This window comes from Pseudomonas brenneri (assembly GCF_007858285.1).
GTDB classification, from domain to species: Bacteria; Pseudomonadota; Gammaproteobacteria; order Pseudomonadales; family Pseudomonadaceae; genus Aquipseudomonas; species Aquipseudomonas brenneri.
In genome coordinates, this window is the sequence record NZ_VFIL01000009.1 from 114382 (window position 1) to 170992 (window position 56611).

Annotated in this window: 50 protein-coding genes and 1 pseudogene (1 of these 51 cut by a window edge); 23 read left to right on the forward strand and 28 right to left on the reverse strand. The window is 60.9% G+C overall.

The features are described from left to right. Positions 1–28 precede the first annotated feature (28 nt). The 9 genes from FJD34_RS20035 (at position 29) to FJD34_RS20075 (ending at position 7476) form a co-directional block, all read left to right on the forward strand. Positions 29–754, forward strand: coding sequence for a MotA/TolQ/ExbB proton channel family protein (locus FJD34_RS20035; protein ID WP_032856551.1), 726 nt, complete (start codon positions 29–31; stop codon positions 752–754). A 1-nt stretch (position 755) separates the two neighbouring features. Then, positions 756–1157 carry an ExbD/TolR family protein gene (locus tag FJD34_RS20040; RefSeq protein WP_032856552.1) on the forward strand — a complete coding sequence of 134 codons (402 nt, stop codon included), beginning with the start codon at positions 756–758 and terminating at the stop codon, positions 1155–1157. Between the two features lie 312 nt (positions 1158–1469). Beyond that, positions 1470–2051, forward strand: coding sequence for an alpha/beta hydrolase (locus tag FJD34_RS20045; RefSeq protein ID WP_065944464.1), 582 nt, complete (start codon positions 1470–1472; stop codon positions 2049–2051). A 51-nt stretch (positions 2052–2102) separates the two neighbouring features. After that, positions 2103–3029, forward strand: coding sequence for a sigma 54-interacting transcriptional regulator (locus FJD34_RS20050; protein WP_032856554.1), 927 nt, complete (start codon positions 2103–2105; stop codon positions 3027–3029). A 151-nt stretch (positions 3030–3180) separates the two neighbouring features. Next, positions 3181–3963 carry a MetQ/NlpA family ABC transporter substrate-binding protein gene (locus tag FJD34_RS20055; RefSeq protein ID WP_032856555.1) on the forward strand — a complete coding sequence of 261 codons (783 nt, stop codon included), beginning with the start codon at positions 3181–3183 and terminating at the stop codon, positions 3961–3963. A gap of 571 nt (positions 3964–4534) precedes the next feature. Next, positions 4535–5200 (forward strand): amino acid ABC transporter permease, encoded by a 666-nt coding sequence (locus tag FJD34_RS20060; protein WP_032856556.1) that lies wholly within the window; start codon positions 4535–4537, stop codon positions 5198–5200. Next, on the forward strand, positions 5181–5840 hold the full coding sequence (locus tag FJD34_RS20065) for an amino acid ABC transporter permease (protein WP_065944467.1): 660 nt from the start codon (positions 5181–5183) through the stop codon (positions 5838–5840). The genes FJD34_RS20060 and FJD34_RS20065 overlap by 20 nt, the downstream gene beginning before the upstream one ends. Further along, a complete protein-coding gene (locus tag FJD34_RS20070; RefSeq protein WP_065944468.1) occupies positions 5837–6613 on the forward strand; it encodes an amino acid ABC transporter ATP-binding protein in 777 nt (258 codons plus the stop codon). Before FJD34_RS20065 ends, FJD34_RS20070 begins: the two co-directional genes overlap by 4 nt. After that, the gene (locus tag FJD34_RS20075; RefSeq protein WP_032856559.1) at positions 6610–7476 is read left to right on the forward strand and encodes a transporter substrate-binding domain-containing protein; all 867 of its coding nucleotides are present in this window, start codon (positions 6610–6612) and stop codon (positions 7474–7476) included. Before FJD34_RS20070 ends, FJD34_RS20075 begins: the two co-directional genes overlap by 4 nt. A 109-nt stretch (positions 7477–7585) precedes the next feature. Here FJD34_RS20075 and FJD34_RS20080 read toward each other — a convergent pair whose 3' ends face one another. Beyond that, a complete protein-coding gene (locus tag FJD34_RS20080) occupies positions 7586–8746 on the reverse strand; it encodes an AAA family ATPase (protein WP_032856560.1) in 1161 nt (386 codons plus the stop codon). A 164-nt stretch (positions 8747–8910) separates the two neighbouring features. Between FJD34_RS20080 and FJD34_RS20085 the strand changes: the two genes are divergently transcribed. The 4 genes from FJD34_RS20085 (at position 8911) to FJD34_RS20100 (ending at position 16472) form a co-directional block, all read left to right on the forward strand. Continuing rightward, entirely contained in the window at positions 8911–10014 is a 1104-nt protein-coding gene (locus tag FJD34_RS20085; protein WP_090292678.1) for an efflux RND transporter periplasmic adaptor subunit, read from the forward strand. Beyond that, complete coding sequence (locus tag FJD34_RS20090; RefSeq protein WP_065944471.1) at positions 10011–11081, forward strand: efflux RND transporter periplasmic adaptor subunit; 1071 nt, start codon at positions 10011–10013, stop codon at positions 11079–11081. The genes FJD34_RS20085 and FJD34_RS20090 overlap by 4 nt, the downstream gene beginning before the upstream one ends. After that, positions 11078–14119 (forward strand): efflux RND transporter permease subunit, encoded by a 3042-nt coding sequence (locus FJD34_RS20095; RefSeq protein WP_090292680.1) that lies wholly within the window; start codon positions 11078–11080, stop codon positions 14117–14119. The genes FJD34_RS20090 and FJD34_RS20095 overlap by 4 nt, the downstream gene beginning before the upstream one ends. Before the next feature lie 127 nt (positions 14120–14246). Continuing rightward, entirely contained in the window at positions 14247–16472 is a 2226-nt protein-coding gene (locus tag FJD34_RS20100; protein WP_090293246.1) for a glycoside hydrolase, read from the forward strand. 113 nt (positions 16473–16585) lie between these two features. Here the strand turns inward: FJD34_RS20100 and FJD34_RS20105 are convergent, their stop codons facing one another. From FJD34_RS20105 to FJD34_RS20160, 12 genes are all read right to left on the reverse strand, one after another. Beyond that, a complete protein-coding gene (locus FJD34_RS20105) occupies positions 16586–17212 on the reverse strand; it encodes a class I SAM-dependent methyltransferase (RefSeq protein WP_090292682.1) in 627 nt (208 codons plus the stop codon). Between the two features lie 40 nt (positions 17213–17252). After that, positions 17253–17897 carry a methionine ABC transporter permease gene (locus tag FJD34_RS20110; RefSeq protein WP_032856565.1) on the reverse strand — a complete coding sequence of 215 codons (645 nt, stop codon included), beginning with the start codon at positions 17895–17897 and terminating at the stop codon, positions 17253–17255. Continuing rightward, on the reverse strand, positions 17887–19002 hold the full coding sequence (locus FJD34_RS20115; protein WP_090292684.1) for a methionine ABC transporter ATP-binding protein: 1116 nt from the start codon (positions 19000–19002) through the stop codon (positions 17887–17889). Before FJD34_RS20115 ends, FJD34_RS20110 begins: the two co-directional genes overlap by 11 nt. A 2-nt stretch (positions 19003–19004) precedes the next feature. Then, positions 19005–19814 (reverse strand): MetQ/NlpA family ABC transporter substrate-binding protein, encoded by an 810-nt coding sequence (locus tag FJD34_RS20120; RefSeq protein WP_090292685.1) that lies wholly within the window; start codon positions 19812–19814, stop codon positions 19005–19007. A 119-nt stretch (positions 19815–19933) separates the two neighbouring features. After that, positions 19934–21286 carry an LLM class flavin-dependent oxidoreductase gene (locus tag FJD34_RS20125; protein WP_090292687.1) on the reverse strand — a complete coding sequence of 451 codons (1353 nt, stop codon included), beginning with the start codon at positions 21284–21286 and terminating at the stop codon, positions 19934–19936. After that, entirely contained in the window at positions 21286–22479 is a 1194-nt protein-coding gene (locus tag FJD34_RS20130) for an SfnB family sulfur acquisition oxidoreductase (RefSeq protein WP_090292689.1), read from the reverse strand. The genes FJD34_RS20125 and FJD34_RS20130 overlap by 1 nt, the downstream gene beginning before the upstream one ends. 23 nt (positions 22480–22502) lie before the next feature. After that, complete coding sequence (locus tag FJD34_RS20135; RefSeq protein WP_065944478.1) at positions 22503–23744, reverse strand: SfnB family sulfur acquisition oxidoreductase; 1242 nt, start codon at positions 23742–23744, stop codon at positions 22503–22505. A 184-nt stretch (positions 23745–23928) separates the two neighbouring features. Next, the gene (locus FJD34_RS20140) at positions 23929–24705 is read right to left on the reverse strand and encodes a hypothetical protein (RefSeq protein ID WP_032856571.1); all 777 of its coding nucleotides are present in this window, start codon (positions 24703–24705) and stop codon (positions 23929–23931) included. A 367-nt stretch (positions 24706–25072) separates the two neighbouring features. After that, the gene (gene tcyN / locus FJD34_RS20145; protein ID WP_032856572.1) at positions 25073–25819 is read right to left on the reverse strand and encodes an L-cystine ABC transporter ATP-binding protein TcyN; all 747 of its coding nucleotides are present in this window, start codon (positions 25817–25819) and stop codon (positions 25073–25075) included. A 3-nt stretch (positions 25820–25822) separates the two neighbouring features. Next, on the reverse strand, positions 25823–26488 hold the full coding sequence (gene tcyL / locus FJD34_RS20150; RefSeq protein WP_029299561.1) for a cystine ABC transporter permease: 666 nt from the start codon (positions 26486–26488) through the stop codon (positions 25823–25825). Continuing rightward, positions 26488–27282 (reverse strand): cystine ABC transporter substrate-binding protein, encoded by a 795-nt coding sequence (tcyJ, locus tag FJD34_RS20155; RefSeq protein ID WP_090292691.1) that lies wholly within the window; start codon positions 27280–27282, stop codon positions 26488–26490. Before tcyJ ends, tcyL begins: the two co-directional genes overlap by 1 nt. 196 nt (positions 27283–27478) lie before the next feature. Beyond that, positions 27479–28471: a D-cysteine desulfhydrase gene (locus FJD34_RS20160; RefSeq protein ID WP_032856574.1), complete on the reverse strand. Its 993-nt coding sequence runs from the start codon at positions 28469–28471 to the stop codon at positions 27479–27481. Between the two features lie 167 nt (positions 28472–28638). On the opposite strand from FJD34_RS20160, the gene epsC reads away from it, so the two are divergent. Together epsC and betT are read left to right on the forward strand one after the other, a co-directional pair. Further along, positions 28639–29565, forward strand: a complete 927-nt coding sequence (epsC, locus tag FJD34_RS20165; RefSeq protein WP_032856575.1) for a serine O-acetyltransferase EpsC — start codon at positions 28639–28641, stop codon at positions 29563–29565. Between the two features lie 358 nt (positions 29566–29923). After that, positions 29924–31888, forward strand: coding sequence for a choline transporter BetT (betT, locus tag FJD34_RS20170; protein WP_167360839.1), 1965 nt, complete (start codon positions 29924–29926; stop codon positions 31886–31888). A 114-nt stretch (positions 31889–32002) separates the two neighbouring features. Here betT and tauD read toward each other — a convergent pair whose 3' ends face one another. The 7 genes from tauD to FJD34_RS20205 all read right to left on the reverse strand — a co-directional run bounded on the left by tauD (position 32003) and on the right by FJD34_RS20205 (position 40215). Then, a complete protein-coding gene (gene tauD / locus FJD34_RS20175; RefSeq protein ID WP_065944540.1) occupies positions 32003–32839 on the reverse strand; it encodes a taurine dioxygenase in 837 nt (278 codons plus the stop codon). Between the two features lie 56 nt (positions 32840–32895). Beyond that, entirely contained in the window at positions 32896–33723 is an 828-nt protein-coding gene (gene tauC, locus FJD34_RS20180; protein WP_032856577.1) for a taurine ABC transporter permease TauC, read from the reverse strand. Then, entirely contained in the window at positions 33720–34499 is a 780-nt protein-coding gene (gene tauB / locus FJD34_RS20185) for a taurine ABC transporter ATP-binding subunit (protein ID WP_090292693.1), read from the reverse strand. Before tauB ends, tauC begins: the two co-directional genes overlap by 4 nt. A 16-nt stretch (positions 34500–34515) precedes the next feature. Further along, complete coding sequence (gene tauA / locus FJD34_RS20190) at positions 34516–35493, reverse strand: taurine ABC transporter substrate-binding protein (protein WP_032856579.1); 978 nt, start codon at positions 35491–35493, stop codon at positions 34516–34518. 203 nt (positions 35494–35696) lie between these two features. Next, a complete protein-coding gene (gene gshA / locus FJD34_RS20195) occupies positions 35697–37280 on the reverse strand; it encodes a glutamate--cysteine ligase (protein ID WP_090292694.1) in 1584 nt (527 codons plus the stop codon). 215 nt (positions 37281–37495) lie between these two features. Further along, positions 37496–37879 (reverse strand): PaaI family thioesterase, encoded by a 384-nt coding sequence (locus tag FJD34_RS20200; RefSeq protein WP_050593283.1) that lies wholly within the window; start codon positions 37877–37879, stop codon positions 37496–37498. After that, positions 37879–40215, reverse strand: coding sequence for a Tex family protein (locus FJD34_RS20205; protein WP_065944483.1), 2337 nt, complete (start codon positions 40213–40215; stop codon positions 37879–37881). The genes FJD34_RS20200 and FJD34_RS20205 overlap by 1 nt, the downstream gene beginning before the upstream one ends. 335 nt (positions 40216–40550) lie before the next feature. Here FJD34_RS20205 and ompR point away from each other — a divergent pair, with 335 nt between their 5' ends. Further along, on the forward strand, positions 40551–41291 hold the full coding sequence (gene ompR, locus FJD34_RS20210; protein ID WP_032856582.1) for an osmolarity response regulator transcription factor OmpR: 741 nt from the start codon (positions 40551–40553) through the stop codon (positions 41289–41291). 116 nt (positions 41292–41407) lie between these two features. Continuing rightward, entirely contained in the window at positions 41408–42721 is a 1314-nt protein-coding gene (locus FJD34_RS20215; RefSeq protein WP_032856583.1) for an ATP-binding protein, read from the forward strand. Between the two features lie 136 nt (positions 42722–42857). On the opposite strand, the gene rimK is transcribed toward FJD34_RS20215, so the two are convergent. Both rimK and rimB read right to left on the reverse strand, forming a co-directional pair. Then, on the reverse strand, positions 42858–43763 hold the full coding sequence (rimK, locus tag FJD34_RS20220) for a 30S ribosomal protein S6--L-glutamate ligase (protein WP_010567113.1): 906 nt from the start codon (positions 43761–43763) through the stop codon (positions 42858–42860). Continuing rightward, positions 43760–44242, reverse strand: a complete 483-nt coding sequence (gene rimB, locus FJD34_RS20225) for a retropepsin-like aspartic endopeptidase RimB (protein ID WP_029299782.1) — start codon at positions 44240–44242, stop codon at positions 43760–43762. The genes rimK and rimB overlap by 4 nt, the downstream gene beginning before the upstream one ends. A gap of 282 nt (positions 44243–44524) precedes the next feature. On the opposite strand from rimB, the gene FJD34_RS20230 reads away from it, so the two are divergent. Beyond that, positions 44525–44932 (forward strand): RNA-binding S4 domain-containing protein, encoded by a 408-nt coding sequence (locus FJD34_RS20230; protein ID WP_090292696.1) that lies wholly within the window; start codon positions 44525–44527, stop codon positions 44930–44932. A 51-nt stretch (positions 44933–44983) separates the two neighbouring features. Here the strand turns inward: FJD34_RS20230 and FJD34_RS28460 are convergent. After that, positions 44984–45138 (reverse strand): annotated as a pseudogene (locus FJD34_RS28460) (phosphatase PAP2 family protein); the annotation flags it as partial. Between the two features lie 159 nt (positions 45139–45297). Between FJD34_RS28460 and hslO the strand changes: the two are divergent. Together hslO and FJD34_RS20245 are read left to right on the forward strand one after the other, a co-directional pair. Continuing rightward, entirely contained in the window at positions 45298–46200 is a 903-nt protein-coding gene (gene hslO / locus FJD34_RS20240; RefSeq protein WP_090292697.1) for an Hsp33 family molecular chaperone HslO, read from the forward strand. 179 nt (positions 46201–46379) lie between these two features. Further along, positions 46380–47921, forward strand: coding sequence for a phosphoenolpyruvate carboxykinase (locus tag FJD34_RS20245; protein WP_032856585.1), 1542 nt, complete (start codon positions 46380–46382; stop codon positions 47919–47921). Positions 47922–48235: 314 nt separating this feature from the next. On the opposite strand, the gene FJD34_RS28720 is transcribed toward FJD34_RS20245, so the two are convergent. Together FJD34_RS28720 and FJD34_RS20255 are read right to left on the reverse strand one after the other, a co-directional pair. Then, the gene (locus FJD34_RS28720) at positions 48236–48592 is read right to left on the reverse strand and encodes a DUF1493 family protein (RefSeq protein WP_032856623.1); all 357 of its coding nucleotides are present in this window, start codon (positions 48590–48592) and stop codon (positions 48236–48238) included. A 274-nt stretch (positions 48593–48866) separates the two neighbouring features. Further along, entirely contained in the window at positions 48867–49349 is a 483-nt protein-coding gene (locus FJD34_RS20255) for a hypothetical protein (protein WP_032856586.1), read from the reverse strand. A gap of 292 nt (positions 49350–49641) precedes the next feature. On the opposite strand from FJD34_RS20255, the gene FJD34_RS20260 reads away from it, so the two are divergent. The 3 genes from FJD34_RS20260 (at position 49642) to FJD34_RS20270 (ending at position 53483) form a co-directional block, all read left to right on the forward strand. Beyond that, on the forward strand, positions 49642–50817 hold the full coding sequence (locus FJD34_RS20260; protein WP_032856587.1) for a tetratricopeptide repeat protein: 1176 nt from the start codon (positions 49642–49644) through the stop codon (positions 50815–50817). 273 nt (positions 50818–51090) lie between these two features. Further along, positions 51091–53028: a RecQ family ATP-dependent DNA helicase gene (locus FJD34_RS20265; RefSeq protein ID WP_065944484.1), complete on the forward strand. Its 1938-nt coding sequence runs from the start codon at positions 51091–51093 to the stop codon at positions 53026–53028. A 23-nt stretch (positions 53029–53051) separates the two neighbouring features. After that, positions 53052–53483: an acyl-CoA thioesterase gene (locus FJD34_RS20270; protein WP_065944485.1), complete on the forward strand. Its 432-nt coding sequence runs from the start codon at positions 53052–53054 to the stop codon at positions 53481–53483. A 79-nt stretch (positions 53484–53562) separates the two neighbouring features. Here the strand turns inward: FJD34_RS20270 and FJD34_RS20275 are convergent, their stop codons facing one another. The 3 genes from FJD34_RS20275 to fdhD all read right to left on the reverse strand — a co-directional run. Then, entirely contained in the window at positions 53563–54048 is a 486-nt protein-coding gene (locus FJD34_RS20275; protein WP_032856590.1) for a glycine zipper domain-containing protein, read from the reverse strand. A gap of 201 nt (positions 54049–54249) precedes the next feature. Continuing rightward, positions 54250–56598, reverse strand: a complete 2349-nt coding sequence (locus FJD34_RS20280; RefSeq protein ID WP_032856591.1) for an FdhF/YdeP family oxidoreductase — start codon at positions 56596–56598, stop codon at positions 54250–54252. Beyond that, positions 56595–56611, reverse strand: partial view of a formate dehydrogenase accessory sulfurtransferase FdhD gene (fdhD, locus tag FJD34_RS20285; protein ID WP_032856592.1) — the 3' portion only. 823 nt of this gene lie beyond the right edge of the window; the window shows 17 of its 840 coding nt (coding positions 824–840); the start codon falls outside the window, past its right edge; its stop codon occupies positions 56595–56597. The genes FJD34_RS20280 and fdhD overlap by 4 nt, the downstream gene beginning before the upstream one ends.

Below are 56611 nucleotides of genomic sequence, written 5' to 3' on the forward strand. Positions count from 1 at the left end.
CTTTATCGCTTACACCGAGGACCACATCATGACGTTACTGGCATCTCCACTTGAATCCATCGAAAGCGCGGTGATCTGGCTGCTGGTGGTTTTTTCCGTCGCCACCTGGGGCCTGGCCCTGCTCAAGGGCGTGCAGTTCGGCCGCCTCAAGGCTCAGGATCGCAAGTTCCACAAACAGTTCTGGGCGGCGTCGAGTCTCGATTCGGCCGCCGAGCTGAGCGAAACCCACCCCGGCGCTGCCGCTCGTGTGGCCCAGGCCGGTTACGCCGCGATCCAGGTGGGCGATGCACCGCACGCCGCAGACTTGAGCCAGGCGATCAACCATCAGGACCGCCTGGAACGTGCCCTGCGCCAGCAGATCGTGCGTGAACGGCGCTCCCTGGAAACCGGCCTGGCGGTGGTCGCGAGCATCGGCAGTACTTCGCCGTTTATTGGTCTGTTCGGCACGGTGTGGGGGATCATGGAAGCGTTGAAAGGCATCAGCGCTGCCGGCTCCGCCAGCCTCGAAACCGTGGCCGGTCCGATTGGCGCGGCGTTGGTCGCGACTGGTGTGGGGATCGCCGTCGCCGTGCCGGCAGTGCTGGTCTACAACTACTTCCTGCGTCGCCTGAAGCTGACCGCTGCCGACCTGGATGACTTCGCCCATGACTTCTACAGCCTGGCGCAGAAAAATGCGTTCCGCGTGCTGGTCCACCCGGCGCTGCACAAAAACACCGCCCAGGGCAGCGCGCAAAAAGTGAAGGAGGCGTCCTGATATGGCCTTCTCCACCCAAGACAGCGACGAGGTACTGAGTGAGATCAACGTCACGCCCCTGGTGGATGTGATGCTGGTACTGCTGGTGGTGTTTATCGTCACCGCCCCACTGCTGACCAATGCGATCCCGATCAACCTGCCCAAGACCGAAGCCGTGGCCCCGGTGGAGCAGAAAGACCCGCTGGTGGTGAGCATCGACGGCGCCGGCAAAGTGTTTATCAACAAGGATGAAATCCAGCCGGACCTGCTGGAATTCAACCTGCAGGCCGCCAAGGCGAAGGACCCGCAGGTGCGGGTACAGCTGCAGGCTGACGATGGCGTGAACTATGGCGAAGTAGCTCGGGCCATGGCGTCGATTGAGCGAGCGGGGATTACCAAGCTGTCGGTGATTACTGCGCGTTAGTGTCAAAAGCCTCGACAATTTTTTGGCCGTCTCCTTGGCAGGGTGCGGCCTTTTTTTGCCTGGGATTTAAGTTACGGCACAAAAAATTATGGGAGTGAGCTCATGTGGGAGCGGGCTTGCTCGCGAAGACGTCGGCCCAGCAAACATTGATGTTGCCTGACCCACTGCTTTCGCGAGCAAGCCCGCTCCCACATTATTTGATCGATGTGGCTGTGTTTTTGGTTATTAATAAATAGCTTCTTATTCCTTAACGAATATATGCCCCATCCCTATACTGGTCAGCAACGTTAAACGCTGCAGGAGGGCACACCCATGCACAGCGAGTTGATCCGTTACCTGATCGTGCCGGGCTGGCAAGGATCGCCAGAAGATCATTGGCAAACCCATTGGCAGAACAGCCTGCCCAACAGCGCTCGCGTGGAGCAGGCCGACTGGCTGACCCCACGCCGCGAAGATTGGGTGGCGGCCTTGGCCGAAGCCATTGCGGCCGACAGCACTCCGGTGATCCTTATCGCCCATAGCCTGGGTTGCATCACCGTGGCGCACTGGGCGGCCAGCGCGCCGTTGCAGTTCCTGCGCCAGGTGCGTGGTGCCTTGCTGGTGGCCCCGGCGGATGTCGAGCGCCCCGCATGTGCGCCGGCATTGCGCAACTTTGCACCGATTCCCCGTGACCTGTTGCCGTTTCCCAGCCAGGTCGTCAGCTCCGACAACGACAGTGCAGTCAGCGCCCCTCGGGCCCTGGAACTGGCGCGTCACTGGGGGGCGGAAGCCGGGATTCTCGCAGGCGCCGGGCATATCAACGTGAAGTCCGGCCACCAGCGCTGGGAGCAGGGTTTCGCCTACCTCTATCGTCTGCAAAACCGTCTGGAGCATCACTCCCGGCGCCGCGCCTAATATCTTTTCAACGCCCCGTCCCTATGAGTGGAATTGGGGCGGGAGCCTGCCATGAGCCTGCATGAAACCTTTGGCCAGCCACTGCTGACCTTCCCCGACGCTGAAAAAAGCCCCCTGAGCATTCGCGCCAAGGCGCTGGTGTTTGTCGACCCCCGTTCAAGGCAACTGCGCGAAGACCTCGAAAGCCTGGCCCCGCGTGCCTTGCCGGTGTTGATTCGTGGCGAAACCGGTAGCGGCAAGGAATTGCTGGCGCGCCATATCCATCGCGGCAGTGACCGCAGCGGCCTGTTTGTTTCGGTCAACTGCGGCGCGATCAGCCCTACCTACGCCGATGCCGAATTGTTTGGCTATGCCGCCGGCAGCCACAACGGCGCCGCCAGCAGCCGGGCTGGCTGGTTCGGCTCGGCCAACGGCGGCACCTTGTACCTCGATGAGATCGGCGACTTGCCGTTGCCGATCCAGATCAAGCTGCTCGCCGCCCTGGAAAACCACGAAGTCACCCGCGTCGGCGCCCATCAACCGAGCCCGGTGGATGTGCGTCTGGTTGCCGCCACCAGCATCGACCTGGCCCAGGCCGTGGCGGTCGGAAAATTCCATGAGCGCCTGTTCCATTACCTCAGCGAAGGCCAACTGGAACTGCCGGCGCTGCGCGAGCGGGTGGGTGACATCCTGTCGTTGGCCGAGTACTTCCTGGGCATCTACAGCCAGCGCCTGGACTTGCCGGTGCCGTTGATCAGCGAGGCCGCGCAGCAGGTGCTGGAGCAGCACAGCTGGCCGGGCAATACCCGGGAACTGGAGAACGTGATCCACTTTGCGCTGCTGGTCAGCAGTGGCGATGAGATCTTGCCGGAGCATTTGAACCTGCCGGTGGCCTCGGTGGTACAGATTGAGCAGCAGGTGCGTCAGATCCTGAGCAGCGGCAGCGAAGTCGAGCGCATAGCGTTGACGCGTCTGTTTCAAGGCTTAGGCTCTGTATGAACAAAATGGAATATCAACGTGAATAAAAGGTATTGTTCGGGAATAAAAAATATCGGTATTGTCACTTTCACGCCGCGATAGCACATCGCTGGCACTCCCCTATAAGAAGTGGCCGTCACCGACGTCCCGGATTTTCGATTAAGGACACTGCATGAAAAAGGTTCTGTTGTTCACCGCACTGGCGGCTGCCCTGACTGCCGGTATCGCTCAAGCCAACGAAAAACTGGTGATCGCGGCCACGCCGGTGCCGCACGCCGAGATCCTTGAGCTGATCAAGCCGACCCTGGCCAAAGAAGGCGTGGACCTGGAAATCAAGGTCTTCACCGACTACGTGCAGCCGAACGTGCAAGTGGCCGAGAAGCGCCTGGACGCCAACTACTTCCAGACCCTGCCGTACCTGCAGAACTTCAACAAGGGTAAAGGCACCAACCTGGTCACCGTGGTTGGCGTGCACGTTGAACCGTTCGGCGGCTACTCGAAAAAGATCAAGAAAATCGAAGACCTGAAAGATGGTGCCACTGTTGCCATTCCCAACGAAGGCTCCAATAGCGGTCGTGCCCTGTTGCTGCTGCAGAAGGCCGGTGTGATCACCCTCAAAGACCCGACCAATGCCCTGTCCACGCCAAAAGACATCGCCAGCAACCCGAAGAACCTGAAGTTCAAGGAGCTGGAGTCGGCCCTGCTGCCGCGTGTCCTGGACCAGGTTGACCTGGACATGATCAACACCAACTACGCCCTGGAAGCCGGCCTGAACCCGGCCAAGGATGCGCTGATCATTGAATCGTCCGATTCGCCGTACGTGAACTTCCTGGTAGCCCGTCCAGACAACAAGGACAGTGCCGCCATCCAGAAACTGTCCAAGGCCCTGACCAGCCCTGAAGTCAAAGCCTTCATCGAGCAGAAGTACAAAGGCGCGGTGGTGCCGGCGTTCTGATTGAGCAAACCCCCTTCAAGGTTTGAACGCCGACGGCTGATATAGCGTTGGCGTTTTTTATTGGGCAATGATGGTCAAAATTGTGGGAGCTGGGCTTGCCCGCGATGCAGGCACCTCGGTGTGTCAGTGACACAGAGGTGATGCTATCGCGGGCAAGCCCGGCTCCCACACAAGCCCGCTCCCACATGGGTGGGTGTTATGCCTGTTAATCCCGGCTGTTGATCGCCCGGCGCAACGCCACCAACCACTTCACCAATTCCTGCGGATCAATCGGTTTCGCCTCGCTCATCTGTCATTCCCTCGCTGGTTAAATGGCCCTCAGTCTGGCCATGCGCTGTCCATCCCTGTCGTTCAGCGCTGAAAAATAGACCCTTCCTACACGCCCCAGAACCATAGCTGTCATCTGCCAACCCGGCGAACCCACAGGTTAGTTTTTTGGGTGATATCAATATGCTATTTCGGTATTTAAATTTTATTTTTTATACCTTTAAAGTCAGCGCTTCGCGACGTTACCCACGTCGAACCGGACTGCGTTTACGCCGCATTACCCCTGCGGCGCCCAGGACTAGAAATGACCTTCGATTACGCTTTTATCCTCAGCACCCTGCCGGCGTTTCTCAAGGCCGTGGGGGTGACCTTGCAAGTGGGTTTGATCGCCATTGCCACCTCGCTGCTGGTGGCGCTGATCAACTCGGCCTTGCTGGTGTTTCGCACCCCGTACCTGTCGCGCCTGGTGGCGCTGTACGTGGAGTTGGCGCGTAACACGCCGCTGCTGATCCAGCTGTTCTTCGTGTACTTCGCCCTGCCGGCCCTGGGCTTCAATATCTCCGGGTTCTGGGCGGCGATCATCACCATGACCTTCCTCGGCGGTGCCTACCTCACTGAAGTGCTGCGTGCCGGGGTGGAAGCGGTGCCGCTGGCGCAGATCGAGTCGGGCAAGTCCATCGGTCTGTCCGACTGGCAACTGCTGCGCCATGTGATCCTGCCCCAGGCCGGGATCCTCAGCCTGCCGGCGCTGTTTGCCAATTTCATTTTCCTGCTCAAGGAGACCACGGTGGTCTCGGCAGTGGCAGTGCCGGAGATTCTCTACACCACCAAAAGCTACATCGCCCTCTACTACAAGACTTACGAAATGCTCGCCGTGCTCACGCTGATTTGCGTGCTGTTGTTCTTGCCGCTGTCGCTGTTGCTCAGCCGCCTGGAAAGGAGGCTCCAGCATGGCCAGTTCGGGTCTTGAGTTGTTGTGGGTGTCGTTGCCGCAACTGGGCAAGGGGGCCGCGCAAACCCTGTCGATTTCCTTTTTGAGCATCGCCTTCAGCACGGTTGGCGGGGTGTTGTATGGGGTGCTGCGCACCTTGAATGTGCGCGCGATCAACCTGCTGCTGCGTATTTACCTGGAGTTGTTCCGCGCGATTCCGGTGCTGGTGTGGCTGTATCTGCTGTTCTTTGGCCTGCCGATTTTCACCGGCCTGAGCATCCCCAGTTTCTGGTGCGCGGTGCTGGTGCTGTCGCTGTGGGGCGCCAGTGAAGTGGGTGAAGTGGTGCGCGGCGCCTTGCATTCGCTGCCGCGCGGGCAGCGGGAGGCGGGCCTGTCGATTGGCTTGTCGGCGCCGCAGCTCTACGGCTACGTGCTGTTGCCCCAGGCGCTCAAGCGCATGACGCCGCCGACCATCAACGTCTACACGCGGATCATCAAGACCAGTTCCCTGGCAGTGCTGATCGGCGTGGTGGACGTGATCAAGGTCGGCCAGCAAATCATCGAGCGCACCTATGAGTCGGTGTTGATCTACGGCGCGCTGTTCCTGTTTTTCTTCTTTATCTGCTACCCGTTGTCAGCCGCCTCCAAGGTGCTGGAACGGCGCTGGGCCCAAGCATGAGCGCATTGATCGAGTTCCAGGGTTTCAACAAGTTCTTTGGCGAACAGCAGGTGCTCAACGGCATCGACCTGAGCGTGCAAAGCGGTGAAGTGGTGGTAATCCTCGGCCCCAGCGGCTGCGGTAAAAGCACCTTGCTGCGCTGCCTCAATGGCCTGGAAGTGGCCCACAGCGGCAGCCTGCGGTTTGCCGGCAAAGAGCTGCTGGATAAACACACCGACTGGCGCCAGGTGCGCCAGGATGTGGGCATGGTGTTCCAGAGTTATCACCTGTTCCCCCATATGAGCGTGCTCGACAACATCCTGCTGGGCCCGCTGAAAGTGCAAAAACGCGAACCCCGCGAAGCCCGTGAGCAGGCGGAAAAACTGCTGGAGCGGGTAGGGCTCGCCGACAAGCGCGATGCGTTCCCGCGTCAGTTGTCTGGTGGTCAGCAGCAACGCATCGCCATCGTCCGCTCGTTGTGCATGAACCCTCAGGTCATGCTGTTTGATGAAGTCACCGCCGCCCTTGACCCGGAAATGGTCAAGGAAGTGCTGGAGGTGATCCAGGACCTGGCGCGCGATGGCATGACCCTGCTGATCGTCACCCATGAAATGGCCTTCGCCCGTGCCGTCGCCGACCGCGTGGTGTTTATGGAGGCCGGCCGCATCCTCGAACACAACACCCCCGAGGCATTCTTTACGAACCCGCAGACCGCACGCGCGCAGCAGTTCCTGGAGAAGTTCTCCTTTGTTTCAACACTGCCCAAGAAAATCAAGGAACTGGAGCTGTCATGAAAACTGCCAAGTTGTTACTGCCGCTGCTCGGCCTCGCCTTACTGGCCGGCTGCAACAAAACTGAAGAACCGGCCAAACCCGCCGCTGCCGCGCCGGCGGCGGTGAGCTATATCGACAAGATCAAGGCCCGCGACAAGCTGATCGTCGGCGTGTTCACCGATAAACCGCCGTTTGGCTTTGTCGATGAAGCCGGGCGCTATGTGGGCTTTGATACCGATATCGGCCGCCAGTTTGCCAAGGACCTGCTGGGCGACGAAAACAAGGTCGAGTTCGTGGCCGTGGAGCCGGCCAGCCGCATCCCGTTCCTGCAGAGCGACAAGGTCGACCTGATCCTCGCCAACATGACCGTGACCCCGGAGCGCAAGGAAGCGGTGGAATTCACCAACCCCAACCTGAAAGTCGCGGTCCAGGCCCTGGTGCCTAACGACAGCACGGTGAAAAGCCTCGACGACCTGGCGACCCGCACCACCATCGTCACCACCGGCACCACCGCCGATATCTGGCTGACCAAGAACCACCCGGACTGGAAACTGCTCAAGTTCGAAAAAAACTCCGAGTCGCTGCAAGCGCTGTCGGCCGGGCGTGGCGATGCCTATGCCCAGGACAACCTAGTGCTGTTCAGCTGGGCCAAGCAGAACCCGGGCTACCGCGTGCTGGAAGAAAAACTGGGCGATGAAGCGCCGATTGCGCCGGCGGTGAAGAAGGGCAATATCGAACTGCGCGACTGGGTGAATGCCGAGTTGGCGAAGTTGGGTGAAGAGAAGTTCTTGCTCAAGCTGTATGACCAGTACGTGCGTAAAGAACTGAGCGATGACACCAAGCCTGAGAGTGTGATTGTTGAAGGCGGTAAGTGGCAGGGTTGAATCTGCGCTGAATGATCCACCGCTATCGCAGGCAAGCCCGCTCCCACAGGAGAATGCATTCCAAATGTGGGAGCGGGCTTGCCCGCGATGGCGGCAGTACAGGCGCCGCCTACTGAGGCCAATGCCAAGCCGGCTCATCCAGCACCCGCTGCCCCACAATCTGCGTCTGCCCTAGCACCTTCTCCAACACAATCGAATTGCACCCCTCATCCTGCTGCAACGCTGCGATCAAGCGGCTGGCATGGGACACCACCCACACCTGGCAGTGCTTGGATGCCTGGATAATCAGGCGCGCCAAGGCCGGCAGTAGATCCGGGTGCAGGCTGGTTTCCGGCTCGTTGAGCACCATCATCGTTGGCGGGCGCGGCGTCAGCAGCGCGGCGATCAGCAGCAGGTAGCGCAAGGTGCCGTCCGATAGCTCCGCCGCCGACAGTGGCCGCAGCAAGCCTTCCTGATAGAACTCAATGGCAAAACGTCCGCCGCGCAATGGCTCGATATGCAAACGCGCGCCGGGAAACGCATCGCTCACCGCCTGTTGCAAGGCTTCGGGATCGCCGATTTCGCGGATGGTCTGTAGCGCCGCCGCCAGGTCACGGCCGTCGTGATGCAGGACCGGTGTGTGCGTGCCCAACTGCGGCTGGCGCACGGGTGCATCGGCGTCGCTGCGAAAGTGATCATAAAAGCGCCAGCCGCGAATGCTTTCGCGCAGCATCAGCACCTCCGGCGAGCCGCGCAGGCTGCCGACTTGATCAAACAGGCTGTGGTAGTTGGGCGTGTGCTGGGCCAGTACATCCCAGGCGCGGCCGGCACGGGCACGGACCATCGGCCCGGAGCGCTGCACCAACAGACTGGCCGGGCGATAGACATGGCCGGCCCAGATGCATTCTTTCTTGATCTCGGGATCCAGGGAAAAATATGACGCGCTGGGTTCTGGCAAGCCCAGGGAGATCGCGTAGCTGAAATCCTCCCCGGCAAACCCCAGGCGCAGGCGCTTGGCGCCACTGCGTACGCTCAGTTGCACGGCGACTTCGCCATTGAGCATGCGTCGGCTGATATTTTCTGGGCCGGCCCAGAAGGTTGAATCCAGTCCACCTTCGCGGGCCAGGGCATTGATCACACCGCCCTGGGCGGTTTCCGCCAACAGGCGCAAGGCGCGGTACAGGTTGGATTTGCCGCTGCCATTGGGGCCGGTGATCAGGTTCAGCCGATCCAGCGGTACCACCAATTTATTGATCGAGCGGTAATTGGCCACCGCTAAGGTTTTCAGCATCAAGGGCGTTCCCGGCCTGTGTAGACCGCCATCTTACCCTGTAGGAGCCGGCTTGCCGGCGATCAACCGACGCCATGTAATTCACATAGGCGAAGGCGGAACCCTGAACTAAGCTCACAGTCGCATACACACTGGCACGTCGGTATCACGCAAAAGGAGTCTGCATGGGCGGTCCCACTTCAACCGTTATTTGTGGCGTTGCCCTGCTGGCATTGCTGAGCGGCTGTGGCCAGGAAAAACCTGAAGCCAAGGCCCATTCCAGGGTGTTTGTGCAAACCGTGCAGCCCACCGAATTTGCGGCGGCGGTGACCCTCACCGGGGATATCCAGGCGCGGGTGCAGACCGATTTGTCATTTCGCGTCGGTGGCAAGATTATCCAGCGCATGGTCGATGTCGGCGACCGCGTGACGGCCCGGCAAGTGCTGGCCAGGCTCGATCCCAAGGATTTGCAGACCAATGTCGATTCCGCCCAGGCCCAGGTGGTGGCGGAACAGGCGCGGGTCAAACAGACTGCGGCGGCTTTTGTGCGCCAGGAAAAACTCCTGCCCAAGGGCTACACCAGCCGCAGCGAATACGACGCTGCCCAGGCCGCGCTGCGTAGCAGTCAAAGTGCCCTGGCCGCCGCGCAGGCTCAACTGGCCAATGCCCGCGAACAACTGGGCTACACCGCATTGATCGCCGAGGCACCGGGGGTGATTACCGCGCGCCAGGCCGAAGTCGGCCAGGTGGTGCAGGCCACCGTGCCGATTTTCAGCCTGGCCCGTGACGGCGAGCGCGACGCGGTGTTCAACGTCTACGAATCACTGCTGGCAGAACCACCGCCGGATGCGCCGATCACCGTCAGCCTGTTGGATAACCCGAGCATCAAAGCCGTGGGCCGGGTGCGTGAAGTGACCCCGGCCGTTGCGGCCAACAGCGGCACGGTGCAGGTGAAGATCGCCCTGGATGCCTTGCCCAAGGGCATGCAACTGGGCTCGGTGGTCAGCGCCACCGCCAACGGGCAAGCCAAGGCCAGCATCGAACTGCCTTGGGCGGCACTGACCAAGGATCTCAGCGAGCCCGCCGTTTGGTTGGTGGATGGTGACGGCAAGGCGCAACTGCACAAGGTCACTGTCGCGCGCTACCTGACCGGCAAGGTGATCATCAGCGATGGCCTCAGGGGCGGCGAAAAAGTCGTGGTGGCCGGTGGGCAATTGCTGCACCCAGGCATGTTGGTGGAGATCGCCCAGGCGCCGGATCAGGCCCAGGCCAAGGGGGTGCAGCCATGAAGCGCCTGACGTTGGTCCTTGCCGGCAGCCTGTTGCTGATCGCCTGCTCCAAGGAAGAACCGGCGCCGGAGCCTGTGCGCCCGGTGCTTTGGGTCGAGGTGAAAGCCGAAGACCAGGCCCACCTCGGGCGCTTTGCCGGCAGTATCCAGGCGCGCTATGAAAGCAACCTGGGCTTCCGGGTGCCAGGGCGCATTGCGCGGCGCGCGGTCGATGTGGGCGCCGAAGTCGAAAAAGGCGCCTTGTTGGCAGTGCTCGACCCCACTGACCAGCAGAACCAGTTGCGCGCCGCCCAGGGCGACCTGGCGCGAATCCAGGCGCAATTTATCAATGCCCAGGCCAATGCGCGCCGCCAGCAGGAGTTGTTCAACCGTGGTGTTGGCGCCCAGGCACAACTGGACGTTGCCCAGACCGACCTGAAAACCACCCAGGCCTCCCTCGATCAGGCCAAGGCGTCGGTGGACCAGGCCAGGGATCAGCTCAACTACGCCGAGTTACGCACCGACCACGGCGGCATCGTCACGGCCTGGAATGCCGAAGCCGGCCAAGTGGTGAGTGCCGGCCAACAAGTGGTGACGCTGGCCCGCCCGGATATCAAGGAGGCGGTGATCGACCTGCCCGCCGGCCTCGCCGAACGCCTGCCGGTCGACGTAGTGTTTGTGGTGGCCAGCCAGTTGGATCCCGGCATCAACACCACCGCCACCGTGCGCGAGATCGAGCCCCAGGCGCAAAGCGCAACCCGTACCCGTCGTGCGCGCCTGACCCTGGCCCAGACGCCCGCGGCGTTCCGCTTGGGCACGGCGATCAGCGTGACCCTGAGCTCGGCCATCGCCCCGCGCATCGAACTGCCCGCCAGCGCGGTGCAGGATGTCGAGGGCAAGACCCGCATCTGGGTCATCGATACACAACAACAGAGCGTGCAGCCCCGTGAGGTGACCCTGGTCAGTCGCGATGCCAGCCATGTGGTGCTCAACGGCGGGGTGCAGCCTGGCGAGCGCGTGGTCAGCGCCGGCGTCAACAGCCTCAAGCCCGGACAAAAAGTCAAAACCGACGAGGACAGCCCGCGATGAAAGGGAGCTTCAACTTATCCGACTGGGCACTCAAGCATCAGTCCTTCGTCTGGTACCTGATGTTCGTCGCGCTGCTGATGGGCGTGTTTTCCTACATGAATCTGGGGCGTGAAGAAGATCCGTCCTTCACCATCAAGACCATGGTGATCCAGACCCGCTGGCCGGGCGCGACCCAGGAAGAAACCCTCAAGCAGGTCACCGACCGCATCGAGAAAAAGCTCGAAGAGCTGGACTCGCTGGACTATGTGAAAAGCTACACCCGGCCCGGTGAATCCACGGTCTTCGTGTTCCTCAAGGACACCACCAGCGCCAAGGCGATCCCCGAGATCTGGTACCAGGTGCGCAAGAAGATCGACGACATCCGTGGCGCCTTCCCCCAGGGCTTGCAGGGGCCGTCGTTCAACGACGAGTTCGGCGATGTGTTTGGCTCGGTCTACGCCTTTACCGCCGATGGCATGTCGATGCGCCAGTTGCGCGATTACGTCGAGCAGGTACGCGCCGAGATCCGTGCGGTGCCGGGGTTGGGCAAGGTCGAGATGATCGGCCAGCAGGACGAAGTGATTTACCTGAATTTCTCCACACGCAAACTGGCCGCCCTGGGGATTGACCAGCGCCAAGTGGTGCAGAGCCTGCAATCGCAGAACGCGGTGACCCCGGCGGGGGTGATCGAGGCCGGGCCGGAGCGGATTTCGGTGCGCACCTCCGGGCAATTCGCCTCGGAAAAGGATCTGGCCGACGTCAATCTGCGGCTCAATGATCGTTTCTATCGGTTGGCGGATATCGCTGATATCAGCCGGGGTTATGTCGACCCGGCGCGGCCGATGTTCCGTTTCAACGGCCAGCAAGCCATTGGCCTGGCCATCGCCATGCAGAAGGGCGGCAACATCCAGGAATTCGGCAAGGCGCTGCACCAGCGCATGGATGAGCTGACGGCCGATCTGCCGGTGGGCATTGGCGTACACAAGGTGTCGGACCAGGCAGAGGTGGTGGAAGAAGCGGTCGGCGGCTTCACCAGTGCGCTGTTCGAGGCAGTGATCATCGTGCTGGTCGTGAGTTTTATCAGCCTCGGCCTGCGCGCCGGGTTGGTGGTGGCGTGTTCGATCCCGCTGGTGCTGGCGCTGGTATTTGTATTTATGGAGTACAGCGGCATCACCATGCAGCGCGTGTCGCTGGGCGCGTTGATTATCGCCCTGGGCTTGCTAGTGGATGATGCGATGATCACCGTGGAAATGATGATCACGCGCCTGGAAAAAGGCGAAACCCTGGAACAGGCCGCGACCTTTGCCTACACCTCCACTGCGTTCCCGATGCTTACCGGCACCCTGGTGACCGTGGCCGGCTTTGTGCCGATTGGCCTCAACGCCAGCTCGGCCGGCGAATACACCTTTACCCTGTTTGCGGTGATTGCCGTGGCGATGCTGGTGTCGTGGGTGGTGGCCGTGTTGTTTGCGCCGGTGATTGGCGTGCATATCCTCAGCAGCCAGGTCAAACCGCACAATGAAGAGCCGGGGCGCATTGGCCGGGCATTCAATGGCGGCATGCTGTGGGCCATGCGCAATCGCTGGTGGGCGATCGGCCTGACGGTGCTGCTGTTCGTGGCGTCGGTGTTTTCCATGCAGTTTGTGCAGAACCAGTTTTTCCCGTCGTCGGATCGCCCGGAAATCCTCGTTGACCTCAACCTGCCGCAAAACGCCTCGATCAACGAAACCCGCAAGGCCGTGGACCGGCTTGAAGCGATCATCAAGGACGACCCGGATATCGCGCGCTGGAGCACTTACATCGGCCAGGGCGCGATCCGTTTCTACCTGCCCCTGGACCAGCAGTTGGAGAACCCGTATTACGCGCAACTGGTGATTGTCAGCAAGGGCCTGGAAGAGCGCGGTGCGTTGATCGAGCGCCTGCAAAAACGCCTGCGTGATGACTTCGTGGGCGTCGGCAGTTTTGTCCAACCCCTGGAAATGGGCCCGCCGGTCGGGCGCCCGATCCAGTACCGGGTATCGGGCAAGGACATCGACCAGGTGCGCAAACACGCCATCGAACTGGCGACGCTGCTGGATAAGAACACGCACCTGGGCGAGATCATCTACGACTGGAATGAGCCGGGCAAAGTGCTGCGGGTCGATATCGCCCAGGACAAGGCGCGCCAGCTCGGGCTGTCGTCCGAAGACGTGGCGCAACTGATGAACAGCGTGGTCAGCGGCTCGGCGGTGACCCAGGTGCACGATGATATCTACCTGATCAACGTGGTTGGCCGTGCCGAAGACGCTGAGCGCGGTACGCCGGAAACCTTGCAGAACCTGCAGATTGTCACGCCGAGTGGCACGTCGATCCCACTGCTGGCCTTTGCCACCGTGCGCTACGAGTTGGAGCAGCCGCTGGTATGGCGCCGCGATCGCAAGCCGACCATCACCATCAAGGCCGCCGTGCGCGACGAGATGCAGCCGACCGATTTGGTCAAGCAGCTTGAGCCTGAGATCGAGAAGTTCAGCGCCGGTTTGCCGGTGGGCTACAAGGTCGCTACCGGCGGCACCGTGGAGGAAAGCGGCAAGGCCCAGGGCCCGATTGCCAGCGTGGTGCCGTTGATGCTGTTTTTGATGGCGACCTTCCTGATGATCCAGTTGCACAGTGTGCAGAAGATGTTCCTGGTCGCCAGCGTCGCTCCGCTGGGGCTGATCGGCGTGGTCCTGGCGCTGATTCCCACGGGTACGCCCATGGGCTTTGTGGCGATCCTGGGGATCCTGGCGCTGATCGGCATCATCATCCGCAACTCGGTGATTTTGGTGACGCAGATCGATGCCTACGAGTCGGAGGGCTACACACCGTGGGATGCCGTGGTGCAGGCCACCGAGCATCGGCGCCGGCCGATCCTGCTGACGGCGGCGGCGGCCAGCCTGGGCATGATCCCCATCGCCCGGGAAGTGTTCTGGGGGCCGATGGCCTACGCGATGATCGGTGGCATCATCATCGCCACCTTGCTGACGTTGCTGTTTTTGCCGGCGCTGTATGTGGCCTGGTACAAAATCCGCGAGCCCTCGTAGGCGCCGGCAAGGCGGGTCCTACAGTGCGGTGGGGGCTGTGGGAAACGTCTCAAAGTCTTAATGGGTCGCTTTTCGGGTAACCAATTGTTTTACCCTCCAGGCTTTCACTTGTGTGAAGGTCTTTGCCATGCCTCGTTGTCTGCGCCATACCTTGATGGTTTGCATGCTGTTGCTCTCGCCCCTGGCGATTGCCGGTACCGTGTTGGAAAACGCCCTATGGCGCGTCGAACTCGACCCGGCGACCCTGGCCGTGCGCGTCACCCCTGCTGGCAGCGAGCCGGTGCAGGCCTCCAGTGGCGTGGCGGCCCATGGGGTCAGCCAGTTGCAACAGTCCAGCCGACAGGCCGATTGGCAATGGGATAACGGGGCCTATCGCCTGAGTGCCAACCTGGACCAGCGCGACCTGATCCTCACCGTTACCGCCCGCGAGGCCGCTGAGCTGGAAATCCTCCGACAACCGGCCAGCGCCATGGGCAAGGGCTTGATCTGGCCGCTCGCCGAAGGGCATTACATCCCCGCCGGCAATCGCCTGTGGCAAGACTTCCTGCTTGAATATGGCGATGTGAACAGCACTCAGGACCTCAGCCTGCCGTTATGGGGCGTCGACCATGGCACGTTTACCCTCAACTGGCTGCTGACCAACCCGTACAACAATCGCTTGCAGTGGCAGGCCGAGGGGCAGCGCCTGGGGTTGTCGGTGCGCCATGAGTTCACCGCACTGGACCCGGCCGCGCCCATGACCCTGCGCCTGAACCTGGGCGAGGCCGACTTGCTGGCCGGTGCCAAGCGCTATCGCCAGTGGCTGGTGGAGCAGGGGCTGTACGAGCCGCTGGCAGAAAAACTGCAACGCCTGCCTGCCGGTGAAAAACTGTTGGGCGCGAGCCATGTGTACCTGTGGGGCAATGACCTGCTTGGCCTTGGCGATGTACGCGACTGGGTGCAGTTACGCGCATTGTTGCGCGCACCGGATGGGTTGGGCGCGCAACTCAATGGCCTGCTGGATGCTGAGGCGGCGCAGGTGGTGCAAGCCGCCCAGCCGTTTCTGGATCGCTACCAGCAAGCCGTGCTGCTGCGAGGACTCAATGCGGCGCTTAACAAAAAGGCGCGCCAGGGCTGGCAAGCCAGGACCGAGCCCGACATGCACGCGCTTGCCGAAGGCTATGGCACTGTCCGCCGGCAACTGGCGCTGGCGTTCGCCGGCGCCTTGAGTGTCACCCCCGAAACCTGGGGTAGCACGTTGTCCGCTGCGACGATAAAAACCCTGCAGGACAGCGGCCTGCAACGCCTGCTGCTGACCCTGGGCGAAGGCTGGGAGGGCGGGCTCTGGCACCCGGAGGTAGTGCGCAAGGGGGTCGAGGCCGGGTACTTGATGGCGCCTTACGACTCCTACGAGACCGCACTGGCAGATACGGAAAACCCTGACTGGACCACCGCGCACCTGGGCAGCCGTGCCTACCGTGACTGCGCGATCATGCTGAAGAATGGCCAGCTCAAGACCGGCTTCCAGAAGTCCGGGCACTACACCGACCCACGTTGCGTGCGCCCGCTGTTGCAAGCACGGGTGGCGGCGGTGCAGGCCAAGGCCGGGTTCAATGCCTGGTTTCTCGATGCCTACGCCACCGGCATGCTGTTTGACAGCTATCGCTCAGTGCTGGGCATGACCCAGGCGCAGAACGCCGAGGGGAATGTCGACGCGGCGCGCTGGATCGCCAACCACCTCCAGTTGCCGGTGGGTTCCGAAGACGGCAACGCCACCACCGCCCGAGGCGTGCTGTTCGCCCATGGCATGCAGACGCCGGTCATGGGCTGGGGCGACCGCGAGATGACCCAGGATAAACAATCGCCTTACTACGTGGGGGCCTGGTACCCACCGGAACAGCCAGCGGTATTCTTCAAGCGCGTGCCACTCAAAGAGCCGCTGCGCACCGTGTACTTTGCCCCGGCGATGCGCCTGCCGCTGTATCAGGCGGTGTTCCATGGCTCGGTCATCACCACCCATCACTGGCTGTTCGATAGCCTGAAGCTGAGCAATGTGCAGGCGGAGAACGAACTGACCCAACTGCTTTACAACGTACCGCCGCTCTATCACTTGAGCGCTGCTACGTTGAAACAGCGCTTGCCAATGATCCAGCGTCAGGATGGGTTCTTCCGGCCGTTGCATGAGCGTCTGGCGACCCAGGCACTGACAGATTTTCGCTGGCTGAGCGGCGACCGGCTGCTGCAGCAGACGACCTTTACCGATGGCACGCGGTTGGTGGCCAATTTTGCGAGTGAGCAGAGGGAGGGGTATGCGGGGCGCAGTGTGACGGCGTTGGTGGTGGGGGCAGAGCCGGTGGTGTATCAGGTGGATTAGCGGCGCCTGTGAGTCCATCGCGGGCAAGCTCGCACACACATTTGAGAGTGTTCACAAATCAATATGTGGGAGCGGGCTTGCTCGCGAAAGCGCCAGATCAGACACCCCGGTCTCTAAGCCTTACGCCACACACTGGCCAACCAGGGCTGCTGCTCGCGCGGCAGTCCTGCCGGGCGATAGTAGTGCTCCAGCTCCACAAGCCCCGCCGCAGTCAGCAGCTCCTGCCAGGCCGCAAGGTCGTGATACGAGCCATAACGCGGCCCATTCCAGCCCTCCTGGTTTTCCCCCCTGGGATTGGAGCTGAACAACACCCCACCCGGCTTCAACGCTCCATGCAACTGCCTGAGAATACGCGGCAGTTCCTGCTTGGGAATATGAAACAGCACCGCATTGGCAAAGATCCCATCGAACCGCCCGGCCGGCAGGTCGAGCTTGAGGAAGTCCTGGTGCAGCACCTCGCAGCCGCTGTCCTGGCGCGCCATCTGCGCGAAACGCTCGGCGCCATCGAGCCCGACGGCGATATGCCCCAGCCGGGTAAACGTCTGCAAATCCCGCCCCGGCCCACAGCCGAAATCCAGCACGGTAAACGGTGCATCACCCTGGATATGTCGCAGCAACGCCTCGATGTTCTGGCTCACATCATGGTCGCGGGTGCCTTCGCGAAAGTCCTCGGCCACCTGGTTGTAGTGGCCCAGGGTGGTGGAGGTGATCTGGTCGAGGTCGTCGGGGGCGAGTTTCATGGCAGTCGGCACCAGGGCAAAGAGAGGTGCCGACTATACCTCAGCGCTTGTTGAGCACGCGCGCCAGGCGATCGCCGCCCAGTTGAATCACCGCCACCAGGATCACCAGCAGCACAATTACCGTGAGCATGATCTGGCTGTCGAAGCGCTGGTAGCCGTAGCGGTAGGCGATATCGCCCAGGCCCCCGGCGCCAATCGCCCCGGCCATGGCCGAGGAGTTGATCATGGTCACCAGGGTAATGGTGAACCCGCCGACAATCCCCGGCAGCGCTTCCGGCAACAGCACATGCCAGACGATATGCCAGCGCCGGCAGCCCATGGCCTGCGCGGCTTCGATCAGGCCATGGTCGACTTCGCGCAGGCTGACCTCGGCGATCCGTGCGAAGAACGGCGTGGCGGCGATGGTCAGCGGTACCACGGCGGCCCACACGCCGTAGGTGGTGCCGACGATCAGGCGGGTGAAGGGGATCAGCGCCACCATCAGAATCAGGAACGGGATGGAGCGGAACAGATTGACGAACGCCCCCAGCACCCGGTTCAACGCCGGGGCCTGGTAGATGCCGCCCTTGTCACTGGTCACCAGGAATACCGCCAGCGGGATGCCCACCAGCAACGCGATCAGCGACGACACGCCCACCATCAACAAGGTGTCGATGGCGCCCTGCAATAAACGATCAAACCACATAGCCCAGCACCTCGACCTGTTGTGCCCAGCGCGTGGCGCGGGTGCGTAATGTGTCGGCGTCCAGGGTTGAGCCCGTCACCGCCAGCAGCCATTGCCCCAGTGCATGCCCTTGAATGCGTTCGACCCCGCCTTGCAGCAAGCGCACGCGCCCGCCGAGGGCGCTGAACAGCGCTGCCAGGTCCGGCTCGTCGGCGCTGGCGCCGGTGAATTGCAGGCGCAGCACCACGGCCGCATCTGCTGACTGTGGCGTGGCCTGCAAGCGTTTTTGCAGCTCCTCGGGCAAGCCGTGTTGCAGGGGCGCGAGCAAGGTCTTGCTGACGTCATGCCGAGGGTTGCCAAACACTTCCCACACCGGGCCCTGCTCGACGATCCGCCCGTGCTCCAGCACCACCACGCGGTCACAGATTTCGCGGATCACCGCCATCTCATGGGTGATCAGCACGATGGTCAGGCCCAGGCGCTGGTTGATCTCGCGCAACAGGCCGAGGATCGACTGGGTGGTCTCCGGGTCCAGGGCCGAAGTGGCCTCGTCGCACAGCAGGATCTGCGGGTCGTGCACCAGCGAGCGGGCGATGCCCACGCGTTGCTTCTGGCCGCCGGACAACTGCGCCGGATAGGCCTTGTGCTTGTCCTGCAAGCCCACCAGTTCCAGCAGTTCACGCACTTTTTGCTCGCGCTGTGGCTTGGGTACGCCGGCGACTTTCAGCGGCAGTTCGACGTTCTGCCACACGGTCTTGGCCGACATCAGGTTGAAGTGCTGGAAGATCATGCCGATGCGCCTGCGCAGGGCCACCAGGTGGTCTTCGTCGAAGTCGCCGATATCCACTTGATCGATCAGCACCCGGCCGCTGCTGGGTTGCTCCAGGCGGTTGATGGTGCGGATCAGCGACGACTTGCCGGCGCCGCTGCGGCCGATGATGCCGAAGACTTCGCCGCGCTGGATCGCCAGGTCGATGCCTTGCAGCGCATGCACTGTGTCGTCATAGGTTTTGCCCAGGTTGATAAAACGCACATGGGCGTGGTTCAGGTCAGGATGCAGTTCTGTCTGTCGGGCGTCCCTGGGCGGTGTGCCCAGGTCGCGCAGTTGGGCGTTGGCGGCGCTCATGCTTAGCCTTCCCAGCCGACTTGGTAGAGCTTGCCCAGAGATTTATCCAGGGCCGCGCGAACCACCGGCGAGTGCTGGTAGATCTCGACGAACTTGATCACCCGTGGGTCGGTTGTGCCTTTGGGCTGGGTCACGAACTGGATCACGTATTCCGGGTGGTCGAGGCCGTCGAACAGCAGCGCCGACTCGGCATTGAAGGTCTTGGACAGGCGGATATACGCCGGGTAGCCCTGCACCAGATCGGCATCGTCATAGGCGCGCACCAGTTGCACCGCTTCGACTTGCAGGATCTTGATCTTTTTCGGGTTGGCGACGATGTCTTCTTCGGTAGCCTTGTAGCCAACGCCCGGCTTGAGGGTGATCAAGCCCGCCTTGGCCAGCAGTTGCAGGCCACGCCCGCTGTTGATCGGGTCGTTGGCGATGGCCACGCTGGCGCCCTGGGGCAGATCGTCGAAGCTTTTGTATTTTTTCGAGTAGAGGCCCACGTTGTTGATGATCCCGGGTTTGAACGGCACCAGGTCAAAACCGGCGGCGGCCTTGGCGTTTTCCAGGAACGGAATGTGCTGGAAGTAGTTCACGTCGATATCGCCGGCGGCGAGGCTGACGTTGGGCGCGATCCAGTCGGTGAATTCCACCAACTCGACTTTCAGGCCCTGCTTGCCGGCCTCTTCGACGGCGGCCTCCAGGGGAATGGCAAAGGCGGCGGTGGTGCCGACTTTGAGCGGCGCATCGGCGGCAAACACCGCCGAGCTGAACAGACCGAGGGCCAGGGCCAGTGCTTTGACTGGGTGGGAGAGCAGTGTTTTTTTCATCATTGATATTCCAAATGTAGGAGCGAGCTTGCTCGCGAAAGCCCTGAGTGCGCCTCGGGGTATCAGGCACCCCGCGTTATCGTTAACGATTTTCGCGAGCAAGCTCGCTCCTACAGGGGTTAGTGGCGGTAGGTGGAGCCGGTGTGTTGTTTGGGTAAATGGGCATCGCGGTGGAAGACTTTTTCGCGCAGGGTGCCCGCGTCATAAGCAGTCTTGTATGACCCACGCTTTTGCAACTCGGGAATCACCAGCTCGATAAAGTCCACATAGCTCTCCGGTGTAACAATGCGCGTCAGGTTGAAGCCATCCAGGCCGGTCTCGGCGATCCAGGACTCCAGCTCATCGGCCACCTGTTCAGGCGAACCCACCAGGGTGATATAGCGCCCGCCCAAGGCGTGTTGCTCCAGCAGTTTGCGACGGGTCCAGTCGTTGTTTTGCAAGGCCTTGGTGGCTGACTGGATGGCGTTGCTCTTCACGTATTGGATTGGTTCATCCAGTTCGTACTGCGAAAAGTCGATGGCGGTAGACGCACTGAAATGCGCCACGCCGGCTTCGGCACTGGCGTAGCTCAGGTACTCGGCATGCTTGGCCCAGGCCAGTTCCTCGGTGGCGCCGACAATCACGTTGAGGCCCATGAACACCTTGATGTCGTCTGGGTTGCGCCCGGCCTCGACCGCACTGGCGCGTACCTTGTCCACTTGCACCTTGGTCGCGGCCTTGTTCTGCCCGCTGATAAACACGCACTCGGCATGACGCCCGGCAAACAGCAGGCCGCGCTCCGAACTGCCGGCCTGGAACAGCACCGGCGTGCGCTGCGGCGAGGGCTCGCACAGGTGATAGCCCTCCACCTGGTAGAACTCGCCATGGTGCTCGACCTTGTGCACCTTGCCCGGCAGGGCATAGATCCGTTGTTGCGGGTCGTTGAGTACCGCGTCGTCTTCCCAGCTGCCTTCCCAGAGTTTGTACAGCACCTCCAGGTATTCGTCGGCCTGGTCGTAGCGCCGGTCATGCTCGACCTGCTCGGTGAGGCCCATGGCCTTGGCGGCGCTGTCCAGGTAGCCAGTGACAATGTTCCAGCCCACCCGGCCACGGCTCAGGTGATCCAGGGTGGACATGCGCCGGGCGAACAGATACGGCGGCTCGTAGGTCAGGTTGGCGGTCAGGCCGAAGCCGAGGTTCCTGGTCACGGCGGCCATGGCCGAGACCAGCAGCAGCGGGTCGTTGACCGGCAGTTGGATCGACTCCTTGAGCGGCACGTCGACCGAGCCTTGATAGACGTCGTACACCCCGACGATATCGGCGATGAACAATCCGTCGAACAGGCCGCGCTCCAGCAATTGCGCCAGTTCAGTCCAGTATTCGACGGTTTTGTATTGGGTCGAGGTATCCCGTGGATGGGTCCACAGCCCATGGTTGATATGCCCGATGCAGTTCATGTTGAAGGCATTGAGCAGGATCTTTTTCTTCGGCATCAAATGGTCCCCCGCAGTGGCGGGTTTTCATCGTTGAGGTAGTAATTGCCGACTGCGTGATACTTCCAGCGCACCGGGTCGTGCAACGTGTGCACCCGGGCATTGCGCCAGTGGCGATCCAGGCCATGTTCGGCGAGGGTCGCCTGGCTGCCGGCGAGTTCGAACAGGGTGCTGCCGGCGGCCAGGGAAATTTCGGTGCTCAGGGCGCGGGCTTCGGCCACGGCAATCGATGCCGCAGCGACGGTTTGCGCGTTGCTGTCGGCCTGGGCGCGGTCGAGGTATTCACCGGAGCGCTCCAGCAGGGCTTCGGTGGCGTGCAGGCGCACGCTCAGGTGGCCGAAGCTCTTGAGGGTCAGCGGGTCTTCGCTGGCCTTGTCGTTGCCCGAGTCGATCCACGGCCGGGTCTTGGTGCGCACAAAATGCAGGGCATCTTCAAAGGCCGCGCGGGCGATGCCGGTGTCGATGGCGGCGTGGAGGATCTGGGCCAGCGGGCCCACGGTGGTCGGGCGCTCGAAGGCGCTCTGGAATGGGATCACGTCTTCGGCCGCGACCCATACCTTGTCGAACACCACCGAGCCGCTGCCGGTGGTGCGCTGGCCAAAGCCGCTCCAGTCGTCGATCACCGTCAGGCCCTGGCTGTCGTGCGGGACAAAAGCCAGTTGCTGCACGCCGTGCTCGTCCACCACCGAGGTGGGAATGCGCTGGGCGTAGATCGCGCCGGTGGCGTAGAACTTGCGGCCACTGATACGAAATCCGTCGCCGTCACGGGTAAGCGCGGTCACCCGGTCATGGGCAGTCTTGGTGCCCAGTTCCGCAAGGGCATTGCCAAAGCGCTGACCGGCCAGGACCTCGGCGTACAGGCGTTGCTGCTGAGCCGGGCTGCCATTGACCCGCAGCACTTCCAGGGCATAGAAATGGTTCTGCGGGATCTGCCCCAATGAAGCATCGGCCTGGGCGATCAGCGCGATGACCTTGGCCAGGGTGACGTTGGATACGCCAGCGCCGCCGTAGGCCTTGGGCACGCTGATGCCCCACAGGCCGGAGCGGGAAAAGGCTTCCAGCTCGGCGAGCGGCAGGCGGCGTTCGCGGTCGCGCAGGGCGCTGTCGCGGCGAAAGTCTTCGGCCAGGTCGCTGGCGACAATCAGGGCTTGTTCATCGCTGGTGATGACCGCGACAGGATGGGAAAGCGTCATGTTTTTCTCCAGATGTCTGGTCGTCAGATCCAGGAATGCCGGGCCGGCAATGTTGCGTTGAGGTGCCAGGCGCCCACCGCGTGATACTTCCAGCGCACCGGGTCGTGGAGGGTGTGTACCCGTGCATTGCGCCAGTGCCGGTCGAGGTTGAATTCGGCAAGGGTGGCGCGGCTGCCGGCCAGTTCGAAGAGCTTCTCGCTGACCAGCAACGAGACTTCGGTGGTCAGCACCTTGGCTTGTGCCACGGCAATCGAGGCCCGTGCGGCGGAGTGCTCGGTGATGGGCGCGGCGCTGACCTGGTCCAGTACCTGGCCGGCCTTGCGCAGCAGCGCTTCGGCGGCGTGCAGCTCGATTTTCAGTTTGCCGATATCGGCAATCACGTAGAGGTCATCACTGGCGCGCTCGACCTTGGCGTCGATCCAGGGTCGCGCGCGCTCACGTACAAAACTGATGGTGTCGTCGAGGGCGCCACGGGCGATACCGGCGTCGATGGCCGCCTGGATCAATTGCGAGACCGCGCCCTGGATGCCGGGGCTTTGCCCCAGGCGCCAGGTCGGCACCACCAGATCGGCGTCCACCGGCACGTTGTTCAGCAGTACGGTGCCGCTGGCGGTGGTGCGCTGGCCAAAGCCCGACCAGTCATCGACGATGCGCAACCCCGGCGCGGCGCGGCGCACAAAAGCCATGACCTGGCGACCTTCGTCGTCCAGAGCCTTGACCGCGACCCAATGGGCAAACAGCGCGCCGGTGGAGTAGAACTTCTGGCCGTTGATGACAAAACCGTCACCCTCGGCACTGATCCGGGCCTTCAAGTCCAGAGTGTTTTTAGTGCCGCGCTCCGGGCCGCCATTGCCGATGCGCCAGCCATCGAGGACGCTTTGGAACAACTGCTTCTTCTGCTCTTGGCTGGCGGCGCCTTGCAACACATGCAAGATGCCGAAATGGTTCTGTGGGATCTGCCCCAGGGCCGGGTCGGCGGCGCTGATAATCGCGAACACTTCGGCCAGGGTCACGAACGACACTTGCGGGCCACCGTATTCGCGGGGGATGGAAATACTGCCCAGGCCGCTGCGGGTGAACTGTTCGATCTCGGCCCAGGGCAGTTTGCGCTGGCGGTCGCGCAGCCCGGCTTGCAGGCGGGCGGCCTGGGCAAGCTCATGGGCAGCGGCAAGGGCTTCACTGTCGTTGCGCAACACCTTGGTGGGCAACAGCAGCGGGGCGATATCCAGATCACTCTGGAGGGGCGATTGCGCCAAGTTAGACATCGGTGCGCCCCTGCGTGGCGACACGTAATGCCCTGGCGTTGTGCACCGGGGTAATTTTGACCATACCTACCTCACATCCGTGGAAAGCTTAAAAATCAGGAATGTCCGGTGGTCCGGTTCATATACCCTAAGCGTGTTTATTTTTTAAATAAACTAACTTTTAGGAATATGCATAGAAGGTCTGTCACCCCGGCTCGCAGGGCGAGCCAGGACGCCGTGGCTGGTACACCGACAGGCTGCCTGCCGAGCCATGCGCATGCGCCTGGGCGATGCTCACGGTACGTGCCGGTGCCCAGCGGGAGTTGTTGCCCACGCGGTCTATCACGCAGTAGGTGACCTCCTGGCGGGCATCGTCGCCGGCTTCCAGGATCAGCGCCGAAGGCACCCACACTTGTACAGGCTGGCCCACCTCGTTGGCCTGGATGCGAGGCAGGTCCAGGCGCGCATCACCCCAGCGCAGGGTGATTGCATCACCGGCGGCCATGTTCAGGTATGGCTCGATGGTCAACGGTACGCCCCGGCGAATCTGGCTGGGGTTGACGCCATGGCGGCGGATGGTTTCAGGCAGGTCGACGGGGGCCAGACTCTGGTTTTCTTCACCGCATAGCACCGAGGGCTGGCCGCCTGGGCAAGCGGTCTTGACCTGCACGCGGGTGATCAGGGAACGTGCCGGTCCGCGCCCCACCTGCATGACCCGGTAATGAACCCGCGCGGCGCCATTTTGCACAAAGCTCTCCGGCACTCGCAGACTGCTGGGTTGGCCGATATCGGCGGTACTCACGCGCTTGGAGGCGGCAAAGCAGTTGTTCCAGAACAGCTCGATCAAGTCGCCCTTGCCCATGTCCGGATAGGGGGCGATATCGACCTGCAAATGGGTAGCGGCCTGCGCATTGATACCTTGTTTGATGGCCTGGGGCAGTGTCGGCGCGGCGAGCATGGCCAGGGGGCGGATGTACGTCATAAATAATCTCCTTGATGCAGCCAGCAGCAATCGTTCCGAACCTCAGGGATGGGGTTCGAAAGGAACGATTTTTTGAAAAGCCAGGATAGGATCCAATCCTCTGGGCCTTAGATAAGAGGGTTGGCCGGAGGGCGTCAATGGCGGCAAAAGGCTAAACGGCGGGTTTGGGATTATTCAGAAGGGTCTTACTGAGAGGGGTTTTAAAGGCGGGATCGGGTGGGGTGCTTTTCTATGTGAGTAGCGCCAATCCCTGTAGGAGCGAGCTTGCTCGCGAAGAACGCCCAGACGACACGGTTAATCTGATTCTGCGCGTTATCGTTGACGTTTTTCGCGAGCAAGCTCGCTCCTACAGTAGGCCAGGGTTGTTTTAGTGGGTGAGGAATTTGCTGAGGAACTGCCGGGTCCGTTCCTCCCTGGGGTTGGCAAACAACGCCTTGGCTTCGCCTTGCTCGACGATCACACCCTTGTCGAAAAAGATCACCCGGTTGGCTACATCCCGCGCAAAGCTCATTTCGTGGGTGACGATGACCATGGTGCGATTCTCTTCAGCGAGGCTGCGGATGGTCGCCAGCACTTCACCGACCAACTCCGGGTCGAGGGCCGAGGTCGGCTCATCGAACAGGATCACTTCCGGCTCCATCGCCAACGCACGGGCAATGGCCACCCGCTGCTGCTGGCCACCGGACAGGCGCCGGGGGTAGGCATCTTCCTTGCCCGCAAGGCCGACCTTGGCCAGCAGTGCGCGACCCAGGCGGTCGGCCGCTTCGCGCGGCATCTTCTTGACCACCAGCGGGCCTTCGATGACGTTTTCCAGCGCGGTGCGATGGGGGAACAGGTTGAAGCTCTGGAATACAAAACCTACGTGCTGGCGCAGGCGCCGTACCAGGCTCTGTTGCTGGTTGAGCGGGCGGCTGCTGTCGATCTCGATGTCGCCCACCTTGATCCGGCCGCTTGTAGGTTCTTCGAGGAAATTCAGGCAGCGCAGGAAGGTAGTCTTGCCGGAACCGCTGGGGCCGATGATGGCGACGACTTCGCCTTCCTTGACCTCCAGGTCGATCCCGTTGAGCACCACCTGACCTTTGAATTGTTTGGTCAGTTTTTCAACCACGATCATGCTTCAAGACTCCAGGTCATGCCGGTTGACCCGGTCTTCCAGGCGATTCTGAAAATGCGCCAGGATGCTTGCCAGGACCCAGTAGATCAGGGCCGCAGACAGGTACATGGTGAAAATTTCAAAGGTGCGCGCAGACACCAGTTGGGCTTGGCGGAACAACTCGGGCACCTGGATGGTAGCGGCCAGCGCCGTGTCCTTGACCAGCGAAATAAAGCTGTTGCCCAAAGGCGGCAGGGCCGTGCGCATCGCCTGCGGCAGAATGGCCCGGCGCAGGGTCTGCGCGCGGGTCATGCCGATACTGGCGGCAGCTTCCCACTGGCCACGCTCGATGGAACCGATGGCGGCGCGCAGGATTTCACAGGCGTAGGCGGCCATGTTCAGCGAAAAGCCGATCATCGCCGCCGGGATCGGATCCAGCTCGATCCCCACTTGCGGCAAGCCGTAGTAGATCAAGAACAGCTGCACCAGCAACGGCGTGCCGCGAAAGAACGACACGTACACCCGGGCGGTCCAGCTCAAGAGCTTGAAGCGCGACAGGCGCATCAAGGCCAGGCCGAAGCCCAGCAGCAAGCCGAAGAACATCCCGCCGAGGCTGAGGATCACCGTGTAATACGCGCCCTTGAGCAGAAAGGGCGCGGAGTCGAGCGCGAGTTGGAAACCTGCTTCCATTATTGAGTGACGTCAGCGTTGAAGTATTTCTCGGACAGCTTCTTCAAGGTGCCGTTGGCGCGCAGTTTGTCGAGAGCCTGGTTGACCGCTTCGAGCAGTTCAGGCTCGCCTTTGCGCAGCGCAATCCCGGCTTCCTGGCGCGAGAAGGCATCACCGGCAGCGGCGGTGTCCTTGGCTTTCTTGGCATATTCCAGGGCCGCCAGGCGGTCGATCAGAATCGCGTCGATACGGCCGATGCGCAGGTCCTGGAACTTGGTCGGGTCGTCGTTATAGGTCTTGATGATGGCTTTGGGTTGATTGTCCTTGAGCCATTGTTCGTAGTTGGTGCCCAGGCCTACCCCGACTTTCTTGCCGGCCAGGTCGTTGGCGGTCTTGATGGTGTCGACGTTTTTCGCCAGGGTCAGGGCCTGGATCCCGGAGACGGTGTAGGGCTTGGAGAAATCGTACTTTTTCTGGCGCTCTTCGGAGATCGTCACCTGGTTGACCACGGCGTCGAGGCGCTTGGATTCCAGTGCGGCGAGGATGCCGTCCCATGGGGTGGCTTGCAGCTTGACCTTGACGCCCAGCTCCTTGGCTAGGGCTTCGGACAACTCGACCTCAAAGCCGCTGAGTTTGCCGCTTTCATCAACGAAGCTGAACGGTGGGTAGGTGCCTTCCAGGCCGATCTTGATCTCGCCGGCCTTCTTGATCTTGTCCAGTTGCTCGCCGGCAACCGCCTGGCCCAGCAACCCGGCGCCAAGGGCCAGGCCCAACGTGCCAACCAGCAATGTGCGACGCAATACAGAAATAGTCATGACAAGCCCCTGTGTTTTTTATGGTGTGCGAAGCAGGTGACGCAGTGGTCGTATCCTGCCCTAAAAACGCGGTGTGTGGGAGCGCGACTATAGGGCGGGTTTTAAAGTGTTAAAAATAATATAAATTCAGTTTTATATTCTATTAAGGAATATGAATTCGATGAAAATTCAATTGTGAGAGCGGACATGCCTCCCGTCAGAACAATGAGTCATAGGCAAACAACGCCGGCGCCCCGCCGGTGTGCAGGAAGATGATCGGGCCGTCCTCGAATGCCCCGCGCCCGATACCATCAAGCAACCCCGCCATCGCCTTGCCGGTGTACACCGGGTCGAGCAACAGGCCTTCCTGGCTCGCCAGCAGCTTGATTGCCGCCAGGGTGCCAGCGTTGGGTTCGCCGTAGCGTGGGGCAAAGTATTCGTCCCACAGAATCACCTTGAACGCGTCGGGTACATCCACCCCCAGCAATTGCGCCGTCCGCTCGGCCAGGCCCTGCACTTTGGGCCGTTGCGCTTCGTCGGTGCGCGATACCGTGACGCCAATCACCGGCAAGTCCGGCAGCGCTTCACTCAACGCCAGTGCCAGGCCGCTGTGGGTGCCAGCGCTACCAGAGGCCAGGACCACCGCCGCGAACTGCAGGCCGCTGTCTTTGATCTGCCCGGCCAGTTCCAGGCCGGCGCGCACATAACCCAGGGCGCCCAGAGCGTTGGAACCGCCGATAGGCACCAGGTATGGCTTTTTGCCGTTGTTGCGCAGGCGTTCGGCCAGGGCGTCGAGTTGCTCGTCGGCGTTGTCCAGGTTTTCGACCTGTTCGACTTTGGCGTCGAACAGCTCTACCAACAAGCGGTTGCCATTGCCCAGGTAGTTGGGGTCGTCGGTGCCCGTGGGGTTTTCCAGCAGGGCGACACACCCCAGGCCCAGCTTGGCCGCGAGGGCGGCGGTCTGGCGCACATGGTTGGACTGGATAGCACCGGCGGTGATCAGCGTGTCGGCGCCCTGGGCCAGGGCATCGGCGGCGAGGTATTCGAGCTTGCGCAGCTTGTTGCCGCCCATGGCCAGCGGCGTGGTGTCGTCACGCTTGATGTAGATATCACGGCCCAGCCAGGTCGACAGTCGTTCGAGTTTTTCCAGGGCGGTGGCGCCACCCAGCAGTTCCAGACGATTAAAACGGTCGAGCTGTTGTTTGATCATGGTTACGCACGAGTCATAGGAGATGGGAAGGACTATAGGCAGGGCTTTTTGCGCGGGCAACCTTCAGTTGCTTATGCTAAATGGTTATTAGCAATGCACCATTGGTTCTTAATGGCGACCCGGTGGCATATCGTAAAGTGATGGCCATTACGTCAGGAGTGAATACCGTGAGCGAGCGTTCCAGTCATTGGCAATTACAGACCATCGTCAGCCAGTTGCGAGGCGCCCGGGATCAGTGGCGTACCCGCAACGGGCGGGTCAGCGGCGAGCAGGGTGGTCGTGAATTACCTTCCCGTGAGGCGGTGGCGCAGATTCTTGAAGCGTTGTGTGGCGCACTGTTCCCCATGCGCCTGGGGCCGGTGGATTTGCGCGAAGAAAGTGAGGACTTCTATGTCGGCCATACCCTCGACGTGGCCTTGAATGCCTTGCTCACCCAGGCCCGCCTGGAGTTGCGTTATGCCGCACGCCAGGGTGGCGAAGCCGACAATCAGGTCGATGCGCTGGCCATCCGCTTGATCCAGGACTTTGCCCTGGCCTTGCCGGCACTGCGCAGCCTGTTGGATACCGATGTGCTGGCGGCCTATCACGGCGACCCGGCCGCACGCAGTGTGGATGAGGTATTGCTGTGCTATCCGGGGATCCTGGCGGTGATCCACCATCGCCTGGCCCACCATTTGTATCGTGCCGGGTTGCCGCTGTTGGCACGGATCAGCGCGGAAATCGCGCATTCGGCCACCGGCATCGACATTCACCCAGGCGCGCAGATCGGCCCGAGTTTCTTTATCGACCACGGTACGGGCGTGGTGATTGGCGAGACGGCGATCATTGGCGAGCGAGTACGCATTTACCAGGCGGTGACCCTGGGCGCCAAGCGTTTCCCGGCAGACGAAGATGGGCAGTTGCAGAAGGGCCACCCGCGCCACCCGATTGTCGAGGACGATGTGGTGATCTATGCCGGGGCGACGATCCTGGGGCGGATCACCATCGGCAAGGGCTCGACCATTGGCGGCAATGTGTGGCTGACCCGCAGCGTGCCGGCGGGGGCGAATATCACGCAGGCGAATTTGCAGCATGATGACGGTACGCAGAAGTAGTGTTGCGAACACATCATTCAGGACAATGAAGACCCAAATGTGGGAGCGAGCAAGCCCGCTCCCACATTTGCCTGTATTCCAAATTCAATCAGTAAATGCTGAACGTTTTGCCTTTCCCACCCGTCATACCCTTCCTTGAGCTAGTGTAGGAATTACCTACCACTCAGCCCTGCGATTAGTCCCAGACCACCTATCCATGTTTAACTTGAACGTTCGTTCAAGTTAAACCGGTGGTTCGCTGCCCGCTCACAACAGGAGGCTTACCTTTGCTGAGTCCGTTTTTTACAGCCACATCCGACCCCATCGAGGTGCACCGTTCATGAGTGCATCCTCTACCCCTTCAAGCGGCCTGGTGCGCATGAATGCGCCGGTTTTTTACTTCGCCGCGAGTTTCATCCTGCTATTTGGCCTCACCGTCATCGCGATCCCCGAACAGGCCGGTGCCTGGTTGCTGGCCGCGCAAAACTGGGCGGCCAATACGGTTGGCTGGTACTACATGCTGGCGATGACCCTGTATCTGGTCTTCGTGGTGGTCACCGCGCTGTCTGGCTACGGCAAGATCAAACTCGGTGCCGACCACGACGAGCCCGAATTCAGTTACCTGTCCTGGGCCGGCATGCTGTTCGCCGCCGGGATCAGCATCACGCTGTTTTTCTTCTGCGTCTCGGAGCCGTTGACCCACCTGGTGCAACCGCCTCAGGGTGAAGCCTTGAATGCCGATGCGGCGCGCCAGGCCATGCAGGTGCTGTTCCTGCATTGGGGGCTGCATGGCTGGGGCGTGTTTGCGTTTGTCGGCATGGCCCTGGCGTATTTCGCCTATCGACATAACTTGCCGCTGGCCCTGCGCTCGGCGCTGTACCCGCTGATCGGCAAGCGCATCAACGGCCCCATCGGCTATGCGGTGGACGGCTTTGGCATTATCGCCACGGTGTTCGGCCTGGGCGCTGACATGGGCTTTGGGGTGTTGCACCTCAATTCTGGCCTGGACTACCTGTTCGGCATCGCCCACACCCAATGGATCCAGGTCGGCCTGATCACCCTGATGATGGGCGCGGCGATCCTGGTGGCCATCGCCGGGGTCGACAAGGGCGTGCGGGTCATGTCCGATATCAACATGTTGCTGGCCTGTGCGTTGTTGCTGTTTGTGCTGTTCGCAGGCCCCACCCAGCATTTGCTCAACACCTTGATCCAGAACCTGGGCGACTACCTCGGCGCGTTGCCAACCAAGAGTTTTGACGTCTACGCCTACAACGAACCCAGCGACTGGCTTGGCGGTTGGACCGTGTTCTACTGGGCCTGGTGGATTGCATGGTCGCCGTTCGTGGGTCTGTTTATCGCACGCATTTCCCGTGGCCGGACCATCCGTGAGTTCGTCTTTGGCGTGCTGCTGATCCCGCTGGGCTTCACCCTGGCCTGGATGTCGATCTTCGGCAACAGCGCCATTGACCAGGTACTCAACCATGGGATGGCTGCGCTGGGTCAGTCGGCCATCGACAATCCATCGATGAGCCTCTACCTGCTGCTGGAAACCTATCCCTGGAGCAAGACCGTGATTGCGGTCACGGTGTTTATTAGCTTCGTATTCTTCGTCACCTCGGCCGACTCCGGCACCGTGGTGCTGTCGACCCTGTCGTCCAAGGGCGGCAACGCCGATGAAGACGGGCCGAAGTGGCTACGGGTGTTCTGGGGCGCGATGACGGCGCTGGTGACCAGCGCCTTGCTGTTCGCCGGCAGCATCGATTCGCTCAAGTCAGCGGTGGTGCTGACCTCGCTGCCGTTCTCGTTGATCCTGCTGTTGATGATGTTGGGGCTGCACAAGGCGTTCTACCTCGAATCGCAGAAGCAGATTGCGCGGATGCATTCCCTGACACCCGTCTCGGCGGCTTCACGCAGAGGCCGTGGCGGCTGGCGCCAGCGCTTGAGCCAGGCAGTGCATTTCCCCTCGCGCGATGAGGTGTACCGCTTCCTTGAAACCACGGTGCGCCCGGCGATTGAAGAAGTGACTGCGGTGTTTGTCGAGAAGGGCCTGAACGTCGTCACCCAGCCTGACCCGGCCAACGACAGCGTCAGCCTGGAGATCGGCCACGGTGAAGAGCGTCCGTTTATCTACCAGGTGCAAATGCGCGGGTACTTCACGCCGTCCTTTGCCCTCGGTGGGCTGGGCTCCAAGGCCATCAACAACCGTCGCTATTACCGGGCGGAAGTGCACTTGAGCGAGGGCAGCCAGGACTATGACCTGGTGGGCTACACCAAGGAGCAGATCATCAACGACATCCTTGACCAGTACGAACGGCACTTGCAGTTCCTGCATCTGGTTCGCTGAACAAACTGTAGGAGCGAGCTTGCTCGCGAAGATCGTCAACGATAACGCGGGGCATCTGATGCCCCGCAGCGTCCTTGGGTTTTTCGCGAGCAAGCTCGCTCCTACAAGGGTTTGTTAGAAGGGCACGTCGCCGAGGATTGTCGCCCGATGCATCACCCGCCGCTGTGGCCGGTAGTCATCCACCGCGTAGTGCTGGGTCACGCGGTTGTCCCAGAAGGCTACGTCGTTGGCCTGCCAGCGCCAGCGAATGGAGAATTCCGGGCGGGTGGCGTGGGCGAACAGCAGTTTGAGAATGGCCTCGCTTTCGGCCGGTTCCAGTTCATTGATCTTGCTGGTGAAGCCGTCGCTGACAAACAGCGATTTGCGCCCGCTGACCGGGTGGGTGCGGATCACCGGGTGTGACAGTGGCGGGTTTTTTCTACGTGCTTCTTCCCAACGGGCCAGGTCTTCAGCGCTGTTGCCGTAACGCTCCAGCGGGAAGGAACGAGTGAAGTCGTGGGTCGCCGTCAGGCCGGTCAAAAAGCCCTTCATCGGTTCCGACAACGCCTCAAAGGCCGCGATGCCGCTGGCCCACAAGGTGTCACCGCCAAAGCTCGGCAGCAGCTTGGCGCTGAGCACGGCGCCCAGGGCCGGAGTGGGCAGGAAGGTCACGTCGGTATGCCAGATGGCGTTGTCGCGCACGTCGGTGACGGCGGTGTCGAGGATCAGCACTTCGGGTTGTTCCGGCACGTTGGGGTAGATCGGGTGAATGTGCAGGTCACCGAAGTTTGCCGCGAAGCGCGCCTGTTGCTGCGGGGTGATCGGCTGGTCGCGAAAGAACAGCACCGAATGCTGGAGCAGCGCCTGCTCGATGGCGTCGCGCTGCTCGACGTTCAGTGGTTGGGAAATATCGACGCCACTGATCTGGGCGCCCAGGGCGGTGCTTAAAGGGGTAACGGTCAGGCGGCTCATGCTGTTCTCGCAAATGTCGGGCGCCGAGATGCCGGCGTAGTCAGTGCTGTTGTTATTCAGTGGGCCTGGCCATGCCATGGCACCAGTTTGCGTTGCAGGGCACGCAGGCCCATTTCCATGGCGAAGGCAATCAGGGCGATGACCAGGATCCCCAGCACCACCACATCGGTGACCAAAAACTGCGCCGCTGACTGCACCATGAACCCCAGGCCGCTGGTGGCGGCGATCAGTTCGGCGGCGACCAGGGTCGACCAGCCCACACCCAGGCCGATCCGCACGCCGGTGAGGATATCGGGCAGGGCGCTGGGCAGGATCACATGGCGGATCAACTGCGCCCGTGTTGCGCCCAGGGACTGCGCTGCGCGCAATTTGGCCGGGTCGACGGTACGTACGCCAGTGGCGGTAGCGATGGCAATCGGGGCGAAGATCGCCAGGTAGATCAGCAGCACTTTGGACAGTTCGCCAATGCCGCACCAGATCACGATCAGCGGCAGGTAGGCCAGCGGTGGAATCGGGCGGTAGAACTCGATCAGCGGGTCGAGAATGCCACGGGCGATACGGTTGGCGCCGATAGCAATGCCGACCGGCACGGCGGTCAGTACCGCAAAACCCAGGCCCAGGCCGATGCGCCCGAGGCTGGCACCCAGGTGCTGCCAGAGGGTGGAGTCCATGTAACCACTGGTTGCCAGCAGCCAGCCTTTTTGCAATACGGCCGACGGTGGTGGCAGGAACAGCGGCTCAATCAGCCCGCTGGCAGTCACGGCCCACCAGAGCGCCAGCAGGGCAACCAGGGTCAGCACGCTTATCCAGCGCGTGCTCAGGCTGCGGCGTAGCGGCAGGGCGGTTGGGGTGACGGCAGTGGCCGGGATTTCATAACTGCTCATGCGTACACCTGCCGTTGTGAGAACACTTTGCCCAGCACGTGCTCGCGGGTTTCGATAAACCGTGGGTCGGACTTGATCGCGCGTGCCGACTCGCCAGCGGCGTAACGCTGACCGAAGTCGAGGCTCAGGCGCTCGACGATTTGCCCGGGGTTGGGGGCCAGCAGAATCAGGTCGGTGGCGAGAAATACCGCTTCTTCGATGTCGTGAGTGATCAGGAACACCGGCTTGGCCGTACGCCGCCACACTTGCAGCAGCAGCTCTTGCATCTGTTCACGGGTGAAGGCATCGAGGGCGCCGAAGGGTTCGTCCATCAGCAATACCCGTGGGTCGGCGGCGAGTGCGCGGGCCAGGCCCACGCGTTGTTTCTGGCCCCCGGACAGTTGCCAGATGCGCCGGCTATCAAAGCCCGCCAGGTCCACCAGCGCGAGCATTTCACGGGCGCGGGCTTGTCGCTGGGCCTTGGGCACGCCGGCCAGTTCCAGGCCGAAGCCGACATTGGCCAGCACATCCTGCCAGGGCAGCAAGGCATCGTCCTGGAACACTACGCCACGCTCGGCACTCGGGCCTTTGACGGGTACACCGTCGAGGGTGATGCGCCCGGCGCTGGGCTCGACGAAGCCGGCAATCAGGTTCAACAGCGAAGTCTTGCCACTGCCGGAAGGGCCGAGGGCCACCAGCAATTGCTGGGGCCCAAGCGTCAGGGAAATATCCGCCAGCACGGGCGTGGTCGCGCCTGGGTACTGTGCGCTGATGCGCTCCAGCTGTAGCAAGGCCATCGCGGTGAACTCCTGATCAGTTAGTGATGAACTTGGCGCTGACGTAAGGGGCGTAGTCCGGCAGCACGGCCTCGACCTTGCCTTGTTCCTTGAGGAACGCGGCGGTGTCGGTCACCGCCTTGGTGGTCGGGGCGCCAAGCAGCGTCACCTGGTCGGCGGCCAGCGGGTAGACGTTGCCTTGCAGCAGCAGCGGAATGTCGCTGGCCTTGGCGCCGGAGAGCTTCACCAGTTTCTCGACGTTGCCCTTGTCGGCCAGCCAGGCTTGTGGGTCTTTGCGGTATTGGGCGTAGGCATCGAGGGTGACTTTGGCGAAGGCGCTGACGATTTCCGGGTGTTTCTCGGCGAAGTCCTTACGCACGATCCAGGCATCGAAGGTCGGTGCGCCGAACTTGGCCAGCTCGCCGGAGGTGATCAGCACCTTGCCGTTTTCCTTGGCCACGCCCAGGGCCGGGTCCCAGACGTAGGTGGCGTCGATATCGCCACGCTTCCACGCCGCGATGATGGCCGGCGGGGCGAGGTTGAGCACGGTGACTTTTGACGGATCGATGTTCCAGTGTTTCAGCGCGGCCAACAGGCTGTAGTGGCCGGTGGATACGAACGGCACGGCGATTTTCTTGCCGATCAGGTCCTGCGGGCTGTTGATCCCGGAACCGTTGCGCGCCACCAGGGCTTCGGCGCCACCGATCTGGGTCGCCACGAGGAAGGTCTGCACTGGGACTTTGCGGGTGATGGCTGCGGTCAGCGGGCTGGAACCGAGATAGCCGATCTGCACGTCGCCGGAAGCGATGGCGGCGATGATATCGGCGCCATTGTCGAATTTGCGCCAGTCGATCTTGGCGTTGGTGGCTTTTTCATAAGCGCCGTCGGCCTGGGCGACTTTGGCCGGGTCAACGGTGGTCTGGTAGGCGATGGTCACGTCGGCCGCATGGGCAAACAGACTGGCGCCGGCCAGGGACAGGGCCGCCAGGAGGCGAAAGGGGGCAGGCAGTTTCATGGGAAAGCTCCTCATCAGGCGGCCGAGGGTCGGCGAGTGAGGAGACTAAATGATCTAAGAATCCGAAAATAAATAACATTTTCGAATTAGCTTATGTAGGAGCGAGCTTGCTCGCGAAAAACGTTAACGATGACACGTTCGGCTTGGATAAACGCGGCGTGCTTGAGTTTTTCGCGAGCAAGCTCGCTCCTACAAAGGGAGTGTCAGTTACTGATCGCCAGGATGCTGGCCTGGTACGAACCGACAAACACATCGAAATCGCCCACTTCGTTCTGCTCCAACTCGGCTTGTTGTGCCAGGGAACTGCGCGCCAGCTCTTCAAAGCGTGCTTGTTCGTCCGCCGGCAACGGCTCGTTACGGAAGTGCTCGGCATGCACCTGGCTCTGGCGCAGGGAGAACTGGGCAAAGCTCTCCTTGTGCTCGCGCATGGTCGCCAGCACCTGAGCCGAGGGGGTCAGGGACGGGTCCTGGATCTTCGCCAGCTGGGTATCCAGCGCCTGGCTGTGCTCATTGATGCCATGGCTCTGGTCCAGCAGCGCGGCCAGCGGGGCGATTTTCTCCAGCAGTTCGGCAGCCCATTCCTTCATCTCCACGGCTTGGCCGCGACGCTGCAATTGCAGGCCCGGGCGCCGGCCTTCCTTGACCACACTGAGGAAGTTCGATGTGGCGTTGCCGCACTCGCTGTTTTCGAACAACGGGCTGTCATTCAGTGCGCAATACAACAGGAATGCATCGAGGAAGCGCGATTCCGGCAAATCGATGCCCATCGGCAGGAACGGGTTGATGTCCAGGCAGCGCACTTCGATGTACTGGATGCCACGGGCCATCAGCGCCTGGATCGGCCGCTCGCCGGTGTAGGTCACGCGCTTGGGGCGGATGTTGGAGTAGTACTCGTTTTCGATCTGCAGGATGTTGGTGTTGAGCTGTACCCATTCACCGTCCTTGTGGGTGCCGACTTCGACGTAAGGTGCGTAGGGCGTTGCCACCGCTTCGCGCAGGCTGTCGGTGTAGCTGGCCAGATCGTTGTAGCAAGGGGTCAGGCCGGCCTGGGCGTTGCTCTGGTAACCCAGGTCGCTCATGCGCAGGCTGGTGGCATACGGCAGGTACAGGGTGTCGGCATCGAACTGTTCAAGCTGATGGGAACGCCCGCGCAAAAAGCCCGCATCCAGGGCCGGCGAGGCACCGAACAGGTACATCAGCAGCCAGCTGTAGCGACGGAAATTACGGATCAGCGCGATATAAGCCGTGGACTGGTAGTCACGGTCGGTGCCCACGAAACCTTCGGTTTCCTTGAGCAACGGCCACAGTTCTTCTGGCAGGGAAAAGTTGTAGTGGATCCCTGCGATGCACTGCATGGTCTTGCCGTAACGCAGGGCCAGGCCCTTGCGATACACGTACTTGAGCTGTCCGATGTTGGAGGTGCCGTAGTAGGCAATCGGAATATCTTCCTCGGCCGGCAACGGGCACGGCATCGATGGACTCCACAGGTACTCGTTGCCGAGCTTGCTGTAGGCAAAACGGTGAATTCGATCGAGGCTGCGCAGGGTGTCTGCCGGGTTGGGCAGCGCCGGGGTGATGAACTCCAGCAGCGACTCGGAATAGTCGGTGGTGATCGATTCATGGGTCAATGCTGCGCCCAGGGTCTCTGGATGCGGCGTTTGAGCCAGGCGACCTTCGCCGGTGACACGCAGGCATTCACGCTCGATGCCGTGCAGGCAGTGCTCAAGCAAAGAGAGGTGTTCGCGCTTGCCGAGCAGAGCCAGGCGGCGGTTGAGAAGTTCGCTCAAGTTGGATTCCTTCACGCGTCAGTCGCCCCAATATGGGGGTGGGCAAGACGGTCTACAAGGGTGAAGTTAAAACTGGCGTTATCGCCTGGTTTTTGAGCCGGAATAACCTGCTCTGAAAGTGCCGACTTCATTCCCTGAATGTGGCTATCGCGCAGGAAGAAAATTCCGACGCCGCTTTTGCAGCGCCGAAATTAACCCAAATTGATGACAGGGAGCTATAGGACAGCGAAGGTGCCTTGTGCTTTTGCGACGAGTCTTTCGTCCTGATACACATCGGCCTCGACCACCAGCGTGCGTCGGCCAGGGTGAATAACCCGGGCCGTGCACACCACATCTCCGTCGGAAACGGCGCGGATGTAGTTGATTTTGCACTCGATGGTCGCGCTCTGCTGGTCAAACCCATGGGCGCTGGAACAGGCCAGCCCCATGGCAATGTCTACCAGGCTGAAAATCGCCCCGCCATGGAGCTTGCCTGCGCGGTTGCGCAATTGCGGCTCCAGGGTCAGGGCAACCTCGGCAACGCCTTGGTCCAGGCGTTGCAGGCGGCAGCCGAGCAGTTCGCTGAAGGCGCTGTGGGTCAGGCCGGCCGGCAGCTCCATCAACGTTTCTTCAGTTGCTTGGCGTTGGCGAACAGCGAAGCCATGGCGTTGTTGGCCGGGGCTGCGGTGGGTGTTTCCTTGCGTGGTGCACTGTTTTCCGAGCGGTTTTGCGACTGGCGCGGCGCGGAACCTGGACGTGCGCCACGGGCACCGTCGATTTTCTCGCCAGGGGTATCGCTCATGCGCATCGACAGGCCCACGCGTTTGCGCGGGATATCGACCTCCATGACCTTGACCTTGACCACATCACCGGCCTTCACCGCTTCACGAGGATCCTTGATGAACTTCTCCGAAAGCGCGGAGATGTGTACCAAACCGTCCTGATGCACGCCGATATCCACAAAAGCGCCAAAGTTGGTCACGTTGGTCACCACGCCTTCGAGGATCATCCCCAGTTGCAGGTCCTTGAGGTCTTCGACGCCTTCCTGGAACTCGGCGGTCTTGAACTCGGGGCGCGGGTCGCGGCCAGGTTTTTCCAGCTCTTGCAGGATGTCGGTGATGGTCGGCACGCCGAAGGTTTCGTCGGTGTACTTCTTCGGGTCCAGGCGCTTGAGGAACGCGGCATCGCCGATCAGCGAGCGAATGTCGCGGTCGGTTTCAGCAGCGATGCGTTGTACCAGCGGATAGGCTTCCGGGTGGACCGCCGACGAGTCGAGCGGGTTGTCGCCGTTCATCACGCGCAGGAAGCCGGCGGCCTGTTCGAAGGTTTTTTCGCCCAGGCGTGCGACCTTTTTCAGGGCTGCGCGGGTTTTGAACGCACCGTTTTCATCGCGATGGGTGACGATGTTCTGTGCCAGGGTGGCATTGAGGCCGGAAATCCGTGCGAGTAAGGCGACCGAGGCGGTGTTCACATCGACGCCGACCTTGTTCACACAGTCTTCCACCACCGCATCCAGGCCGCGCGCCAGTTTCAACTGCGATACGTCGTGCTGGTACTGGCCGACACCGATGGATTTCGGGTCGATCTTCACCAGCTCGGCCAGTGGATCCTGCAGGCGGCGCGCGATGGATACGGCCCCACGGATCGATACATCGAGGTCCGGGAATTCCTTGGAGGCCAGTTCCGACGCCGAGTACACCGAAGCACCCGCCTCGGAGACCATGACCTTGGTCATTTTCATGCCTGGGTATTTTTTGATCAGTTCCAGGGCCAGCTTGTCGGTTTCGCGGCTGGCGGTGCCGTTGCCGATGGCGATCAGGTCCACCGCGTGCTTGGCGCACAGGGCAGCCAGGATGGCCAGGGTCTGGTCCCACTTGTTGTGCGGCACGTGCGGGTACACGGTGGCGTGGTCCAGCAGCTTGCCGGTGGCATCGACCACGGCGACCTTGCAGCCGGTGCGCAGGCCCGGGTCCAGGCCCAAGGTTGCACGCGGGCCGGCCGGGGCGGCCAGCAGCAGGTCGTGCAGGTTGTGGGCGAACACGTTGATCGCTTCGGTTTCGGCGCCGTCGCGCAGCTCGCCCAGCAGGTCGGTTTCCAGATGGGTGTAGAGCTTGACCTTCCAGGTCCAGCGCACGACTTCACCGAGCCACTTGTCCGCAGGACGATTCTGATTCTGGATGCCGAATTGTTGACCGATCATGCCTTCGCACGGGTGCATGGTGCCTGGCAGTTCGTCGCCGACTTTCAGCGCGGAGCTGAGAATGCCTTCGTTGCGCCCGCGGAAAATGGCCAGGGCGCGGTGGGACGGCATGCTTTTGAGCGGTTCATCGTGTTCGAAGTAATCGCGGAACTTGGCACCTTCTTCCTCTTTGCCGGCGATGACGCGGGCGCTGAGGGTGGCTTCCTGTTTCAGGTAGTTACGCAGTTTTTCCAGCAGGTTGGCGTCTTCGGCGAAGCGCTCCATGAGGATGTACTTGGCGCCTTCGAGGGCAGCTTTGACGTCGGCGACGCCTTTTTCGGCATCGACAAAGCGCGCGGCTTCGGTTTCCGGGGCGAGGGACGGGTCGTTGAACAGGCCGTCGGCCAACTCGCCGAGGCCGGCTTCCAGGGCAATCTGGCCCTTGGTGCGGCGCTTCTGCTTGTACGGCAGGTACAAGTCTTCGAGGCGGGTCTTGGTGTCGGCGAGCTTGATATCGCGTTCAAGTTGCGGGGTCAGCTTGCCCTGCTCCTGGATGCTGGCGAGGATGCTGATACGCCGTTCGTCGAGTTCTCGCAGGTAGCGCAGGCGCTCTTCCAGATGCCGCAGCTGGATGTCATCGAGGCTGCCGGTCACTTCTTTACGGTAACGGGCGATGAAGGGCACCGTGGAGCCCTCATCCAGTAGAGCGACGGCCGCTTCGACCTGTTGTGGGCGTACACCGAGTTCCTCGGCGATGCGGCTGTTGATGCTGTCCATAAAACCACCTGAAATTCTTGAAAGCAGTTCACAGGCCCGGAAAACAAGGCCTTGCGCGGCTGGTTGAGCGGCCCGACTGGCGCCGCTGCCTGGGTCAAGAGGCAGCCTATTGACCCTCGAAATCGAAAAAATCACGATAAGCAGATGAAAAAAACACCAGGCCGGCCATGGCATTGCCGGGCACTGAGGCGCGGCATTATAACCAGCGTTCCCTTCTTGGGGGGATTGCGCCAAGGGCGCGTGCACTGGTGGTTGGAGAAAAATCTGCTAACAATGCGTACCGTGCGTATAACGGCAGCTAAGCCATAATGCGCGCCAGATAAGAGGAGCATCCAATGAGCAGCACTGCACAAACTGCTGAAGGCGAAAAAATTCTCATCGTTGATGACGATCCGGGGCTGAGCAGCCTGCTGGAGCGGTTCTTCACCTCCAAGGGCTACCGTGCCCGCGCGGTGCCGAACACCGAGCAGATGGATCGCCTGCTGGGGCGCGAGGTGTTCAACCTGGTCGTGCTCGACCTGATGTTGCCGGGCGAAGACGGCCTGACCGCCTGCAAGCGCCTGCGTAGCACCAACAACCAGATCCCGATCATCATGCTGACCGCCAAGGGCGATGAGCTGAGCCGTATCAAGGGCCTGGAACTGGGCGCCGACGACTACCTGGCCAAGCCGTTCAACCCCGATGAGCTGATGGCCAGGGTCAAGGCCGTATTGCGTCGCCAAGCCGCGCCGGTACCCGGAGCCCCTGGCAGCGAAGACGAAAGCGTCACGTTTGGTGACTACGAATTGTCGCTGGCGACCCGTGAGCTCAAGCGTGGTGAAGAAGTCCACATGCTGACGACCGGTGAATTCGCGGTGCTCAAGGCGCTGGTGATGAACGCTCGCCAACCGTTGACCCGTGACAAGCTGATGAACCTGGCCCGTGGCCGTGAATGGGACGCCCTGGAGCGCTCCATTGACGTGCAGATCTCCCGTTTGCGCCGGATGATCGAGCCCGATCCGTCCAAGCCGCGTTATATCCAGACAGTGTGGGGCGTGGGTTATGTGTTTGTGCCGGATGGTACGGCAACCAAGTAACCGATGATTTGCACAGGCGGGTATTCCGGAGTTCGATCCCAAGGGGTCGGCCGGATGCCCGGCGTCTGCAATTCTGCGAGCCATGTTCGCTCTTGCCAGGTGTCTAGCTGTCCTCTATGAAAACCCCGCTGTGGTTCCCGCAAAGCTTCTTCTCCCGCACCCTTTGGCTGGTGCTGATCGTCGTGCTGTTTTCCAAGGCGTTGACCCTCGTTTATCTGTTGATGAACGAAGACGTGCTGGTGGATCGTCAGTACAGCCACGGTGTTGCGCTGACACTGCGTGCCTATTGGGCTGCCGACCCGGAGAACCGCGAGAAAATCGCCAAGGCGGCGACCTTGACCCGCGTGGTGGGTGCAGGCGTGCCGGAGGGGGAGCAACATTGGCCATACAGTGAAATCTACCAGCGACAGATGCAGGCCGAACTGGGTGAAGACACCGAGGTGCGGCTGCGTATGCATGTCTCGCCAGCCCTGTGGGTACGGGCTCCGAGCCTGGGGGATGGATGGCTGAAAGTGCCCTTGTATCCCCATCCGCTGCGAGGGCAGAAGATCTGGAACGTACTCGGCTGGTTCCTGGCCATTGGCTTGCTTTCAACCGCCTCGGCCTGGATTTTCGTGCGCCAGCTCAACCAGCCGCTCAAGCGCCTGGTGTTCGCGGCCAGGCAACTGGGGCAGGGGCGCAGTGTGCGCCTGCCAATCAGCGACACGCCTAGCGAAATGACCGAGGTCTACAGCGCGTTCAATCAGATGGCCGAGGATGTCGAACAGGCCGGTCGTGAGCGCGAGCTAATGCTGGCCGGGGTTTCCCACGACCTGCGCACGCCGCTGACACGTTTGCGCCTGTCCCTGGAGTTGATGGGCAACCACACCGACCTTACCGATGACATGGTCCGTGATATCGAAGACATGGACGCGATTCTCGACCAGTTCCTGGCGTTTATCCGTGATGGTCGCGATGAAGTGGTGGAAGAGGTGGACCTGACCGACCTGGTACGCGAGGTCGTGGCGCCCTATAACCAGAACGGCGAGCAGGTGCATTTGCGCCTGGAACCGATCCAACCCTTTGCGTTGCGTCGGGTCTCGATGAAGCGCCTGCTGAACAATCTGATTGGCAACGCCTTGCATCATGCGGGCACTGAGGTGGAGGTCGCTGCCTATGTGTCTGGTGATACCAGCGCGCCTTATGTGGTGCTGAGTGTCATGGACCGTGGCGCCGGGATCGATCCGGCGGAGCTGGAGGGCATTTTCAACCCCTTTACCCGTGGCGACCGTGCTCGTGGCGGTAAAGGCACCGGGCTGGGGCTGGCGATTGTGCGGAGGATTGCTTCGATGCATGGCGGCAATGTCGAATTGCGCAACCGTGTCGATGGCGGGCTGGAAGCGCGGGTGCGCTTGCCGTTGGGGTTGATGTTGCCAAGAGATGCGGTCTAAACCACGACGAATATCAAATGTGGGAGCTGGCTTGCCTGCGAGAGGATGTAACAGTCGACATTGATGTTGAATGTTAGTCAGTCATCGCAGGCAAGCCAGCTCCCACAAGGGTTCGTGCCGTCTTCCAGGGCGTATTTCAGCCCTTGCCTTTGGTCCGGGTCATATTCGGCCCGCTGTTCTTCTCCAGATGCTGAATGATGATCCCCGCCACATCCTTGCCGGTGGTGGTTTCAATCCCTTCCAGGCCCGGTGAGGAGTTCACTTCCATCACCAGCGGCCCGTGGTTCGAGCGCAAGATATCCACACCTGCCACACTCAAGCCCATGACCTTGGCTGCTCGCAGGGCGGTCATGCGTTCTTCCGGGGTGATCTTGATCAGGCTGGCGCTGCCGCCTCGGTGCAGGTTGGAGCGAAATTCCCCCGGCTTGGCCTGGCGTTTCATCGCCGCAATCACCTTGTCCCCCACCACGAAACAACGGATATCAGCGCCACCGGCTTCCTTGATGTATTCCTGGACCATGATGTTCTGCTTGAGGCCCATGAACGCCTCGATCACCGACTCTGCCGCCGTGGCGGTTTCACACATCACTACGCCAATGCCTTGGGTGCCTTCCAGCACTTTGATCACCAAGGGGGCGCCGTTGACCATCTCGATCAGGTCGGGAATGTCATCCGGGGAATGGGCAAAGCCGGTCACTGGCAAGCCGATACCTCGGCGCGACAGCAGTTGCAGGGAGCGCAGCTTGTCCCGGGAGCGGGCAATGGCCACCGATTCGTTGAGCGGAAACACCCCCATCATTTCAAACTGGCGCAGTACCGCGCAGCCGTAGAAGGTCACCGAGGCGCCGATACGCGGGATCACCGCGTCGAAGCCTTCCAGCGGTTTGCCCCGGTAGTGGATCTGCGGCTTATGACTGGCAATGTTCATATAGGCGCGCAACGTATCGATCACCACCATCTCATGGCCCCGCTCGGTGCCGGCCTCGACCAGACGACGGGTGGAATACAGACGCGGGTTACGCGACAGCACAGCGATCTTCATGCAACACCTGTGGCAGCAATAGTAGAGACCGGGAACACCGGCTTGTCTTGAACGTACTTGAGCCCGGGGTTGACCACCAATTGGCCGTCGATCAGGGCTTTGGAACCTAGCAACAGGCGGTAACGCATGGTTTTGCGGCAAGCCAGGGTGAACTCCACCCGCCATACCCGATCACCCAGGGCCAAGGTGGTGCTGATGACGTAGCGCACCTGCGCCTGGCCGTTGGAGCTTTTAATGGTTTTCATTGCCACCAGCGGTGCTTCGCAGCGCCGGTGGCGCAGTTGCACCACGCTGCCCAGGTGCGCGGTGAAGCGCACCCACTTTTCACCGTCACGCTCAAAAGGCTCGATCTCGGTGGCGTGCAGGCTGGAGGTACTGGCCCCGGTGTCGATCTTCGCGCGCAGGCCCGCCACTCCCAAATCGGGAAGTGCCACCCACTCGCGCAGACCGACAACGGTCAAATGGTCAAATGTCTTCAATATGAACAACCGGCAATCAGAAATATTTCCAAGTCAGACGACACTAGCGCCCAACTGCTCACGGATTGTGACAACCCAGGAACGTTGACGAGCGCTTGGAGCCGAATTCGCGGTATTCACGCAGAATATTCACCAAATGGCGACAGATATCTTCACGCCATGAAAAACCACGGCTGAAGGGAAACTGCCTGACACCTGGCGTATCTTAGGTGAGCCTTGGCGTTTGTGCGTCGAAGGGGTTCGACTGTTAAGTTGCGACATTTTTCAGAGCGAGGAATTCAAGTGGCTCAAAAGCAGGAAGAGGACGAAAAAGTCCGTTTGGACAAGTGGTTGTGGGCCGCACGTTTCTACAAGACGCGGGCCTTGGCCAAGGCCGCCATCGAGAGCGGCAAGGTGCATTGCCGTGGCGAGCGCTGCAAACCGGGCAAGGAGCCGCGCATTGGCGACGAGTTGCAGATTCGTGTTGGGTTTGAAGAGAAAACAGTGGTGGTAGAGGCGCTGTCCATCGTCCGCCGCGGCGCTCCCGAAGCGCAGGCGCTGTACACCGAGACCCCGGCCAGTATCGCCAAGCGCGAAAACGCCGCGGCCATGCGCAAGGCCGGAGCGTTGGGTATGAGCACCGATGGCAAACCGAGCAAGAAACAGCGTCGCGACCTGTTCAAGTTTCGCGGTAGTGGCAGTGACGACTGAGTGTCAGTTATCTGCTGTAGGAACTGGCTCAGGCGTTGTGGACCACGCTCGGGCGATCGCCCACACATTCAGCCAGAACGGGTGGCTGGCCAGCGGGTCATTGAGCAACTGAAACAGCCACTCGTCGAATATCACGTAAAGCATCTGGTCCGTGGGCCATAGCCAAAACACAGGAGCCCCAGAGCGAGTAAATTGCACAGGGCCAATCACCCGAGGTTCCACTTGGCTTGGAACAAACCCGGATTGTTCATAAACTGTTTCCTCTTCGCTCTAAAACTCTCCACCTATCGGAAGAAAGGCGCACCAAATTGGTGCCAGGGCGCATAATTTTAGAAATATCGTCATCAATTCAGATACCCAGACCTATGACTGATCTACCGGATACCGACTTCACCCAACGTTTCCTCTTTGACGACAACGACGCTCGTGGCGAACTGGTTGCCCTGGAGCGCAGCTATGCCGAAGTCCTTGCCAAGCACCCCTATCCGGAGCCGGTCGCGCAGTTGCTCGGCGAACTGATGGCCGCCGCCTCGCTGCTGGTGGGCACCATGAAGTTCGATGGCTTGCTGATTCTCCAGGCCCGTTCCGAAGGCCCGGTTCCCATGCTAATGATCGAGTGCTCCAGCCAGCGCGAAATCCGTGGTCTGGCCCGTTATGAAGAGGACCAGATCCCGGCGGACGCGACCTTGGCCGACCTGATGCCCAACGGCGTGCTGGCGTTGACCATCGACCCGACCGTTGGCCAGCGGTACCAGGGCATTGTCGACCTGGACGGTGAAACCCTGTCCGACTGCTTCACCAACTATTTCGTCATGTCCCAGCAAGTGGGCACCCGTTTCTGGCTCAATGCCGACGGCAAGCGCGCCCGTGGCCTGCTGTTGCAACAGCTGCCGGCCGACCGTATCAAGGACGAGGATGAGCGCGAAGAAAGCTGGCGCGGTCTCACTGCCCTGGCCGGTACCTTGACCGCTGAAGAGCTGCTGGGACTGGACAACGAAACCATCCTGCACCGCCTCTACCACGAAGAAGAGGTGCGCCTGTTCGATGCGCAATCGCTGCATTTCCATTGCAGCTGTTCCCGCGAGCGTTCGGGCAATGCTCTGGTGAGCCTGGGCCTGGAAGATGCGCAAAACCTTGCGGTGGAGCACGGTGGCAGAATCGAAATCGACTGCCAGTTCTGCAACCAGCGCTACCTGTTCGACGCTGCCGATATCGCCCAATTGTTCGCTGGCGCTGGCGTTGACACCCCTTCGGGTACCCACCACTAAAACGTTTAAGCACAGGTAAATCACCTGACAAACGCCGGATTAGAGGTGTTCTGACGGGAGGGCCCTACTCTTTTTGGGCTTTTCTGGCATAATCCGGCCCACTTTTTTCGCGGTAGTAGTGCGCAACTTTCTACTACAAAACGTTTGGAGCACTCGGCCATAGGCCGACGGGGAACCTCATGACGCAAGCCAATAACGCCGTATACACCGATCTGAGTGTTGACGATCTGGTCAAAGAAGCCCTGCAGCGCGGTGAAGGCGTGCTTGCCGATACTGGCGCGCTGGTCGTAGAAACCGGTCACCGTACCGGTCGTTCGCCGGTCGACCGTTTCATCGTTGAAGAGCCGTCCACCCAGGCCGCCATCGCCTGGGGCCCGATCAATCGCAAGTTCCCGGCCGACAAGTTCGATGCCCTGTGGGCTCGCGTCGAGGCCTTCAACAACGCGCAAGAGCATTTCGTTTCCCACGTTCACGTTGGTGCTGCGCAAGACCACTACCTGGCCGTGAAAATGACCACCCAGACTGCCTGGCAGAACCTGTTCGGTCGTTGCCTGTTCATCAACCCGGCCCAGTACAACCCGGCCGGTCGTGAAGAGTGGCAAGTGCTCAATGTTGCCAACTTCGAATGCGTACCAGAGCGTGACGGCACCAACTCCGACGGTTGCGTGATCCTCAACTTCGCCCAGAAGAAAGTCCTGATCGCTGGCATGCGCTACGCCGGCGAGATGAAGAAAGCCATGTTCTCGGTGCAGAACTTCCTGCTGCCGGCCGCTGACGTGCTGCCAATGCACTGCGCTGCCAACATCGGTGAAGAAGGCGACGTGACCCTGTTCTTCGGTCTGTCCGGCACCGGCAAGACCACCCTGTCTGCCGACGAAAGCCGTTACTTGATCGGTGACGACGAACACGGTTGGGGCGAAGGCGTGGTGTTCAACATCGAAGGCGGTTGCTATGCCAAGTGCATCGACTTGTCCGAGAAGAACGAGCCGGTCATCTGGAAAGCCATCAAGCACGGCGCGGTCCTGGAAAACGTCGTGATCAACGATGCCAAGCACGCCGACTACACCGATGTCAGCCTGACCCAGAACAGTCGCGCCGCGTACCCGCTGGAGCACGTTGCCAAGCGTTCCGAGCAGAACCTGGGTGGCGAGCCGAACGCAGTGATCTTCCTGACCTGCGACCTGACTGGCGTGCTGCCACCGGTGTCGATCCTCAATGAAGAGCAAGCGGCCTACCACTTCCTGTCCGGTTACACCGCACTGGTTGGCTCGACTGAAATGGGTTCGGGCAGCGGCATCAAGTCGACGTTCTCTACCTGCTTCGGCGCGCCGTTCTTCCCGCGTCCAGCTGGTGAATACGCAGAGCTTTTGATCAAGCGCATCCGCGGTTTCGGCTCCAAGGTCTACCTGGTCAACACCGGCTGGACCGGCGGCGGCTACGGTGTCGGCAAGCGCTTCAACATCCCGACCACCCGTGCAGTGATCGCAGCGATCCAGAGCGGCGCGTTGATCGGTGCGCAAACCGAGCACCTGGACACCATCAACCTCGACGTGCCATTGGCCGTACCGGGCGTTGAGACTGGCCTGTTGAACCCACGCAACACCTGGGCTGACAAGGCTGCCTACGACGAAGCAGCCAAGGCTCTGGCCGGCCTGTTCGTCGAGAACTTCAAGAAGTTTGAAGTGAGCGACGCGATCAAGGCAGCGGGTCCTAAGTTATAAGATTCACTGGCTGTTAAAAAGCCGCCCCTAGTGGGCGGCTTTTTTGTGCGCAAGGGAATCTGAAATACCAGCCGCGCTGGGCTGCGAAGCAGCCCCAGTAAGCCGAATGTGCTGTATCAGATACACCGTGGCGGCTGGTTTTTGGGCTGCTTCGCAGCCCAGCGCGGACGATGCGGCGTTCCGACAAGCCCGCTCGCCACAGCAGCCCTATCTGCTTAGCAATGCCGTGATAGCAGAGTGTCAGTTGATAAATCTGGTACTGATACACCGCTATCGCGAGCAAGCCCGCTCCGAGATTAATGACTCGGTGTTTTTCAACTCAAATTTTCCAGCGTCTGCGTATCCCAGCCCTGAGTCTTGACGGCCAGGTAGAGCATGCCAATGGTTAGCGGCATCTTCTCGCCCCGGCCCTTGGCGCGATGTTTGAGGAACACGTCAAACACCGGTGGGTTGAAGTAACGGTAGGCATCATAGTCGCCCAGGTCGAGATCAAATGTCTGCTCCAGCGCTTCCATGAACTGCCTGGCTTCCGCGCCGTCGCACCCGAGGTCGAAGTTGAGCGAGGTTTTAAGGCGGATGGTCTTGTGCTTGGGCAGGCCGATTTCTTCATGCAGCAATTGCAGGAGCTGCTGCATGACGGGGTCTTCTGGGAAGTGCGGGGCCAGGTTCATGGTGGGGGCACGCCGGAGTGGGTGAGGGGGTTGGTCATGGCGGTAGCGGTACTTGTTGCGGGTGAAGAACAGTGCCAAGCCTATCAAGAACAGAGCGAGGGGGAGCAGTTGAATACTAAGAATGATCGCTACGTAAGGTAGCCAGAATGTCAGGATCAAGCCGCTTGCGATAAACGTGACAGCAAAACGTTTCCTGAGTGTGCAGTCGGTGATTTTGTAATACAGCAACAGATAAAAGGCGAAGAAGATCGCCGCCTGTAGATAGAGCATTTGACTATGGCTCATTTGAGTACACGTGTAGTGAGAGGCTGGAGCGCTGCGGGCCAATTCCCCCGCTGACCTGAGCCTCTAGGCCGATGATGATGTCTGCATGCTGGAAGTTGCGCAGCTGGCGCGATATCAAATCGCTGGTAGCTTTTTCGACCAGTGATTCTGCCTTGCTGGACATGAGCCCAATTGGGGCTGCCACCGCTCCAGATATAGTTTCTTTGATGACTTTGTTCCGGTTGTTCAAGCTATCTGCCTGTTTTCTAGTCAGCGGTTTTGAAATGACCACTGTCATGAGGCAAGGAAGGTCTTGGGCGAGCATTCGCTCATACAGATTTTGTAGTCGCAGGCGAACTTCCTGCGCTGAGGTCTTTGCTTCTAGTAAGCAAAGGCTGGCAAGTGCTTGCTTGTTGTTGGGTCGTACAGTGAAACGAATCACGCTGAACGTGACCCCGTAATGGCCAATGTATTGAGTCCTTTCAAGGTCCATGGATTTCTTGCCGAGAGGGTTGTGAGGGCGCTAGTTTCGGTCAAGCTTGGTTGATTCTGTAGGGGGTTGAGTTTGCACTGGAGGTAGTTTGGGAAGCGTATGGTGCCTTGCTTGGCGATTTCCTACAGAGGCTTCCGATACTTGAAGTTGGGCTAAGAGGCGCCCACCCATAGTTGGGATAAAAACCACGTCACATTTTGTATAAAATCCCGGCAAGCCGCCTGAATTCAGCGTATGTTTCACCGCAAAATCTTGTAGGGCGATTCCGCCCACTACTTAAAGGGAGTTAAGCATGGGTTTGCTTCGTGTCGCTTCGGCGATGTCTTTGTGCGCGCTGGCGTTTGCCGTCCAGGCCGAGCAGTTGCCAATTGAAGTGCTCAGTGCGGTGGTCAAGGACCAGAAAATCGCCGATGCCGAAGTTTTGTTGCAACGCAACGGCGCACAGAACGTGGTGGGGCGCACCAATGCCCAGGGCCAGGTCACCCTCACCAGCGAAGCTGCCGACGGTGCTGACAACCTGCTGATCATCAAGAAGCCCGGCTACTCCAACCTGGTGGTCAAGTGCCCGTGCAAAGGCATGACCTACGCCATCAGCCCGGTGATGGAAAACCTCGACGGCCTGCGTGTGGTGTTGACCTGGGGGCAGACGCCTTCTGACCTCGACTCCCACATGATCTTCCCTGGCAATAACATCTACTTCAACAGCAAGACCGGCACCGACGCCGAGCTGGATGTGGATGACACCGACAGCTACGGCCCCGAAACCATCACCCTGCAGAAAAAACACTACGGCGAAAGCTACGTCTACGCCGTGCATGACTTCTCCAACCGCACCAATACCGGTTCCACGGCACTCTCCGAGAGCCAGGCCAAAGTGTTTGTGTACATGGGCCAGTCCCTGGTACGTACCTACTACGTGCCGACCAACCGCACCGGCAACTTGTGGACGGTGTTCCGCATGACTGGCAGCGGCGACTTCCAGGACATCAATACCTTCACCGGCGTGCTGGTCGAAGCCAAGGATGTACTCAACGAAGTCAAACCCCTGCTCAACGATAGCGTTGCCGTGGATGCCGTGGTGGTCAGTTCCGCAGTCCAGGGTGATGCGAAAAAGCTGAACCTCAAAGGCGAAGCGGCCTACCAGGCCGGTAACCTGGACCAGGCGATCGACTACTTCCGCCAGGCCATCGAGCTGGACAATTCCTTCGGCAAAGCCTACGGCAACCTCGGCCTGGCCTATCAGAAAGCCGGCAACACCGCCGAGTCGATCTGGGCCAACCGCAAGGCGATTGCCCTGGCCAGTGGCCCGACAGCCGCCACTGTGCGTGCCGGTTCCTACTACAACATCGCGCGGATCTACGAAGCGGCTGGGCAGTTTGCCGATGCGCTGCGTCACTACCAATTGGCCAAGGAACAGAAGGCCAACCCGGTGTATGACAAAGCTATTGAGCGTGTACAGAATCGCTGATTGAGTTGTAGTGAAGATCTAAAAATGTGGGAGCGGGCTTGCTCGCGAATGCGGTGGCTCAGTCAACAGAGACTGTGACTGAACCACTGCATTCGCGAGCAAACCCGCTCCCACATTTGCTTTGGGGTGTTTTATAGATTGCCGTTTGCTACCGGCTTCGCCCCCGCAGCCTGTGTATCATCCTGTCTCTCTTTTACTCGCGACCTTTCTCGATGCGCTGAAAATACCGGGCTATGTTTTAAGCCTGTTCAGCGGTCAATGGAGTGACAGCTCATGCACGACACCCTCCAGCAGGTCTTTGGTTATCCACAATTTCGCCCGGGCCAGGAAGCGGCTGTCAGCGCCGTGCTGGCCGGTCGTTCGGCGGCGGCGATCTTTCCCACAGGTTCCGGTAAATCCCTCTGTTATCAGCTCTCAGCCGTATTGCTGCCGCACCTGACGTTGGTGGTGTCGCCGCTGTTGGCGTTGATGCAGGACCAGTTGGGCTTTTTGCAGCGCCATGGTATTTCGGCCGGCAGCATCGATTCGGCGCAAAGTCGCGATGAAGCCAATGACGTCATGGCTCGTGCCCGCGCTGGCGAGCTGAAAATTCTGATGATTTCCGTGGAGCGCCTGAAGAACGAGCGCTTTCGCAACTTTTTGCACAGTGTTTCGATTTCGTTGCTGGTGGTGGATGAGGCGCACTGCATTTCCGAGTGGGGCCATAACTTCCGCCCGGACTACCTGAAGCTCCCTGACTACCAGCGCCAGTTCAAGATTCCCCAGGCACTGTTGTTGACGGCCACCGCGACACCCAAGGTGATTGCCGATATGCAGGCCAAGTTTGCTATCGCCCCCGCTGACGTGATCACCACCGGCTTCTACCGGCCCAACCTCAATCTGTGGGTGGAGCCGGTCACGGGCATGGACAAGCGCCGGCGCCTGGTGGAATGGATGGGCGCGCGGCCCAACCAGCCGAGCATCGTTTATGTCACCTTGCAGAAAACCGCCGAGCAGATCGCCGAGCATCTGAATCGCCATGGCATCCAGGCCGAGGCCTATCACGCAGGTTTACCTCACGATAAACGCGAGGGTATCCAGCGCCGGTTCATGGGCGGCCAGTCCAATTGCATCGTCGCCACCATCGCGTTTGGCATGGGCATCGACAAGAGTGACATCCGCAACGTCGTGCATTTCGACCTGCCCAAATCCATCGAAAACTACAGCCAGGAAATCGGGCGTGCCGGTCGCGATGGCCAGCCTTCCGAGTGCCTGGTGCTGGCCAATCGTGACAGCCTCAATGTGCTGGAGAACTTCGTGTACGGCGATACGCCGGAGCAGGCAGGCATCCGACTTGTGCTGGAGGACTTGCTGGCGGCCAGTGGCGAAGGGCAATGGGAGTTCCTGTTGCGAGCGCTGGCGGACCTGAGCAATATCCGCGAGCTACCGCTCAAGACCTTGCTGGTGCAGTTGGAGCTCAAGGGGGTGATCGCACCGCGCTACGCGTTTTACGCTGAGTATCGCTTCAAGTATCTGGTGGAGCCGGAGGTATTGCTGGCGCGTTTTTCCGGCGAACGGCAGCAGTTCGTCGCCGCGATCATCCAGGTGTGCAAGCGGGCCAGGAGTTGGGCCACCGTAGATTTCGACGCGCTGTATCAGCAGCACCAGGCCGAGCGTGGCCGGGTGGTCAAGGCGCTGGACTATTTCCAGGAGCTGGGGCTGATCGAACTGGAGAGCAAGCAGATGACCGAGGTCTACAGCCTGCTCGACACCGGGTTTGATCCCCTGGCCTTGAGCGCCGAGTTATACACAAGCTTCAAGCAGCATGAGGCCACAGAAGTGGCGCGGATTCATGGGATGCTGGCACTGTTCGCCAGCGAGCGTTGCCTGGGTTTTCGGCTGGCAGAGTATTTTGGCGATACGGATGCGCCCCGGCAGTGCGGGCATTGCTCGGTTTGTCATGGCCAGATCGCCCACTTGCCATCTCCCCCTGGCCTGGCGCCGCTTGTGGATAAACACTTTCAGGGATTGTGCGGCGATTTTATCCACAGGCATCATCAGCACACCGGCAGTTTTCCGGGTGCTGAGCGCCTGACGCGGTTCTTGTGTGGGATCAGCGTGCCGTTGTTTACCAAGCTCAAGGCCCGGGGGATTCCGGGCTTTGCTGCGCTGGAAGAGTATCCGTATGCCGAGGTGCGGGAGTGGGCCGAGGCGCACTTGGGCGACGTGTAAATCAACTTCAACGAGACTTGTCCATGCCAGACTCAACGCCACAGCGTGCCGACTACCGTCACTTCCAGCCGATCATTACGCGCTGGCACGACAATGACGTGTACGGCCATGTGAATAACGTCACCTATTACAGCTTCTTCGACACGGCAGTGAACACCTACTTGATCGAGCAGGGCGGGTTGGATATCCATGACGGCAAGGTGGTGGGGTTTGTGGTGAGTTCGGCGTGCGACTATTTCGCCTCGATTGCCTTTCCCGACCGCCTCGACATTGGCCTGCGGGTGGGTAAGTTGGGCAACAGTTCAGTGCAGTATGAATTGGCTGTGTTCAAGGCCGGTGAGGACGAAGCCTGTGCGGCGGGGCGGTTTGTCCATGTGTTTGTGGACCGGGCGACAAACCAGCCGGTGGCGATTGCGGGAGTGTTGCGCGAGGCGTTGCAGCGGTTGGTGATCTGACCCCGAACGCGTAAACGCCACCGAAGCAAATGTGGGAGCGGGCTTGCTCCCACAAGGGTTGTGCAGTGTTCTTTAGGTTTTACCGGTGACGGTAGTGATGCTTGTTCTTGCGATGGCCATAGGCATGACCGCGACCTGGGTGGTCGTCACGGTAGTAACGACGGTCATCACGCCCGCGATCGCGATAGCGACGGTCGTCGTCATCGCTCTTGTTGCCCATGTAGTTACCCAGCGCGCCGCCGGCGCCACCGCCTGCTGCCGCGCCGATCAGGCTGCCGGTGCTGCCGCCGACACTGCGTCCGACCACGTTGCCGCCCGCTGCGCCCAGTGCACCACCGATGGCGGCCTCACCACGGCTGCGTTTGTCTGCGCCTACTGCGCTGCCGCCAGCGCCGCCCAGGGCTGCACCAATGGCCGAGCCGGTATTGCCGCCAAGCTGTTGGCCGACGACCGAACCTAGAACCCCGCCCAATGCGCCGCCTACACCGGCTTCGGTGGTGCCACCGGCCATGGCTGCGCCACTGACCAGGCCAAGGGACAACAAGAGAATCGAGGAGAACTTCATAGGGGAACCTCAAGAGGATGACGGCGCGATCCTGAGGTTGCGAGAATTTTCTGACAATCGAATTCCGACCAGTGGTGCAGGTTGTATACAATTAGCTAAGTTACTGTTTTGACAAGGGAACTTAAGTCGTTTTTGCCGGTCTTTAACTACTTCGCAATGGCCGCTTTTATGCAAAAGCGGCCTTTTTTGTGCCAGGAACGATCAGGCGGTTTTGGCCATGATCAAACCATTCTCACTGGCCGCTTCCAGGCGAATCGCCACGAACTTGGAAGTAGGCGTATGGCTACCATCCCCCGTGCTTTCCAACGGCACCAGCGGGTTGACCTCTGGGTAATAGGCCGCCGCCTGCCCCGCCGGAATATCGAACGCCAGCAAGGTAAAACCTTTGACCCGGCGTTCGCGGCCATCATCCCAGATCGACACGATATCGGCCTTCTGCCCTGGCTTGAAACCGAGGCGGATGATGTCGGCTTCGTTGACGAACAGCACATCACGCTGGCCCTTGACCCCACGATAGCGGTCATCCAGGCCATAGATGGTGGTGTTGTACTGATCGTGGGAACGCATGGATTGCATGATCAGGTCGGGCAATTGGCCAGTGGCGCGGGTGCGTTCATGCACAAGATCCTTGGGCAGGATATTGGCGCGGAAATTGGCACGCCCTGACGGCGTATTCCAGCGGCGTGCGCCGGCGCTGTTGCCCAGGTAGAAACCGCCTGGATGCTGCACGCGCTCATTGAAATCCTTGAAGCCGGGAATGGTATCGGCGATCAAGTCGCGGATGCGGCGGTAGTCGGCCACCAGCCAGTTCCAGTCCACGGGTTTGCTGCCCAGCGTGGCGGCGGCGATACCCGCCAGAATCGCCGGTTCCGACTTCATCAGCTTCGACAGCGGCTGCAGTTGGCCATTGGAGCCGTGCACCATGCTGAACGAGTCTTCCACGGTCACCGCCTGCGGGCCGTCGGCTTGAATATCAATGTCGGTGCGGCCCAGGCACGGCAGGATCAAGGCTTGTTTGCCGTGGGCCAGGTGGCTGCGGTTGAGCTTGGTGCTGATCTGCACCGTCAGGTCGCAGTTGCTCAGGGCCTGGAAGGTGCGTGGGCTGTCAGGCGTGGCTTGGGCGAAGTTGCCGCCCAGGCCGATAAACACTTTGGCACGGCCTTCAAGCATGGCGTGGATCGCTTCGACCACGTTATGCCCATTGTCACGGGGTACCTTGAATTGGAAACGGCGTTCCAGGGCATCGAGAAAGGCCACGGGCGGCCGTTCGTTGATTCCCATGGTGCGGTCGCCCTGCACGTTACTGTGGCCGCGTACCGGGCACAGGCCGGCACCAGGGCGGCCGATGTTGCCGCGCAGCAGCATCAGGTTGGCGATTTCCTGGATGGTCGGCACCGAGTGCCGATGCTGGGTGATGCCCATTGCCCAGCACATGATCACGTTCTTGCCTTTGGCATACATCCGCGCAGCTTGTTCGATCTCGACCAACGGCAGGCCGGACTGCGCGACGATTTCTTCCCAGGAGGTGTCGTCGATCTTCGCCAGGTAATCCAGCACATTGACCGTGTGTTCATTGAGGAAGTCGTGGTCGAACACCGCGTCCTTGCCTTCGGCCTGGGCCTGGCGCTCCCACAGCAGCAGGAACTTGGCCATGCCGCGCAGGATGGCCATGTCGCCACCCAGTGCCGGACGGAAATACGCGGTGTTGGTTGGCTTGTCGCCGTTGGTGAGCATTTCCAGCGGATGTTGCGGGTTTTGGAAACGTTCCAGGCCACGCTCTTTGAGCGGGTTGATACACACCACCTGGGCGCCGCGCTTCACCGCTTCGCGCAGCGGTTCGAGCATGCGTGGGTGGTTGGTGCCGGGGTTCTGGCCCCAGACAAAAATCGCGTCGGCGTGCTCGAAATCGTCAAACGTCACCGTGCCTTTACCCACGCCCACGCTTTGCGCCAGGGCCACACCGCTGGCTTCGTGGCACATGTTCGAGCAATCGGGGAAGTTGTTGGTGCCGTAGGCCCGCACGAACAGTTGATACAGGTAGGCCGCTTCATTGCTGGCGCGACCCGAGGTGTAGAACTCGGCCATGTCCGGGCTTGGCAGGGCTTGCAAGTGCTGGCCGATCAGGTCGAAGGCCGCTTCCCAACTGATGGGCTTGTAGCGGTCGGTCTCGGCGTCGTAGCTCATCGGCTCGGTCAGGCGGCCCTGGTATTCCAGCCAATAGTCGCTTTGTTCCAGCAGCGCGCTGACGCTGTGTTTGGCGAAGAACGCGGCATCGACCCGGCGCTTGGTAGCTTCCCAGTTGACCGCTTTGGCGCCGTTCTCGCAGAACTTGACCATGCCGCTTTCCGGCGAGTCACCCCAGGCGCAACCTGGGCAGTCGAAGCCGCCGTTCTGGTTGGTCTTGAGCATCATGCGCAGGTTTTTCAGCGCGTTATCGCTGGTCAGCCACGCCTGCGCCACGCTGATCAGCGCGCCCCAGCCGCCAGCCGGGCCTTTGTAGGGCTTGTAGCGCGGGGTTGGGGTTTGGTCGGCTTGGTGATGATTGCTCATGGCTGGTACTCCA

What these genes read in the sequence shown, in the direction of transcription:
- FJD34_RS20035 (WP_032856551.1), top strand. Translation starts at nt 29, where the DNA reads ATGACGTTACTGGCATCTCCACTTGAATCCATCGAAAGCGCGGTGATC.
- FJD34_RS20040 (WP_032856552.1), top strand. Translation starts at nt 756, where the DNA reads ATGGCCTTCTCCACCCAAGACAGCGACGAGGTACTGAGTGAGATCAAC.
- FJD34_RS20045 (WP_065944464.1), top strand. Translation starts at nt 1,470, where the DNA reads ATGCACAGCGAGTTGATCCGTTACCTGATCGTGCCGGGCTGGCAAGGA.
- FJD34_RS20050 (WP_032856554.1), top strand. Translation starts at nt 2,103, where the DNA reads ATGAGCCTGCATGAAACCTTTGGCCAGCCACTGCTGACCTTCCCCGAC.
- FJD34_RS20055 (WP_032856555.1), top strand. Translation starts at nt 3,181, where the DNA reads ATGAAAAAGGTTCTGTTGTTCACCGCACTGGCGGCTGCCCTGACTGCC.
- FJD34_RS20060 (WP_032856556.1), top strand. Translation starts at nt 4,535, where the DNA reads ATGACCTTCGATTACGCTTTTATCCTCAGCACCCTGCCGGCGTTTCTC.
- FJD34_RS20065 (WP_065944467.1), top strand. Translation starts at nt 5,181, where the DNA reads ATGGCCAGTTCGGGTCTTGAGTTGTTGTGGGTGTCGTTGCCGCAACTG.
- FJD34_RS20070 (WP_065944468.1), top strand. Translation starts at nt 5,837, where the DNA reads ATGAGCGCATTGATCGAGTTCCAGGGTTTCAACAAGTTCTTTGGCGAA.
- FJD34_RS20075 (WP_032856559.1), top strand. Translation starts at nt 6,610, where the DNA reads ATGAAAACTGCCAAGTTGTTACTGCCGCTGCTCGGCCTCGCCTTACTG.
- FJD34_RS20080 (WP_032856560.1), bottom strand. Translation starts at nt 8,746, where the DNA reads ATGCTGAAAACCTTAGCGGTGGCCAATTACCGCTCGATCAATAAATTG.
- FJD34_RS20085 (WP_090292678.1), top strand. Translation starts at nt 8,911, where the DNA reads ATGGGCGGTCCCACTTCAACCGTTATTTGTGGCGTTGCCCTGCTGGCA.
- FJD34_RS20090 (WP_065944471.1), top strand. Translation starts at nt 10,011, where the DNA reads ATGAAGCGCCTGACGTTGGTCCTTGCCGGCAGCCTGTTGCTGATCGCC.
- FJD34_RS20095 (WP_090292680.1), top strand. Translation starts at nt 11,078, where the DNA reads ATGAAAGGGAGCTTCAACTTATCCGACTGGGCACTCAAGCATCAGTCC.
- FJD34_RS20100 (WP_090293246.1), top strand. Translation starts at nt 14,247, where the DNA reads ATGCCTCGTTGTCTGCGCCATACCTTGATGGTTTGCATGCTGTTGCTC.
- FJD34_RS20105 (WP_090292682.1), bottom strand. Translation starts at nt 17,212, where the DNA reads ATGAAACTCGCCCCCGACGACCTCGACCAGATCACCTCCACCACCCTG.
- FJD34_RS20110 (WP_032856565.1), bottom strand. Translation starts at nt 17,897, where the DNA reads ATGTGGTTTGATCGTTTATTGCAGGGCGCCATCGACACCTTGTTGATG.
- FJD34_RS20115 (WP_090292684.1), bottom strand. Translation starts at nt 19,002, where the DNA reads ATGAGCGCCGCCAACGCCCAACTGCGCGACCTGGGCACACCGCCCAGG.
- FJD34_RS20120 (WP_090292685.1), bottom strand. Translation starts at nt 19,814, where the DNA reads ATGAAAAAAACACTGCTCTCCCACCCAGTCAAAGCACTGGCCCTGGCC.
- FJD34_RS20125 (WP_090292687.1), bottom strand. Translation starts at nt 21,286, where the DNA reads ATGCCGAAGAAAAAGATCCTGCTCAATGCCTTCAACATGAACTGCATC.
- FJD34_RS20130 (WP_090292689.1), bottom strand. Translation starts at nt 22,479, where the DNA reads ATGACGCTTTCCCATCCTGTCGCGGTCATCACCAGCGATGAACAAGCC.
- FJD34_RS20135 (WP_065944478.1), bottom strand. Translation starts at nt 23,744, where the DNA reads ATGTCTAACTTGGCGCAATCGCCCCTCCAGAGTGATCTGGATATCGCC.
- FJD34_RS20140 (WP_032856571.1), bottom strand. Translation starts at nt 24,705, where the DNA reads ATGACGTACATCCGCCCCCTGGCCATGCTCGCCGCGCCGACACTGCCC.
- tcyN (WP_032856572.1), bottom strand. Translation starts at nt 25,819, where the DNA reads ATGATCGTGGTTGAAAAACTGACCAAACAATTCAAAGGTCAGGTGGTG.
- tcyL (WP_029299561.1), bottom strand. Translation starts at nt 26,488, where the DNA reads ATGGAAGCAGGTTTCCAACTCGCGCTCGACTCCGCGCCCTTTCTGCTC.
- tcyJ (WP_090292691.1), bottom strand. Translation starts at nt 27,282, where the DNA reads ATGACTATTTCTGTATTGCGTCGCACATTGCTGGTTGGCACGTTGGGC.
- FJD34_RS20160 (WP_032856574.1), bottom strand. Translation starts at nt 28,471, where the DNA reads ATGATCAAACAACAGCTCGACCGTTTTAATCGTCTGGAACTGCTGGGT.
- betT (WP_167360839.1), top strand. Translation starts at nt 29,924, where the DNA reads ATGAATGCGCCGGTTTTTTACTTCGCCGCGAGTTTCATCCTGCTATTT.
- tauD (WP_065944540.1), bottom strand. Translation starts at nt 32,839, where the DNA reads ATGAGCCGCCTGACCGTTACCCCTTTAAGCACCGCCCTGGGCGCCCAG.
- tauC (WP_032856577.1), bottom strand. Translation starts at nt 33,723, where the DNA reads ATGAGCAGTTATGAAATCCCGGCCACTGCCGTCACCCCAACCGCCCTG.
- tauB (WP_090292693.1), bottom strand. Translation starts at nt 34,499, where the DNA reads ATGGCCTTGCTACAGCTGGAGCGCATCAGCGCACAGTACCCAGGCGCG.
- tauA (WP_032856579.1), bottom strand. Translation starts at nt 35,493, where the DNA reads ATGAAACTGCCTGCCCCCTTTCGCCTCCTGGCGGCCCTGTCCCTGGCC.
- FJD34_RS20200 (WP_050593283.1), bottom strand. Translation starts at nt 37,879, where the DNA reads ATGGAGCTGCCGGCCGGCCTGACCCACAGCGCCTTCAGCGAACTGCTC.
- FJD34_RS20205 (WP_065944483.1), bottom strand. Translation starts at nt 40,215, where the DNA reads ATGGACAGCATCAACAGCCGCATCGCCGAGGAACTCGGTGTACGCCCA.
- ompR (WP_032856582.1), top strand. Translation starts at nt 40,551, where the DNA reads ATGAGCAGCACTGCACAAACTGCTGAAGGCGAAAAAATTCTCATCGTT.
- FJD34_RS20215 (WP_032856583.1), top strand. Translation starts at nt 41,408, where the DNA reads ATGAAAACCCCGCTGTGGTTCCCGCAAAGCTTCTTCTCCCGCACCCTT.
- rimK (WP_010567113.1), bottom strand. Translation starts at nt 43,763, where the DNA reads ATGAAGATCGCTGTGCTGTCGCGTAACCCGCGTCTGTATTCCACCCGT.
- hslO (WP_090292697.1), top strand. Translation starts at nt 45,298, where the DNA reads ATGACTGATCTACCGGATACCGACTTCACCCAACGTTTCCTCTTTGAC.
- FJD34_RS20245 (WP_032856585.1), top strand. Translation starts at nt 46,380, where the DNA reads ATGACGCAAGCCAATAACGCCGTATACACCGATCTGAGTGTTGACGAT.
- FJD34_RS28720 (WP_032856623.1), bottom strand. Translation starts at nt 48,592, where the DNA reads ATGAACCTGGCCCCGCACTTCCCAGAAGACCCCGTCATGCAGCAGCTC.
- FJD34_RS20255 (WP_032856586.1), bottom strand. Translation starts at nt 49,349, where the DNA reads ATGGACCTTGAAAGGACTCAATACATTGGCCATTACGGGGTCACGTTC.
- FJD34_RS20260 (WP_032856587.1), top strand. Translation starts at nt 49,642, where the DNA reads ATGGGTTTGCTTCGTGTCGCTTCGGCGATGTCTTTGTGCGCGCTGGCG.
- FJD34_RS20265 (WP_065944484.1), top strand. Translation starts at nt 51,091, where the DNA reads ATGCACGACACCCTCCAGCAGGTCTTTGGTTATCCACAATTTCGCCCG.
- FJD34_RS20270 (WP_065944485.1), top strand. Translation starts at nt 53,052, where the DNA reads ATGCCAGACTCAACGCCACAGCGTGCCGACTACCGTCACTTCCAGCCG.
- FJD34_RS20275 (WP_032856590.1), bottom strand. Translation starts at nt 54,048, where the DNA reads ATGAAGTTCTCCTCGATTCTCTTGTTGTCCCTTGGCCTGGTCAGTGGC.
- FJD34_RS20280 (WP_032856591.1), bottom strand. Translation starts at nt 56,598, where the DNA reads ATGAGCAATCATCACCAAGCCGACCAAACCCCAACCCCGCGCTACAAG.